This is a genomic window from Streptomyces sp. 796.1 (assembly GCF_047525675.1).
Taxonomy (GTDB): domain Bacteria; phylum Actinomycetota; class Actinomycetes; order Streptomycetales; family Streptomycetaceae; genus Streptomyces.
Map to the genome: position 1 here is coordinate 57672 of NZ_JBLIWA010000038.1, position 57671 is coordinate 115342.

The 57671-nt window shown below is 71.7% G+C and carries 39 protein-coding genes (2 of these 39 cut by a window edge); 27 read left to right on the forward strand and 12 right to left on the reverse strand.

Going from position 1 to position 57671, the window contains the following annotated elements; all coding sequences use genetic code 11:
* Positions 1–65, reverse strand: the beginning of a protein-coding gene (locus tag ACMA1D_RS23705) for a TAXI family TRAP transporter solute-binding subunit (protein WP_414726025.1). It extends 997 nt beyond the left edge of the window; the window shows 65 of its 1062 coding nt (coding positions 1–65); it begins with the start codon at positions 63–65; its stop codon lies off the left edge, out of view.
* A gap of 78 nt (positions 66–143) precedes the next feature.
* On the opposite strand from ACMA1D_RS23705, the gene miaB reads away from it, so the two are divergent.
* Together miaB and ACMA1D_RS23715 are read left to right on the forward strand one after the other, a co-directional pair.
* On the forward strand, positions 144–1634 hold the full coding sequence (miaB, locus tag ACMA1D_RS23710; protein WP_414726026.1) for a tRNA (N6-isopentenyl adenosine(37)-C2)-methylthiotransferase MiaB: 1491 nt from the start codon (positions 144–146) through the stop codon (positions 1632–1634).
* A 286-nt stretch (positions 1635–1920) separates the two neighbouring features.
* Positions 1921–2871 (forward strand): class III extradiol dioxygenase subunit B-like domain-containing protein, encoded by a 951-nt coding sequence (locus tag ACMA1D_RS23715; protein WP_414726027.1) that lies wholly within the window; start codon positions 1921–1923, stop codon positions 2869–2871.
* 545 nt (positions 2872–3416) lie between these two features.
* Here the strand turns inward: ACMA1D_RS23715 and ACMA1D_RS23720 are convergent.
* Positions 3417–3659 carry an antitoxin gene (locus ACMA1D_RS23720; protein ID WP_414726028.1) on the reverse strand — a complete coding sequence of 81 codons (243 nt, stop codon included), beginning with the start codon at positions 3657–3659 and terminating at the stop codon, positions 3417–3419.
* 24 nt (positions 3660–3683) lie between these two features.
* Positions 3684–3878: a gliding motility protein gene (locus tag ACMA1D_RS23725; protein ID WP_414726029.1), complete on the reverse strand. Its 195-nt coding sequence runs from the start codon at positions 3876–3878 to the stop codon at positions 3684–3686.
* Positions 3879–4135: 257 nt separating this feature from the next.
* Between ACMA1D_RS23725 and miaA the strand changes: the two genes are divergently transcribed.
* From miaA to hflX, 5 genes are all read left to right on the forward strand, one after another.
* The gene (miaA, locus tag ACMA1D_RS23730; protein ID WP_414726030.1) at positions 4136–5086 is read left to right on the forward strand and encodes a tRNA (adenosine(37)-N6)-dimethylallyltransferase MiaA; all 951 of its coding nucleotides are present in this window, start codon (positions 4136–4138) and stop codon (positions 5084–5086) included.
* A 108-nt stretch (positions 5087–5194) separates the two neighbouring features.
* The gene (locus ACMA1D_RS23735; protein WP_414726031.1) at positions 5195–5671 is read left to right on the forward strand and encodes a hypothetical protein; all 477 of its coding nucleotides are present in this window, start codon (positions 5195–5197) and stop codon (positions 5669–5671) included.
* A gap of 726 nt (positions 5672–6397) precedes the next feature.
* Positions 6398–7333 (forward strand): diaminopimelate epimerase, encoded by a 936-nt coding sequence (dapF, locus tag ACMA1D_RS23740; protein ID WP_414726032.1) that lies wholly within the window; start codon positions 6398–6400, stop codon positions 7331–7333.
* A gap of 282 nt (positions 7334–7615) precedes the next feature.
* A complete protein-coding gene (locus ACMA1D_RS23745; RefSeq protein ID WP_414726033.1) occupies positions 7616–10963 on the forward strand; it encodes an HD domain-containing protein in 3348 nt (1115 codons plus the stop codon).
* An 880-nt stretch (positions 10964–11843) separates the two neighbouring features.
* Positions 11844–13367: a GTPase HflX gene (gene hflX / locus ACMA1D_RS23750; protein WP_414726034.1), complete on the forward strand. Its 1524-nt coding sequence runs from the start codon at positions 11844–11846 to the stop codon at positions 13365–13367.
* A gap of 804 nt (positions 13368–14171) precedes the next feature.
* On the opposite strand, the gene ACMA1D_RS23755 is transcribed toward hflX, so the two are convergent.
* Entirely contained in the window at positions 14172–15395 is a 1224-nt protein-coding gene (locus ACMA1D_RS23755) for a trypsin-like serine peptidase (RefSeq protein ID WP_414726035.1), read from the reverse strand.
* A gap of 1866 nt (positions 15396–17261) precedes the next feature.
* Here ACMA1D_RS23755 and ACMA1D_RS23760 point away from each other — a divergent pair.
* From ACMA1D_RS23760 to ACMA1D_RS23775, 4 genes are all read left to right on the forward strand, one after another.
* A complete protein-coding gene (locus ACMA1D_RS23760) occupies positions 17262–19655 on the forward strand; it encodes an IucA/IucC family protein (protein WP_414726036.1) in 2394 nt (797 codons plus the stop codon).
* Positions 19656–20439: 784 nt separating this feature from the next.
* On the forward strand, positions 20440–21441 hold the full coding sequence (locus tag ACMA1D_RS23765; RefSeq protein WP_414726077.1) for a GNAT family N-acetyltransferase: 1002 nt from the start codon (positions 20440–20442) through the stop codon (positions 21439–21441).
* Between the two features lie 164 nt (positions 21442–21605).
* The gene (locus ACMA1D_RS23770; protein ID WP_414726037.1) at positions 21606–23402 is read left to right on the forward strand and encodes an IucA/IucC family protein; all 1797 of its coding nucleotides are present in this window, start codon (positions 21606–21608) and stop codon (positions 23400–23402) included.
* A gap of 38 nt (positions 23403–23440) precedes the next feature.
* On the forward strand, positions 23441–25498 hold the full coding sequence (locus tag ACMA1D_RS23775; protein WP_414726038.1) for an ATP-dependent DNA helicase: 2058 nt from the start codon (positions 23441–23443) through the stop codon (positions 25496–25498).
* A gap of 261 nt (positions 25499–25759) precedes the next feature.
* On the opposite strand, the gene lexA is transcribed toward ACMA1D_RS23775, so the two are convergent.
* Positions 25760–26548 carry a transcriptional repressor LexA gene (gene lexA, locus ACMA1D_RS23780; protein WP_414726039.1) on the reverse strand — a complete coding sequence of 263 codons (789 nt, stop codon included), beginning with the start codon at positions 26546–26548 and terminating at the stop codon, positions 25760–25762.
* Positions 26549–27222: 674 nt separating this feature from the next.
* On the opposite strand from lexA, the gene nrdR reads away from it, so the two are divergent.
* From nrdR to ACMA1D_RS23800, 4 genes are all read left to right on the forward strand, one after another.
* Entirely contained in the window at positions 27223–27684 is a 462-nt protein-coding gene (nrdR, locus tag ACMA1D_RS23785; RefSeq protein ID WP_414726040.1) for a transcriptional regulator NrdR, read from the forward strand.
* 115 nt (positions 27685–27799) lie between these two features.
* Complete coding sequence (locus ACMA1D_RS23790) at positions 27800–30664, forward strand: vitamin B12-dependent ribonucleotide reductase (protein WP_414726041.1); 2865 nt, start codon at positions 27800–27802, stop codon at positions 30662–30664.
* 426 nt (positions 30665–31090) lie between these two features.
* Positions 31091–32011: an arylamine N-acetyltransferase family protein gene (locus ACMA1D_RS23795; RefSeq protein WP_414726042.1), complete on the forward strand. Its 921-nt coding sequence runs from the start codon at positions 31091–31093 to the stop codon at positions 32009–32011.
* 33 nt (positions 32012–32044) lie between these two features.
* A complete protein-coding gene (locus ACMA1D_RS23800; RefSeq protein WP_414726043.1) occupies positions 32045–32650 on the forward strand; it encodes a YdbC family protein in 606 nt (201 codons plus the stop codon).
* A 257-nt stretch (positions 32651–32907) separates the two neighbouring features.
* On the opposite strand, the gene ACMA1D_RS23805 is transcribed toward ACMA1D_RS23800, so the two are convergent.
* The gene (locus ACMA1D_RS23805; protein WP_414726044.1) at positions 32908–33582 is read right to left on the reverse strand and encodes a TetR/AcrR family transcriptional regulator; all 675 of its coding nucleotides are present in this window, start codon (positions 33580–33582) and stop codon (positions 32908–32910) included.
* Positions 33583–33680: 98 nt separating this feature from the next.
* On the opposite strand from ACMA1D_RS23805, the gene ACMA1D_RS23810 reads away from it, so the two are divergent.
* From ACMA1D_RS23810 to ACMA1D_RS23830, 5 genes are all read left to right on the forward strand, one after another.
* The gene (locus ACMA1D_RS23810; RefSeq protein ID WP_414726045.1) at positions 33681–35366 is read left to right on the forward strand and encodes an ABC-F family ATP-binding cassette domain-containing protein; all 1686 of its coding nucleotides are present in this window, start codon (positions 33681–33683) and stop codon (positions 35364–35366) included.
* 9 nt (positions 35367–35375) lie between these two features.
* On the forward strand, positions 35376–36056 hold the full coding sequence (locus tag ACMA1D_RS23815) for a histidine phosphatase family protein (protein WP_414726046.1): 681 nt from the start codon (positions 35376–35378) through the stop codon (positions 36054–36056).
* Positions 36046–36936 carry an ADP-ribosylglycohydrolase family protein gene (locus ACMA1D_RS23820; RefSeq protein ID WP_414726047.1) on the forward strand — a complete coding sequence of 297 codons (891 nt, stop codon included), beginning with the start codon at positions 36046–36048 and terminating at the stop codon, positions 36934–36936. Before ACMA1D_RS23815 ends, ACMA1D_RS23820 begins: the two co-directional genes overlap by 11 nt.
* A gap of 546 nt (positions 36937–37482) precedes the next feature.
* Entirely contained in the window at positions 37483–38196 is a 714-nt protein-coding gene (locus ACMA1D_RS23825; RefSeq protein ID WP_414726048.1) for a ribonuclease HII, read from the forward strand.
* Positions 38197–38255: 59 nt separating this feature from the next.
* Positions 38256–38876: a hypothetical protein gene (locus ACMA1D_RS23830; protein WP_414726049.1), complete on the forward strand. Its 621-nt coding sequence runs from the start codon at positions 38256–38258 to the stop codon at positions 38874–38876.
* A gap of 179 nt (positions 38877–39055) precedes the next feature.
* Here the strand turns inward: ACMA1D_RS23830 and ACMA1D_RS23835 are convergent, their stop codons facing one another.
* Together ACMA1D_RS23835 and ACMA1D_RS23840 are read right to left on the reverse strand one after the other, a co-directional pair.
* Complete coding sequence (locus tag ACMA1D_RS23835; protein WP_414726050.1) at positions 39056–39673, reverse strand: hypothetical protein; 618 nt, start codon at positions 39671–39673, stop codon at positions 39056–39058.
* Positions 39674–39889: 216 nt separating this feature from the next.
* Complete coding sequence (locus tag ACMA1D_RS23840) at positions 39890–42055, reverse strand: RecQ family ATP-dependent DNA helicase (protein WP_414726051.1); 2166 nt, start codon at positions 42053–42055, stop codon at positions 39890–39892.
* A 152-nt stretch (positions 42056–42207) separates the two neighbouring features.
* On the opposite strand from ACMA1D_RS23840, the gene ACMA1D_RS23845 reads away from it, so the two are divergent.
* The 6 genes from ACMA1D_RS23845 (at position 42208) to ACMA1D_RS23870 (ending at position 51299) form a co-directional block, all read left to right on the forward strand.
* On the forward strand, positions 42208–43815 hold the full coding sequence (locus ACMA1D_RS23845; RefSeq protein WP_414726052.1) for a DUF4192 family protein: 1608 nt from the start codon (positions 42208–42210) through the stop codon (positions 43813–43815).
* Between the two features lie 594 nt (positions 43816–44409).
* The gene (locus tag ACMA1D_RS23850; protein WP_414726053.1) at positions 44410–45171 is read left to right on the forward strand and encodes an NUDIX hydrolase; all 762 of its coding nucleotides are present in this window, start codon (positions 44410–44412) and stop codon (positions 45169–45171) included.
* A gap of 116 nt (positions 45172–45287) precedes the next feature.
* A complete protein-coding gene (locus tag ACMA1D_RS23855) occupies positions 45288–47333 on the forward strand; it encodes an ATP-binding cassette domain-containing protein (RefSeq protein WP_414726054.1) in 2046 nt (681 codons plus the stop codon).
* A 151-nt stretch (positions 47334–47484) separates the two neighbouring features.
* Positions 47485–48423 (forward strand): FadR/GntR family transcriptional regulator, encoded by a 939-nt coding sequence (locus ACMA1D_RS23860; protein WP_414726055.1) that lies wholly within the window; start codon positions 47485–47487, stop codon positions 48421–48423.
* 361 nt (positions 48424–48784) lie between these two features.
* Positions 48785–50344 carry an RNA polymerase sigma factor gene (locus tag ACMA1D_RS23865; RefSeq protein ID WP_414726056.1) on the forward strand — a complete coding sequence of 520 codons (1560 nt, stop codon included), beginning with the start codon at positions 48785–48787 and terminating at the stop codon, positions 50342–50344.
* 136 nt (positions 50345–50480) lie between these two features.
* On the forward strand, positions 50481–51299 hold the full coding sequence (locus tag ACMA1D_RS23870) for a serine protease (RefSeq protein WP_414726057.1): 819 nt from the start codon (positions 50481–50483) through the stop codon (positions 51297–51299).
* Between the two features lie 106 nt (positions 51300–51405).
* Here the strand turns inward: ACMA1D_RS23870 and ACMA1D_RS23875 are convergent, their stop codons facing one another.
* Positions 51406–51636, reverse strand: a complete 231-nt coding sequence (locus tag ACMA1D_RS23875; RefSeq protein WP_414726058.1) for a hypothetical protein — start codon at positions 51634–51636, stop codon at positions 51406–51408.
* Positions 51637–52068: 432 nt separating this feature from the next.
* Here ACMA1D_RS23875 and ACMA1D_RS23880 point away from each other — a divergent pair, with 432 nt between their 5' ends.
* Positions 52069–54189, forward strand: a complete 2121-nt coding sequence (locus tag ACMA1D_RS23880) for a DNA gyrase/topoisomerase IV subunit B (protein WP_414726059.1) — start codon at positions 52069–52071, stop codon at positions 54187–54189.
* A 259-nt stretch (positions 54190–54448) separates the two neighbouring features.
* Here the strand turns inward: ACMA1D_RS23880 and ACMA1D_RS23885 are convergent, their stop codons facing one another.
* The 3 genes from ACMA1D_RS23885 to ACMA1D_RS23895 all read right to left on the reverse strand — a co-directional run.
* Positions 54449–55129 carry a response regulator gene (locus ACMA1D_RS23885; protein WP_414726060.1) on the reverse strand — a complete coding sequence of 227 codons (681 nt, stop codon included), beginning with the start codon at positions 55127–55129 and terminating at the stop codon, positions 54449–54451.
* Positions 55126–56718, reverse strand: a complete 1593-nt coding sequence (locus tag ACMA1D_RS23890) for an ATP-binding protein (RefSeq protein ID WP_414726061.1) — start codon at positions 56716–56718, stop codon at positions 55126–55128. Before ACMA1D_RS23890 ends, ACMA1D_RS23885 begins: the two co-directional genes overlap by 4 nt.
* Before the next feature lie 382 nt (positions 56719–57100).
* A protein-coding gene (locus ACMA1D_RS23895; protein WP_414726062.1) for a sucrase ferredoxin crosses the window boundary here: on the reverse strand, positions 57101–57671 show its 3' portion. Its footprint extends 422 nt past the window's final position; only the last 571 of its 993 coding nucleotides appear in the window; its start codon lies off the right edge, out of view; its stop codon occupies positions 57101–57103.

Genomic DNA, 57671 nt, shown 5'->3' on the forward strand with positions numbered 1-57671 from the left:
TCCGCTGCGCCTGCGGCGCGCCTTACCGGCCACCGTCCGGGCCGCTCCGTAGGGGTCTTGGGCATGGGGCGGATACTGCCAGCAACGGAGCAGAGAAGGGAGGGGCAGGGCACGGAGCCGAACACGTACCCTGGTCAACTGAGATGAGTGCGAAGACATACGAGGTGCGCACCTACGGGTGCCAGATGAACGTCCACGACTCCGAGCGGCTGTCCGGGCTCCTGGAGGACGCCGGCTACGTGCGGGCGCCCGAGGGTCATGCCGAGGGCGAAGCCGACATCGTCGTCTTCAACACCTGTGCGGTGCGGGAGAACGCCGACAACCGGCTCTACGGCAATCTCGGCAGACTCGCGCCGCTCAAGGCGAAGCGGCCGGGCATGCAGATCGCGGTCGGCGGCTGCCTAGCCCAGAAGGACCGCGACACGATCGTCAAGAAGGCCCCCTGGGTGGACGTGGTCTTCGGCACGCACAACATCGGCAGCCTGCCGGTGCTCCTGGAGCGCGCCCGGGTGCAGGAAGAGGCCCAGGTCGAGATCGCGGAGTCACTGGAGGCGTTCCCGTCGACGCTCCCCACCCGTCGCGAGTCCGCATACGCGGCGTGGGTGTCCATCTCGGTCGGCTGCAACAACACCTGCACCTTCTGCATCGTGCCCGCGCTCCGTGGCAAGGAGAAGGACCGCCGCCCCGGCGACATCCTCGCCGAGGTCGAAGCGCTGGTCGCCGAGGGCGTCACCGAGATCACGCTGCTCGGCCAGAACGTCAACGCGTACGGTTCGGACATCGGCGACCGGGAGGCGTTCAGCAAGCTGCTGCGTGCCTGCGGGCAGATCGAGGGCCTGGAGCGGGTGCGCTTCACCTCGCCGCACCCGCGCGACTTCACGGACGATGTGATCGCCGCCATGGCCGAGACGCCGAACGTCATGCCGCAACTGCACATGCCGCTCCAGTCCGGCTCCGACACGGTGCTCAAGGCGATGCGCCGTTCGTACCGGCAGGACCGCTTCCTCGGCATCATCGACAAGGTGCGCGCCGCCATGCCCGACGCGGCGATCTCCACCGACATCATCGTCGGCTTCCCGGGCGAGACCGAGGCGGACTTCGAGCAGACGCTGCACGTCGTGCGCGAGGCCAGATTCGCCCAGGCGTTCACCTTCCAGTACTCCAAGCGCCCGGGCACCCCGGCCGCGGAGATGGCCGACCAGATCCCCAAGGCGGTCGTCCAGGACCGTTACGAGCGACTGGTCGCCGTCCAGGAGGACATTAGCTGGGCGGAGAACAAGCGCCAGGTCGGCCGCACCGTGGAGGTCCTGGTGGCTGAGGGCGAGGGCCGCAAGGACGACGCCACGCGCAGGCTCTCGGGCCGCGCCCCCGACAACCGCCTGGTGCACTTCACCCGCCCCGACGAACCGGTGCGCCCCGGCGACGTCGTCACGGTCGACATCACCTACGCGGCGCCCCACCACCTCCTCGCGGAGGGCACGCCCCGTGGTGTGCGGCGCACGCGCGCGGGTGACGCGTGGGAGCGCCGCACTGCGGCTCCCGAGCAGAAGCCCGCGGGCGTCATGCTCGGTCTGCCCACCGTGGGCGCCCCCGCGCCGCTGCCCGCGGAGTCCGGCGGCTGCGCCGTCCGCTGACCCCGGTCACCCACCGCCCAACCGCACGGACCCTGCCCGGCGCCCCGTCACCACCCACGACGGGGCGCCGTGGCGTTCCACCGCTGCACCGGCCCCTTCGCGCGGCCTGGTGCTGGTGGGGCGTTCCCCTCGGGGCCTACGGGGCGGAGCCGAGCAGGGGCCGGCCGCCGGCGCCTGAGCCGGGCGGGCGCGTGCCTGACGGCACGGCGCTGCCTTGGGCGGCCGGGCGGCGCAGCCCGGACGACCGGACGGTGCGGGCGGGGCCTGACGACGTAGGCTGCTGATCATGCTTGTCGCTGCCGCCGTGTGTCCTTGCCCGCCCCTGCTCGTGCCCGAGGTCGCCGCCGGGGCCGCACCCGAACTGGCCCCCCTGCGCGAGGCGTGCTCGGACGCGCTCAGCGTGCTGGCCGCGGCCCGCCCCGACCGGTTGATCGTTGTCGGACCGGCTGCCGCGGGTACCGAAGGCCGCTACCCGAGCGGCGCCGCCGGAACGTTCCGCGGCTACGGCGTGGACCTGACCGTCCACCTCGGCGCCCGCCCCGACGGCCAACGAGCCGCTGCGACGGAGCACGGTGTACGGAGCGACGGCGCGTGCGGCGCCGCGGCCGTGACGGGGCACGGGACGCGGCAGGAGGCTCCCGGCCCGGGTGGCCCGGCGGCTCCGGCTGCTGCCCATGCCGCGTACGACGGGGGCGCTGGCCCGGAGGGCGCGGTCGAGGGGCTCGGGCGGAGCGCCCCGGAGCGCACGGCGGGTGGTGACGGGACCCGGGGGGCGGATCACCGGGCCCCGAGCCGGGAACTGCCCCTCGCGCTCACCGTGGGCGGCTGGCTCCTGGAGCGCGCGCAGTGGAGCGCCGCACCCGTGGAAGGCGTCGGCGTCCTCGAAGACCTCGACACGGCCCCCTGCACCGCCCTCGGACGCGAACTGGCGCACTCCGCCGACCGGGTGGCCCTCCTGGTGACCGGGGACGGCAGCGCGCGCCGCACCCTGAAGGCGCCCGGCTATCTGGACGAGCGCGCCGCCGCCTTCGACGCGGCAGCGGCACAGGCCCTCGGTACCGCCGACGTCGCCGCCCTCACGGCCCTGGACGCACCGCTCGCCCGCGACCTCCTCACCTGTGGTCGCAGCGCCTGGCAGGTACTGGCCGGCGCGGCGACCGGGGCGGCCCTACGCGGCGAACTGCTCTACGACGAGGCGCCCTACGGCGTCGGCTACTTCGTGGCCACCTGGTCGTAGCAGCAGACGCACGGGGCGGGGGGCACGGGGCACGGGCGCCGTGACTACGGAGCCAGCCGGTCGGCAGCCGGTTGGCAGCCACCCCTGTGACACAGGGCCGTACGGAGCGGGGAACGGCACCACCTCGCGCGCGAGGTGGTGAGAACGCAGGGCTGAGCAGGCCCCGCATCCGGTAGGGGCGCGGTGCAGTGCGCTGAACGGCACCGCGCCGGCCACGGGGACACTCAGCCGGAGCACGGAGCACGGAGCACGGAGCACGGAGCACGGAGCACGGAGCACGCAGCACGCAGCACGCAGCACGCAGCACGCAGCACGGAGCCCACGGGGCCTGGGACGAGCGAAGTCGGAGCACGGAGCTGGGCGCAGACGGGGCACGCAGTACGGAGCGGGGGCCAGGGGGCACGGAGCCGCGAGCGAGGGCCAACTCACACGGCTCAGCAGCCCCCGAGGCGGTGCTCCGGCAGCCCCCAGGGGGTGCTCCGGCCCCAGGAACGACCAACGGCCGCGGAGCGAGGCTCCGCGGCCGTGGCGTCGTGTCGGTCGATTCAGGACGGGGGCTGCGGTCCCTTGCCTTCGTCGTCCTTGTGGGCGAGGCGGTCAAGGGCGCCCTTGGCCTTGCCCGTACCGTTCTCGATCTTGTCGCTGTACTTGCCCTTGGTCTTCTCGTCGACCGTCTTCGCGGCCTTGTCCAGACCCCGTTCGATCTTGTCGCCGTGCTGCTGCGCGAGGTCACCGGCCTTGCCCTTGAGCTGACCGGCCTTCGCCTTGAGATTGTCCAGCAGGCCCATGGGCCACCTTCCCTCGTCGGAGGACTACTGACGGGCGTCCTCCCCGGCCTCGCTGTCCGCCGCCCGGGCGGCGGACTGTTGCTTGGGAATCGTGGCGCCGCCCACGGCCGCGCTGTCGTGTTCGGCTTCCTCGACGGTGGCAGCGGGCGCCGCCGAGTCCGCCGGCGGCGCGTCACGCTCCTCCGGAGCCGGAGATTCCGCAGTCAGGCTACCTTCCACGGCTTCCCCCTCCACCTTCGCAGGCGTTCCATTAACCGCACCTGACGACCGGCGAAACCTTGAAAAAACGCCCATAATCACTCCATAGATTAACTCGCGCCACAGCGGTCCGGACGGAGCGGGCGTCATGGTGCCGCCGCGTACGTACTCCGCTCGCTCGACGGATTGCCGAGACCTCGCAACGGGCAACGACCACCGCAACCCCCTGTCACGTCGCTCATTCGAGGAGTGCGCCCCGGATTTGCGAGACTGGCCCGGTGAACAGCGCAGTTCCCGCACCGCGGGTCATCGCCGTCGTCGGCCCCACCGCGGCGGGCAAGTCCGATCTCGGGGCCGCCCTGGCCCGGCACCTCGGCGGCGAGGTCATCAACGCCGACTCGATGCAGCTCTACCGCGGCATGGACATCGGTACCGCCAAGCTGCCCGAGAGCGAGTGGCAGGGGGTGCCGCACCGGTTGCTCGACGTCTGGGACGTGACCGAGGCGGCCAGCGTCGCCGAGTACCAACGGCTGGCCCGTGCCGAGATCGACCGGCTGCTAGCCGAGGGGCGCACGCCGGTGCTCGTGGGCGGCTCCGGCCTGTACGTACGGGGCGCCATCGACGCCCTGGAGTTCCCGGGCACCGACCCGGCCGTACGCGCCCGCCTGGAAGCCGAACTGGCCGAACGGGGCAGCGGCCCCCTGCACGCCAGGCTCGCCGCTGCGGACCCCCGCGCGGCCACCGCCATCCTGCCCAGCAACGGGCGTCGCATCGTGCGCGCCCTTGAGGTCATCGAGATCACCGGCCGGCCCTTCACCGCCAACCTGCCCGAGGCGGACTCGGCCGGCGGCGCTGTCTATGACACGGTGCAGATCGGCGTGGACGTCGAGCGTCCGGAGTTGGACGAGCGGATCACCCGGCGGGTGGACCGGATGTGGGACGCCGGACTGGTGGACGAGGTGCGGCGCCTGGAGCGCGCCGGGTTGCGCGAGGGGCGCACCGCCTCCCGCGCCCTGGGCTACCAGCAGGTGCTTGCACTGCTGGCGGGCGAGTGCAGCGAGGAGGAAGCACGGACCGAGACCGTACGCGCTACCAAACGCTTCGCGCGCCGTCAGGATTCGTGGTTTAGGCGGGATGCGCGCGTGCATTGGTTGAGTGGTGCCGCACAGTGGCGAGGGGAACTCCAGGCACACGCGCTGACGTTGGTCGAACGAGCGGTCACAGCCTGATCACGTGATGGCATCGGGACGTTCCGCACGCCGTGGAGGCCGCCCCGATCGTGCCATCATCGAGCTTCGATCGTGCCGTGATGTCGAAAGTGGGGAGGGCGTACGGCGATGGAGGCCAGCCCTCGCGACGCAGCGGAGACGTCGCCGCGGGACGAGGCGGACGTCCTCGTTCCGGAGGAGTCCGAGGCGCTGACCCCGGACGGTCCCGACGCTCAGGACGACGGCGACACGCCTCAGGACGAGTCCGCGCAGTCCTTCCGTGACCTGCGCCCCCCGCGGCGGTTGCGGATCTGGCAGATCGCACCGATCGTCGGCCTCGCCACCCTCGGCTCGCTGATGTTCGCCTTCCCGCTCGCCTTCGAGTTCGGCGACGGGGGCGCGGTCGTCGCCATGCTCGGTCTGTTGCTGAGCTGCTGCGCGGCGGGCTGGGGCCTGATGGCCGCCCGCCGCGTGGGCTACACGTGGCCCGGTCTCCCGCCCCGGGGCTCCGGCAGCAAGGCCGACTGGCGCTATGTGATCGCGTACATCGCCATCGTCGCCCTGCTCGCCGCCCTGGCCATCTGGCGCATCGACCGCCTTCGCTAGCCCCCTCGCCCATCCGCCCCACGGGCCATCTCGCGCGAGCGCGCCCGTACGGGGCGGCTCGTACGGCTTCGTACGCAGGGTGGCTCGTACGGCTTCGTGCGGCCACACGCCGTCCTGGTGTGGCCGTCGACGCTTAGCGGTTCGCTGCTGCGGTCCGCGCCGGGGGCGGCGCGCACCGCCACGGGCCGCACGAACGCCCCGCTCCGTGCGGACACACCCCTTGCGCAGCCCCGCACCGTACGCATGCCTGTGGGTGCTCCGTGCTCCGTGCTCCGTGCTCCGTGCTCCGTGCTCCGTGCTCCGTGCTCCGTGCGGGACCAGCCGCGTCCCGTGTGGTGAGTGGGCGGTGATTAGCGCGCTCCGTGTTCTGCGCCTCGGGCGGGCCCCAGGGGCGACGCTGCCCCGTCGCCCCTGCCGGACGGGCGCCGCCCGCCCTCCGTGCGAAGAGGTGAGCCGTCGGGCCGGCGGGCGCGTGCGGGCGCCGTGCAGGCGGCCCCGTGGCCGGCTCCGGCAGGCGTAGCCCCGCCCGAGCCCCACAAGCCCCCGCCCCGGCCGTCGCATCGCCCTGACCCCGCCCGCCTCCGCCCCGCGCGCTGGCCCCGTACTGCCCCCGTCCTGTACGGCGGCCCCGTACGCGGCGGCCATGACCTGGAGCAGAAGGCGCGTAGGGAGCCGCCGGCGGGCGGCGTGCCGTCGGTGTTGGGTGTGGCGCCGTAAGATCGAAGGATGAGCACCACAGAGCCGCTCCGGTTCCTCAAGGGCCACGGCACCGAGAATGACTTCGTGATCGTCCCCGACCCGGACGGCCGTCTTGACCTGTCGGCGACCGCCGTGGCGCGCATCTGCGACCGGCGCGCGGGCGTCGGGGGCGATGGGCTGTTGCACGTCGTGCGCTCCGCCGCGCACCCCGAGGCGCAGTCGATGGCGGCCGAGGCCGAGTGGTTCATGGACTACCGCAACGGTGACGGCAGCATCGCCGAGATGTGCGGCAACGGCGTACGGGTCTTCGCGCACTACCTCTGCTACGCCGGATTGGCCGAAGCCGGTGACCTCGCCGTGGCGACCAGGGCGGGCGTGCGGCAGGTGCACGTCGCCAAGCCCGGCGCGCGCGTGGACCTGTCGACGGAGGAGGGCGTCAGCGGCGACGTCACCGTCGGCATGGGGCGGGCTCTGCTGCCCGACGGAGCCGACGCGGAGGTCACCGTGACGGTGGACGGGCGCAGTTGGCCGGCCCGCCACGTCAACATGGGCAACCCGCACGCCGTTGCCTTCGTGGACGATCTCGCCGAGGCCGGCAACCTGTTCACGGCGCCCGAGGTGCGGCCCGCGGCCGTCTATCCCGACGGCGTCAACGTCGAGTTCGTGGTGGACCGGGGCCCCCGGCACGTCGCCATGCGCGTGCACGAGCGCGGGGTGGGCGAGACCAGGTCATGCGGTACGGGCGCCTGCGCCGTCATGGTGGCCGCGGCCCGCCGGGACGGTCTGGACCCCGCGGTGCTCGGCCACCCCGTGACGTACACCGTGGACGTTCCGGGCGGCCGGCTGATGATCGCCGAGCTTCCGGGCGGCAGTGTGGAGATGACCGGCCCCGCCGTCATCGTGGCCGAGGGCGTCCTCGACCCGACGTGGCTGCACGCTGCGCTCGGCGAAGCTGCCGCGTAACCTCGCGCGCGTTGCTGCGTCCCGCACGGGGCGCCGGAAGTAGCACCCTGACGGGTGGTTCGCGGGGGTTCGTACGGCGGGCCAACGGTGCCCCGTCGGCGCGGCGTCTGCTCATTATGCTCGCTCGAATGGGTGATCTGGTTCACGCTCAACGAGAGCGGTTCGGCCCCGCGTGGTGGGCTCGGTAGCATCAAGCACCGGCACGGGCGCCCACTCGGGGCCTAGGGGCCGACCGCGCCCCGGCAGTCGCTGCCACGCCGGTCGACGCCGCCGGAGGTGCCCATGAGCGCAGAGGCCACTAACCCAGCAGAACAGGGTTCGTTCGGCCGAAGGCGTGCCCGCCCTCTGATCGACCTGCGTAACCTGCGCAGGTTCGGCCGCGCCGCGCTGCTCGGGCCGGCGCCGCGCGGTCGGGTGCCGGATGCGATCGAGCACGTCGCCAAGGTGCACCGGAGTCACCATCCGGGCGCCGACCTTGAGGTGTTGCGCCGCGCGTACGAGCTCGCCGAGTCCTCGCACCGCGGCCAGATGCGCAAGAGCGGTGAGCCGTACATCACGCATCCGCTGGCCGTCACCCTGATCCTGGCCGAACTCGGCGCCGAGACGACGACGTTGACGGCGTCCCTGTTGCACGACACGGTCGAGGACACCGAGGTGACGCTCGCTCAGGTGCGGGAGGAGTTCGGCGAGGAGGTCAGGTATCTGGTCGACGGCGTCACCAAGTTGGAGAAGGTCGACTACGGTGCGGCGGCCGAGCCCGAAACGTTTCGCAAGATGCTCGTCGCGACCGGCAACGACGTTCGCGTCATGTCGATCAAACTGGCCGACCGCCTGCACAACATGCGCACGCTGGGCGTGATGCGCCCCGAGAAACAGGCCCGCATCGCCAAGGTCACCCGCGACGTGCTGATCCCGCTCGCCGAACGGCTCGGTGTGCAGGCGCTCAAGACCGAGCTCGAAGACCTGGTCTTCGCCATCCTGCACCCCGAGGAGTACGCCCGTACCCGCGAACTGATCGCCGAACACGCCACGCGCACCGATCCGCTCGCCGAGACCGCACGGAGCGTGCGCACGGTGCTTGACGAAGCGGGTATCGCCGCCGACGTTCTCGTGCGCCCCCGGCACATCGTTTCCGTCTACCGGGTGCGCCGTAAGCGCGGCGAGCTGTCGGGGGCCGACCTGGGGCGGCTGTTGGTGCTGGTCGGTGAGGACGCGGACTGTTACGCGGTCCTCGGGGAACTCCACACCTGTTTCACGCCGGTCATCTCGGAGTTCAAGGACTTCATCGCCGCACCCAAGTTCAACCTCTACCAGTCCCTGCACACCGCCATCGCGGGCCAGGGCGGCAAGCTCACCGAGGTGCTGATCCGCACCCAGCAGATGCACAAGGTCGCCGAGGCCGGGGTGGTCGCACTCGGCAACCCGTACGCCGCCACGGCAACGTCCACAGCCGTCCCCGTGGCACCTGCGGACGGGGCGGGGACGAGCGGGCCACGGGGCGGCGCGGACGGGATGGAGGGGGCGGGCGTACCGCCCCGTGGCGGCCTCGACGGGGCGGACGGTGAGCGGGTCGACCCGACGCGTCCCGGTTGGCTGTCCCGGCTGTTGGACTGGCAGCGCGCGGCCTCTGACACGGACACCTTCTGGTCCTCGCTCCGTGACGACCTCGCCCAGGACCGTGAGATCACCGTCTTCGCCGCCGACGGCACGGCACTGAGCGTGCCCGACGGGGCGAGCTGCGTGGACGCCGTGTACGCGCGCTACGGGCCCGCCGGGCACTCCTGCGTGGGTGCCCGGGTCAACGGCCGCCTGGCCACGCTCAGTACGGTGCTGCGGGACGGGGACGGCGTCGAGTTCCTCATGGCGACCGGGCGGGACGCCGCTGCGTCCGGTCCCTCGCCCGAGTGGCTCGCCCACGCGCGCACGCCCGCGGCGCGGATCGCCATCACCCACTGGCTCGACGCCCACCCCACGGCATCGGACCTACCCGAGGTCCCTCCGGAGCCCGACGCCATCGCTCCGGTTGCCATCCCGGCCGACAGTGGCACGCACGCCGCCCCGCGCGCGGAGGGGGCGCGGGGCGACGCGACGGGGCACGGGGCCGTGGAGGCCGACAGTGCCCACGGCGGGACGGGGGCAGCGGCGACGGACCAGTCGCCCCGTACGGAGCGCGACACCGGGGCGTCGCAGGGAGCCGGCGCCGCGGCAGCGCAACAGGACACGGAGCGCGAGGAGCTACGGGCCTCCGGCGGGGCGGGGCGCACGGAGCGCACGACCGCCGTGCGGCGCGGACCGGGCGAGGCACAGCCCGGGGCCCGCAGGGCGGCGAGTGAGCCCGGGGACGGGGCGGGGGAGACGGGGCGCGGGGCGCGAGGCGCTCACGACGGTGCGTCGAGCCTGTACGGCGCGGCACAGGGGGCGCGGGGCGTGCGGGATGCGGAACGGGGCGGTGGGCCCACCGCTGCCGGGCTCCGGCCGGCGGACCCGGGCGGTGCGCCGGTCGCCGCGCGGTCACCGGAGCGGGACGTGGCGCCGGACACGGACCCGGGCCAGTCGCGCGTACGGGCGGCCGAACCCGGTGCCGAGAACCTGGACGGCGGAACGGCCACGGCACCTGCTGGCGCCGCCCAGCGGAGCGGTCAGCACGGTGCGTACGGAGCAGCCGGCGTACGCACCGTTGCTGGAGGCGGGAGCGCGTCGCGGCCATCCGCTGAGGGCCGTTCGACCGGCTCACTGCCCGGCTTGATCGTTTCCTCGGATTCATCCCCGATGTCTGCCGATGCCGATGCCGATGCTCATGTCCATGCCGCGCCGTTCGGTGACGTGGCGGGGCCCGATGGCGAAGCCGGGGACGGGGCTGTCACGTCCGTTCGGGGCGCGGCTGCGGGCGCTGGTTCGGGTGGCACGGGCGTCGACGGGCCGGGCTCCGACGGGCAGGCCGCAGAGGAGCGCACCGGATCATCCTCGGACGGCCACCACGAGGCGCGGACGGAGCCGGCGGGGAGCGGCGACGGGGTAGGGCGTGACGGGGTGCCGACGCTCGTACTGGAGGCCGCCACGGCCCCAGGGGCCACGCCCGGGCAGGACGCGCGGCACGATGCGAACGCTGCCGCAGACAGCCGGCACGAGTCCCCGGCCGGTGCCGACAGGCGCCGGGGTGCCGGCGTCGTCGTCGACCAGCCAGGCGCAACGGTTCGCCTCGCCGGCTGCTGTACGCCCGTGCCGCCGGACGAGGTCACGGGTTTCGCCGTACGGGGCGGGGCGGTCACGGTGCACCGGGCGCCGTGCCCCGTGGTCGCCCGCATGACCGCGACCGGACGCGAACCGGTCGGCGTCCGCTGGCAGTCCGACGCCGACGAGGCCCCGACCGGCTACCGGGTGACGCTCTGCGCCGAAGCCTTCAGCCGACCCCACCTCCTGGCCGACCTCACCGAGGTCATCGCCGTACAGGGCGCCGAGGTCATCTCCGCGGCCGTCGAGCCGCCGTACGAGCAGCGGGTTCGGCACACGTACACGCTGCAACTGCCCGATGCCGGCCGGCTGCCGCTGCTGATGCGCGCCATGCGCCAGGTGCCCAGCGTGTACGACGTGACCCGGGCCGGGCACGAACTCGCCACCGTGAGCGCTTGACCCGGCGGGCGCAGAAGCCAGGCACATCTCCGTACTGGCCTGACACCGCACGCTTCCTACCCGGCCCGCGCGGGGACCGGCCTCGTGAACGCGTTGCGACCAGACTGGTGCGGATGGCGGGGCTGGCTGACGCGTGGAGGGGGCGCCTGCGGGCCCTCCACGCGGTGTCACCCCGCGCCCGCGTGCGGGGGGCTGTTCGTAGGGCTCGCAGGAGCTGGCGGTCGGAGTCGGCATCTGCGTCCCTCGCGCGAGGGACGCAGATGGCTCCGGGGGGGCTGAGGAGGGGGCCGTACGAGCCGTAGGGCTTGGAGCCGGTTGCGGCCCCGTGACCACCACCGCCCGCACGAGAACGCCACGGCACCACGACCCGAGGGCGACCGCGCACATGCACCCCCGACCCACGGCCATGCTCCGTAGCGTGCCCCGTGCCCCGTGCCCCGTGCCCCGTGCCCCGTGCGGGGCCGTTCCGCGCCCCGTCCCCGTCGACGTGGCCGGGCCGCCACGTTGCGCAGCCAGCCGCCGAGGGCCCTGCCTCCCGGTGCCGGACCGCAGAGCGAGGTAAAGGATGACCCGGCATAGAGGGTCCGACGTGGAGGTTCCTTCGCGCGCGTACGGGCCCGAGGCGGCCCGTACCGCCGAGGACGTGGGTGTGGAGTGGATACGCCCGCGCCATGCCACGCGCGCGTGGGCACGTACGGGCGTGCCGTACTGGCCTGGACGGGCGTGGGCCGGGAGCCCACGGGTGGGGAGTGGGCGAAAACCTGGGTGACCGTTGCGGTGGTGCGTGGGAATATCGAGGGGTCGACGCGGCGGCCCGGGAATCGTTCGGGGCGGCCGAGCGTTATCGACATGGACCGTTCTCCCACGACGTAAGGATCCAATGACAACCCCTTCCCAGCAGCAGTCGTTCCCCGCCGCGGATTCCTCGGACCGGCAGCGCCTCCCCGAGAACCTTCGGGCCGACGCCCTGATGGAAGAGGACGTTGCCTGGAGCTACGAGATCGACGAGGAGCGCGACGGCGAGCAGTACGACCGCACCGAGCGGGCCGCCCTGCGCCGCGTCGCCGGCCTCTCCACCGAGCTGCAAGACGTCACCGAGGTCGAGTACCGGCAGTTGCGTCTGGAGCGCGTCGTACTGGTGGGCGTGTGGACGTCCGGCACGGTGGCGGATGCCGAGAACTCACTCGCGGAGCTCGCGGCCCTTGCGGAGACAGCGGGTGCCCTCGTGCTCGACGGTGTGATCCAGCGTCGCCCCAAGCCCGACCCGGCCACCTACATCGGCTCGGGCAAGGCACAGGAGCTCAGGGACATCGTGCTCGAATCGGGCGCCGACACCGTCGTCTGTGACGGTGAGCTCAGCCCCGGCCAGCTCATCCACCTCGAAGACGTCGTCAAGGTCAAGGTCGTCGACCGGACGGCGCTGATCCTCGACATCTTCGCCCAGCACGCCAAGTCGCGAGAGGGCAAGGCGCAGGTCGCGCTGGCCCAGATGCAGTACATGCTGCCGCGACTGCGTGGTTGGGGTCAGTCGCTCTCCCGGCAGATGGGTGGCGGTGGCGGTGGCGGCATGGCCACGCGTGGCCCCGGTGAGACGAAGATCGAGACTGACCGGCGGCGCATTCGCGAGAAGATGGCGAAGATGCGGCGTGAGATCGCGGAGATGAAGACCGGTCGCGACATCAAGCGGCAGGAGCGCAAGCGCCACAAGGTGCCCTCCGTCGCCATCGCCGGCTACACCAACGCCGGCAAGTCGTCGCTGCTCAACCGGCTCACGGGCGCGGGCGTCCTGGTGGAGAACGCGCTGTTCGCCACCCTCGACCCGACGGTGCGCAGGGCCGAGACGCCGAGCGGCCGGCTGTACACGCTGGCCGACACGGTCGGGTTCGTCCGACACCTGCCGCACCACCTGGTGGAGGCGTTCCGCTCCACGATGGAGGAGGTCGGCGACTCCGACCTGATCCTGCACGTGGTGGACGGTTCGCACCCGGTGCCGGAGGAGCAGTTGGCGGCGGTGCGCGAGGTGATCCGGGACGTGGGCGCGGTGGACGTGCCGGAGGTCGTGGTCATCAACAAGGCGGACGCGGCGGACCCATTGGTGCTCCAGCGGCTGCTGCGCGTCGAGCCGCACGCGATCGCCGTGTCGGCGCGTACGGGGCAGGGCATCGAGGAGCTGCTCGCGCTCATCGACGTCGAACTGCCGCGGCCGAGCGTCGAGATCGAGGTGCTGGTGCCGTACACCCGGGGCGACCTGGTCTCGCGCACGCACGCCGACGGTGAGGTCCTCTCCGAGGAGCACACGTCGGAAGGCACCCTGATCAAGGCGCGCGTGCACGAGGAACTGGCCGCAGAGCTCCAGCCGTACGTGCCGCTGGGTTCCGCCGGCGGTTCGGCGGCCATCGCGTAACGGCCCGTGCCCGTGCGGGCGGGGATGGCCGGAGCACGCCGGCCGGCGGAGACTCCCCGTAGGCCAGCGCTGCCCGGGACTCGGCTGGTGTCCGGCGTCGGCGTGAGCGGGTGCGGCAACCGCTGAGCTCTGAACGGTACGAGCCCGCGCGGACACTGCAACGCTGGCCCGTAGCGTGAGCCGCGGCCCACACCGGCGCGTCATGAGAGGGTCCGTTCCGCTCCCTGCCGTCATCGGCGGAGAGACGGAACGGGCCCTCTCGCGTTGCGGTACGCGCGGCCTCGCGCCAGCGACGTCGGCTGGCGTGACGCCGGCTCGCAGCGGCTGTGACCGGCGGCGACGGTGAATGGTGGGGCTGTGCGCCGCCGCTCCGTTCCCGTGCGGCGAGTGGCTGGCCGGCCAGCCGTACGGCGCACCCGCAGCCGTGCTTCGCGCTCCGCGGCGATACGGGGTGGGACGGCTCTCGGGCGTGCCCCCCGGTCTGGTGTCACTCGGGCTGTACCCTCGCCCCCTGCTGGCGCGCCCAGTGCTGGCCTCCCGCGGACACAACTCGCCAGCCCCGGACTTGCCCCGCCGGGGCGCGCCGTGTCGCCACACCACGCGCCCCGGCGGTCGCCACCGGCCACTGCGGAGTGCGCCGGCGCACGGCGCCACCGGGGGCGAGACGGGCCGCGGGCATGACGACGCCCCCTGGCGGCCGGAAACAGGCCACACAGGGGGCGTCAGAGGCTTCGCCGCGGCGGACGGAGCGGGGCGGTACGTCGGGCGCCCACCGTGCCTACGGCGTGCGCCCGACGCTCCAACTCATCGGTTGGCGAACTTCTTGCTCACCGCGGTGTAGACGCCCTTGGCCTCGTCACCCAGGTGCGGGCCTGCGAGCCAGGTCGCGTTGGCCGGGCCGATCGAGGTGTTGGAGACCAGGGCGGGCTGGCCGTCCTTGCCCTTGGCGACCCAGCCACCGCCGGACGAACCGGCCGTCATCCGGCAGCCGATGCGGTACATGGTCGGCTGCGAGGCGTTGAGCGACAGCCGCCCCGGCTTGTCGGTGCACTGGTGCAGGGACTGGCCGTTGAACGGGGCGGCGGCCGGGTAGCCGGTGGCCGTCATGTCCTCGATCGACTTCACGGCCGGAGCGTCGAACTCCACCGGCAGTGCGCCGCCGACCGTCTCCTCCAGCGACTTGCCGCTGCCGTCCTCCGGCTTGACCTTCAGCACCGCGAAGTCGTACGGCGCGCCCTGGCCGCCCACCTTGGCGCCCTGCTCGATCCACTGGTCAGAGGTCTGCGCCCACTCGGCCCACCACAGCCCCTTCGGCGCGATCTTCTCCTTGGGCGCGTTCTCCAGCTCCGCTATCGAGAGACCGCTGTCGTTGTACGAGGGAACGAACATGACATTGCGGTACCAACCGCCACCCTTGCCCGCGTGGACGCAGTGCCCGGCGGTCCACACCATGTTGGACTTGCCGGGGTTCGCCGGGTCCTTCACCACGGTCGCCGAGCACACCATCGAGCCCTCGGGGCCGTCGAAGAAGACCTTCCCGGCCTCCGGTGCGTTGGTGCTGTACGGCGTCTGCACCTGCTGCGCGTCCACCGGCTGCGGCTCCGGGTCGGTCACGCCCTGATCGTCCGCGATGTCGTCCTGAACGGGCTGGTCAGGCTCCTCGGCGTCCTTCATCCGGTCCGGGTCCCACAGGTCCTTGATGATGGGGTTGATGAACTCGCCGGCCTCGCGCAGCCACTCCTTGTCGAAGTCCTTCCACGCCCCGTCCTTCCACTTGTCCAGGTCGAGGCCGAGGTCCTTGAGCTTGTCGTTGATGTCCTTCGGCAGCGCCAGGTCGTTCGACCCCTGCTGGTCGGCCGATGCGCTCGGGTCGGAGCTGCCCTCGTTGTCCGACGGTCCGCAGGCGGCGACGGTCAGTGCGAGCACGGTGGTCAGCGCCGCGGCGGCCAGGGCGGTGGAGGAGTTCCGGGCGCGCAGTGACCGCCGCTCGGCGCGCTGGCGAGAGCTGGATGGGCGAATGGAAGGCATGCGTGGAACTCCCCCTGGAAATGTTCGGGCTGCTCTGTAAACGATCTGTGGCTGTCATGTACCGCCCTGGCGGAGGGCGGCCCCCCACTATGCCGGTGACGCGTACGACGGCCGAACGCGGGTCCCCGGTTCCGTGGCGCCAGCCATCCACCGGCGGGCCGTGATTCGTCGCCGGCCGCCTCGTTGGTACGGACGGGGTACACCCGCCTGGCTTCCACGAGCGCGCCCAGGGCGGCCGGCAGCCGCCGAACGCCCCGCGCCGGAGGCCGGGCGAGCCGACTCCGACGGACGACATCGGGCCCCGCCGGGCCCCAGGTCAGGGGAGGAGTGCGGAAGCGATGTCCAGGACGTGGCGCCCCCGTTCCGCCCGCAGAGCGCTGAATGCCCCCGCCCCGTGCGGTCGCGCGGGGCAGCTTCCGCCGGCCCCGCCCCCGCACGTCGAAGCCACCTCTCCGCACTCTGCCCCCGTGACCCCGCGCGCCGGCTCCGTCCGCTGCCTCGTACGGAGCCACGCCCTGGCCGGTGCCGGCGACGTCCACCACCGGGCGTCGCCGCTGGTTGCCTTGCCCCCGTCTGCGGCGCCGCTTCCCGGGAGCGGGCAGACCACCGCGGTCGCCCCCGGACACGGAGCGGCTGAAGGCCGTCCAGACGTACGCGGCCATCAGCGCCCCTCGGCGTACTCATCCAGGCCATGCGGCCATGGCCCACTACTGCCCCTGCTGGGGTGCGGGGCCGCTGGGCGGACTCGTCTTCGAAGCTTTGGGCGGCGGCCGGCCGGCACGGCTGTGGGCCGGGGCGCGCGCCGGGGGCCGCTGTGGCGGTCGCCGGCTGCGGAGGACCGGGACGGGGCTGGCGGCCCGGCTGATGCTGACGGCGGCGGCATGGGGCGGGCCGCGGTGCGCTCCGTGGCGCGCGGCGCGGCGTGCGGTTGTGTGGCGGGGAGCGTGGCGCCAGCGGGCGGCTGCCTGGCCGGGCCGGTTTCCCGTACCGGTTGCGAGCGCGGACGGCTGCGCTCCGTGGTGCGCGGCGCGGCACTCCCTGCCGGCACGGATGCCCGTTGCGCCTGGGCGTTGCCCACGCGGCTCGACCTGCGGTGCTGGCGAGCGGGAGCCCCGCTCGCGCTCCGTGGCGTGCGGCGGCGCATGCGGATTCCGACTGCGGCGCGCCCCAGCAGGGCAGGGCTACGGGCTTGGCTTTGCACCGTCGCGAGCACGGCCGTAGCCGCTGGCCGCGGTCGCGCTGGCTGTCGGCATGGCGGGTGGCGTGGCCTGGGCCGCAGCAAGCTCCACGGTGTCCGTCCGCGTAACCACGGTGGATGGCGTGGTTCTCCGACACCGCGCCGGCCGGGGCGCACCTGTGCCGCGCTGGTCGAGTTGTCTCGGCGCGGCGCGGTGCGGTGCGAAGCGGTGTGGAGTGGAGCGCCGGGCGCCCCCGCCTGCGCTCCGTGGCGTGCCTGGGTCGGCCGCCTGCACGCGTGCTCCGTGCCTCACCCCGGTACGGCGCCTGTGCCCCGTGTTCCGCGGCGCGCCGTGCCCGCCCCCGGCGCCGTGCCCCGCCGTGTCCGCTGCCCCGGAGCCCGGCCCCGTGCTCCAACCCCGCCCGCGGAGCGTTCCGCCCCTGCCGGGACGGACGCCCGCGCCCGCACCGGCCCTTCCTGCCGCCGGCCCTCACAAGGGGCCACCGAAGAGTTCGCCATCCCGTCCAGCACCTCTCTCCGCTCCACGCCGCCCCGCCCAGCACCAACACCAGCACCCAGCCACGTCCTGCCCGTGCCCTGAGTCAGGACGGCACTTCGCCCGGTCAGCCGATGAAGGAGGAAGGCGCTACCCGTAGGGCCCCGTGCCCGCGACGCGCGCCGTACACCGCATGAACACAGTCTCCGGAGCCGATGCGCTGTCCGGCGCCGTCGCCCCGTCCATCCCCGAGCAGGGCCGCCGCGGCGGTGCCCCCCTCGCCCAGGAGCCCCCTCGCGGCCCCAGCTCCGATCCGCTGGACCACGCCGATCCGCATGTGGCGGCCGACGCTGCGGCGGCCGAGAACCTGCTGCGCTGCTGGGTGCGCGAGACCAACACCGCCCGCCCCGACGGCTCCGTGCTCCGGCTCACCTTGGCGGCCAGCCGGCTGGTGCTGCTGGTCCCCGTGGCCTACTGGTCGCCGACCGGGATGCACCGCTTCGGTCGGCCCGCCCTGGCCGAGGGGCCGCCCGACGCCCCGGCCGTCGACGCCTCCACCCTCGCCGCGCTGCTCACCAGGGAAGCCGCCCACCAGGCGCCCCGTCACCAAACCGGCCGCCCCATCGCCCGCGTGCCCGATCCCGCGCTCGTGGGCCCCGACGGTGAGGCCGGCGTCGGCCCGTACGGAGCCGCGCTGCTCCCCGGTGGACGGTGGGCCGCGGACGGCCCCGCCGCATACCCCGGCCAGACGGCCAGCAGCCAGGACGGGGCTACGGCACTCGAACCGCCCGCCGGTTGCTCGGCCGAGCCGTTCGCGTCACGCGCCACGGTGGCCCCACCGGCCGCCGAAGCCACTGGCGACGCGGGCATCTATCCGGTGGCAGGCGCGCAGGGCAGCGCGTACGGGGAAGACCGCGCCCCGTCGAGTGCCTACGGGGGGCTCGACGGGGCGTGCGAAGACGACCGGCGCGCGGTCCATCCTGAGTCCGCCCACGAAGCCGCCCATGGGGCCGTTTACGCCGCGCCCCGCAACGTCGAGCTCGACTGCGCAGAGCCCCACCGCGCGGCCCCGTCGCCCTCCACCGGTGCACGGCGCGGAGCAGCCTCGGAGCGGGGAGCGGCCGATGCCGTCGCGCTCGTCGGCCGCGTCGCAGATTCCGTACGCCGCACTGCGACCTTCCTCGCCGACCGCCGTTCGACGCCGGCCGACCCCAGCACGGGCGGCCCCTTCCTCGCCGGCGAACAGGCCCTTCTCCTCGGCCACCCGCTCCACCCGACACCCAAGAGCCGCGAGGGGCTTTCGGATGCGGAGGCCCGCGCGTACTCGCCTGAGCTGCGCGGTTCGTTCCCGCTGCACTGGTTGGCCGTGGAGCGCTCCGTGCTCGCCGCCGACTCGGCCTGGACCGAGCGGGGCCGCCCCGTGTCCGCCGACCGGCTCGTCGCCTCCGTCATCGGAGCGGTGCCCCCGCTGCCGGATGGCGCGGTTCCGCTTCCTCTCCATCCGTGGCAGGCGCGCGAGGTCGGGCACCGTGGCGCCGTGCAGGCGCTCGCCGAGGCCGGACTGGTACGTGATCTGGGGCCGTGCGGTGATCCGTGGCACCCCACGTCCTCCGTGCGCACCGTCTGCCAACCGGCAGGGCGCGCCATGCTCAAGCTCTCCCTCGGCCTGCGCATCACCAACTCCCGTCGCGAGAACCTCCGCAAGGAGTTGCTGCGCGGGGTCGAGGTGCACCGCCTGTTGCGGAGTGGGCTGGCCGAGGAGTGGCGGGCCGCCTGCCCCGGCGGCGCCGGGTTCGACATCGTGCGCGACCCTGCCTGGCTCGGCGTCGACGGCCCGGACGGGGCACCGGTGCCCGGCCTGGACGTGGTCATCCGACACAACCCCTTCACCGCCGAGGACGACGTGGTGTGCCTGGCCGGCCTCGTCTCGCCGCGGCCCTGGCCGCACCGGACCGGGCTGCGCTCGCGCCTCGCCCACCTGGTCGAACGGCTGGCCGCACGCACCGGCCGGTCGCTGAGCGCGGTGTCGACGGAGTGGTTCCTGCGCTATCTGCATACCGTCGTCCGGCCGGTGCTGTGGCTCGACGGCGCGGCCGGGGTCGCCCTCGAAGCGCACCAGCAGAACACCTTGGTGTTGCTCGATGCAGACGGCTGGCCCGCCGGCGGTCGGTACCGCGACAATCAGGGCTATTACTTCCGTGAATCCCGGCGGGCCGCACTCGATCAACGACTGCCCGGTATCGGTACGCAGAGCGACACCTTCGTCTCCGATGCGATCACTGACGAACGCTTCGCGTACTACCTGGGCGTCAACAACGTGCTGGGCCTCATCGGCGCGTTCGGCTCCCAGCAACTCGCCGACGAACGCCTGTTGCTCGCCGCCTTCCGCCGCTTCCTGGGCGCGGCGAGTCGGGAACCGCAGGCCCAGCGCTCCCCGCTGGCCGCCTGCCTGCTCGAAGCGCCCACGCTGCGCTGCAAGGCCAACATGCTCACCCGGCTGTGCGGCCTGGACGAACTGGTCGGCCCGGTCGACACCCAGTCCGTGTACGTCACGATCGCCAACCCGCTTGTCACCTCGGCGTCGTGACCTCGCGATGAAGCCGCAGAACCTCCCGATGAACCAGTTGGGCCAGGACCGCGCCCCGCGCGCCACCGACCTCCACAAGACGGCCGTCGACCACACGCACCGCGTTGACCACAGTGGTACGACAAGGACCACAGCCACCACAGGGACCACTGACGCCGTGGGCTCTCCAGGCCCCACCGACCTCCCGGGCTCAGCACCCGGCAACACGGCACGCACCCGTCCCACCAGCACCGCGCCGGGCCACGTTCCAGCCACCGGCCGAGCAGGCACCACCGGCGCCAGCCCCACCACCCCCACCAGCCACGCCGACATCGGGGACCGTGCCCACCGCGCCCGGTCCAACCCCGCGCCCGCCCGTACACCCCCCGAAGCCACGCCTCCGGCGGCCCTGAACCGTACGAATCCGCCGCCCTCCACTGCCCGTACGACCCGTCGCGCCACGGCCGAAGGCGCTGCCGACTCCGGTGCCGCGGTTACGGTGGGGCCGGATCAGGCGCTCACCCCACCCCATGGCCGGGGACCCGGGCACACGGCCCAGCCTCCTACGGCCCCCGACGCGCCCGCGAGCACCGGTACGACGGACACTCGTGCCGCGACCACCGGCATCACGGATAGCGGTATGACGGATACCGGCATGACGGAGACCGGCACCACGGGTACCAGGACCGAGGGCACCGGTACGACGGACACCGGTACGGCGGAAACAGGTACGGCGGAAACGGGTACCGCGACGACCAGGACCACGGATTCCGGCACCACGTGCACTGGCACCACTGGTACCAGTATCGAGAGCACGGGTACGGCGGATCCCCGTACCGCGACCACCGGGACCACGGATACCGGCACAGCGAACCCTGGCACCACGAACACCAGCACCACCAGCACCGGAACAGCCGCCGGCTCCGGCTCCACCGCAGACGACGACACCGTCGACCTTTGGCTCCCCGCGCTGCACGACGCGCTGCAATGCGCCGCAGACGCCGCGTACCCGACCCGCGCGGAGGACCCGGGCGCCGCCGTGCACCCGGCGGACGCTTCCTACGGGGCCCAGGCGGGCGGCCCCGAGGTGCCCTGGGCGGACGGCCTCCGCGGCAACGCGCCGCCCTCCGCCCCCCACCCCACACCGCCAACCGCCGGCCGCGGCCCAGAACGCCAACCGGCACCGGCCAGCGCGCCCCCACCTTCGCCCTCACACCCACTCTCACCCCAGCGGCACCGCCTCGTCGGCGACGTGGCGCGCTGGGGCCAGGTCACCACTCCGTTCGGCGCCTTCCGACTCGCCCCGGTGCGGCTCGGACACGACCTCCCGCTCCTCACCCGATGGATGAACGATCCGTCCGTGGCGGCCTTCTGGGAACTCTCCGGCCCTGCCGGCATCACCGAGCGCCACGTACGCGGCCAACTCGAAGGCGACGGGCGCAGCCTGCCCTGTCTCGGCCTCCTCGACGGCGTACCGATGAGCTACTGGGAGGTCTACCGGGCGGACCTGGACCCCCTCGCCCGGTACTACCCGGCCCGGCCCCACGACATCGGCGTACACCTGCTGGTCGGCGGGGTGCAGGACCGCGGCCGGGGCGTTGGTACGGCCCTGCTCCGCGCGGTTTCCGAGCTGGTCCTCGGCCACCGGCCCGACACCGCCCGGGTCGTCGCCGAGCCCGACCTCCGCAACGTCCCCTCCGTCGCGGCCTTCCTCGGCGCCGGCTTCCGCTTCAGCGCCGAGGTCGCCCTTCCCGGCAAATGCGCGGCCCTGATGGTCCGGGACCGGGCACCACACCACCTCCCTTGACCTTCGGCATCGAGGAGCCCACCTTGCGCCCTACACCACCTAGGCCCCAGCCGCCGCACGCACCTCCCGCCGCTCGCACCCCACGCCTGCCCACGCCCGCCCCCTCCTTCCCACCGCCGCAGCCCGACGCATGGCGCTGGGCCGGCCGCCAGATGCTGGCGAAGATGTTCGCCGAGTTCGCCTACGAGGGCGTACTCGTCCCCGAGCCCGACGAGCAGCCCACGCCACCCGGCTGCACCGGCCCAACCCCCGAAGCCACCGCGAGCCCCACCGCTGAGACCACCCCCGGCCCCGCCACCGATCCTGCCAACGCTCAGGCCACCGACGAGGCCAGCTATCGGCTCCCCGAGGTCGACGGCGTGACCTACCGGTTCCGCGCCCGCCGGGGCGCCTACGGCCACTGGCACGTCGACCCGGACTCCCTCACCCCCTGTACCGACCCGCTCCGCTTCCTCGCCCGGGCCCATCACGACCTGCTCGGGCTGGCCGGCGACACCACCGGACACCTGATTCGCGAGCTCACCGCGACCCTGGCCGCCGACGTCCGCCTACACACCAGCGCCCTGACCGCCGCCGAACTCGCCGATCTCGACTACGCCGACCTGGAAGGCCACCAGACCGGCCACCCCTGGCTCGTCGCCAACAAGGGCCGCCTCGGCTTCTCCGCCTCCGACGCCGCCCACTGGGCCCCCGAAGCCCGGCGCGCCCACCTGCTGCCCTGGCTGGCCGTGCAACGCGGCATGGCCCACTACCGCGGCGTACCCGAGCTGGCCACGCCGGACCGGCTCTACCGCGAGGAACTCGACGCCCCCACCCGCACCTCCTTCCGCCGCACGCTGTCCGAACTCGGCCGCAACCCCGCCGACTACCTCTGGCTCCCCGTCCACCCCTGGCAGTGGGACGAGGTGATCGCCCCGCTGTTCGCCCCGCAACTCGCCGACGGCACCATCATCCCCCTGCCCACTGACAACGCCCTGCGACTGCCGCAGCAGTCCATCCGCACCTTCCTCAACATCAGCAGGCCACAGGCGCGCACCGTCAAGCTCCCGCTCTCGGTGCTGAACACGCTGGTGTGGCGGGGCCTGCCCACCGAGCGCACGCTCGCCGCGCCCGCCGTGACGGCCTGGGTGCACGGCCTGCGCGACGGCGATCCGTTCCTGCGCGACGAGACCCGCGTCATCCTGCTCGGCGAGACCGCGTCCGTCACCGTGGAACACCCGCTCTACGACCGCCTGCCGGGAGTCCCGTACCAGTACAAGGAGTTGCTCGGGTGCATCTGGCGCGAGCCCCTGGTGCCCCAGCTCGAACCGGGGGAGCGCGCGCGAACCCTCGCCGCGCTGTTGCACACCGATGCGCGGGGGCGTTCCTTCACGGCGGAACTGGTGGCGCGCTCCGGGCTCACGCCGCACGACTGGTTGTGCCACCTGTTCGCCGCCCTCCTCCCGCCGTTACTGCGCTTCCTCTACCGCTACGGAACGGTCTTCTCGCCACATGGTGAGAACACCGTCGTCGTCTTCGACGAGCACGACGTCCCGGTACGCCTAGCGATCAAGGACTTCGTCGACGACATCAACGTCAGCGCCCAGCCGCTGCCGGAACTGGCCGCCATGCCCGATGACGTGCGTCGCGTGCTGCTCACCGAGCCCCCCGGCTTCCTCACCCAGTTCATCCACTCCGGCCTGTTCGTCGGCGTCTTCCGGTATCTGGCCCCGCTCTACGAGGCGCAACTCGGCCTCCCACAGGGCCAGTTCTGGTCCCTGGTACGCGCCGAGATCCTCCGCCACCACCACAGGTTCCCGGAGCTCGCGCCGCGGTTCGAGCTGTTCGACCTGCTCACGCCGACGATCGAGCGGCTCTGCCTGAACCGCAACCGCTTGCACCTGGACGGTTACCGGGACAGTCCTCACCGCCCCCACGCGGCCGTGCACGGCCGGGTTCCCAACCCACTCGGCGGCTCGTGACGAACGCTGTCAGTGGTGCCCCGTAGGCTGGCTTTCCTATGACTCCTTCGCCTTCACCGTCTCTCACCGACCTGCTGCACGCCGCCGTCGCCGCCGTCGGCGGCACGGAGCGTCCCGGGCAGGTCAGCATGGCCCAAGCCGTCACCGAGGCCATCGGCGCGTCCCGTTTCCTTCCCGAGGACGACGGTGGGGGTGAGGTGGCGGGCGAGCCCGCGCACCTGCTCGTCCAGGCGGGGACGGGCACCGGCAAGTCGCTCGGCTATCTGGTGCCCGCCATCGCCCACGGCGAGCGCGTGGTGATCGCCACGGCGACGCTCGCGCTCCAGCGCCAGCTCGTAGAGCGTGACCTGCCGCGTACGGTCGACGCGCTGCACCCGCTGCTGCGCCGGCGCCCCGAGTTCGCCATGCTCAAGGGCCGCTCCAACTACCTCTGCCTGCACCGCCTGCACGAGGGCGTGCCGCACGACGAGGAAGAAGGGCTCTTCGACCCGTTCGAGGCCGCCGCCACCCTGCCGGGGCAGGCGACCAGCCGACTGGGCAAGGACCTGCTGCGGCTGCGCGACTGGGCGGACGAGACCGAGACCGGCGACCGGGACGACCTGACCCCCGGCGTCTCCGACCGTGCCTGGTCGCAGGTGTCCGTCTCCTCGCGGGAGTGCCTGGGCGCATCGAAGTGCGCGTACGGCGCGGACTGCTTCGCGGAGGCGGCCCGGGAGCGGGCCAAGCTCTCCGACGTCGTCGTGACCAACCACGCGTTGCTCGCCATCGATGCCATCGAGGGCGCCCCGGTGCTGCCCCCGCACGAGGTGTTGATCATCGACGAGGCGCATGAACTGGTCTCCCGGGTCACCGGCGCCGCCACCGGCGAGCTCACCCCCGGCCAGGTCAACCGGGCGGTGCGGCGCGCTGCCAAGCTCGTCAACGAGAAGGCGGCGGACGCCCTCCAGACGGCCGCCGAGACCTTCGAGCGGCTGATGGAACTGGCCCTCCCCGGCCGTCTCGAAGAGATCCCCGAGGACCTCGGCTACGCCCTGATGGCCTTGCGTGACGCGTCCCGCACGGTGATCTCGGCCATCGGTAGCACCCGCGACAAGTCGGTGCCGGACGAGGACGCAGTGCGCAAGCAGGCGCTGGCCTCGGTGGAGAACGTGCACGCCGTCGCGGAGCGCGTGGTGGAGGGCTCGGAGTACGACGTCGTGTGGTACGAGCGCCATGACCGGTTCGGCGCCTCGCTCCGGGTCGCCCCGATGTCGGTGTCCGGGCTGCTGCGCGAGAAGCTCTTCGCCGACCGGTCCGTCGTACTGACCTCGGCGACGCTCAAGCTCGGCGGCGACTTCAACGGTGTGGGGGCCTCGCTGGGGCTCGCCCCGGAGGGCATGGCCGAGAAGTCGGGCACGGACGAGCCGGCCATGCCGCGCTGGAAGAGCCTGGACGTCGGCTCGCCGTTCGACTACCGCAAGCAGGGCATCCTGTACGTCGCCCAGCACCTGGCCCAGCCGGGCCGCGAGGCCGGCCGCGCCGACATGCTCGACGAGCTCACCGAGCTGGTCCAGGCGGCGGGCGGGCGCACCCTCGGCCTGTTCTCCTCGATGCGGGCAGCTCAGACGGCCGCGGAAGAGCTGCGCGGGCGCATTGACCAGCCCATCCTCCTCCAGGGCGAGGAGACGCTCGGCGAGCTGATCAGGGGTTTTGCCGCAGATCCGGCCACCTGCCTGTTCGGCACGCTCTCGCTGTGGCAGGGCGTGGACGTGCCCGGGCCGAGTTGTCAGTTGGTGGTGATGGACCGCATCCCCTTCCCGCGCCCGGACGATCCGCTGATGAGCGCCCGCCAGAAGGCGGTCGAGGAAGCCGGCGGCAACGGGTTCATGGCGGTCGCGGCGACGCATGCCGCGCTGCTGATGGCGCAGGGCGCCGGTCGTCTGGTCCGCGCGTCGGGCGACCGCGGCGTGGTCGCGGTCCTCGACCCCCGGCTGGCGAAGGCCCGGTACGGCAGCTTCCTCCGTTCCTCGATGCCGGATTTCTGGTACACGACCGATCGGAACCAGGTGCGACGCTCGTTGGCCGCCATCGACGCCGCGGCCAAGGCGAGCGAATAGGCCGAGCGCCCCCGCTCTGCGGGCCCCATGCATGCCGAGGCCCCCGGGGCCGCCCCTGTTCGAGAGGGACGGCCCCGGGGGCCCGTTCATCAGCGCTTGCGCCCAATGCCTCGGGGCGGGGTGGGCGGGTGGTCGCTCACCGATCCCGTGTCGTACCGCGTTGCCCGTCCGTACGAGCCCCCTCGGCGAGGCGCAGGGAGAGGCGGAGAGGGGCGGCCCCGGAACCGGCGCAGTGGTCCCGGGGCCGGTCGTGAGAGGCGATCACACGCGGCGCAGTACGGCCACTACTTTGCCGAGGATCGTCGCCTCGTCGCCGGGGATCGGCTGGTACGCGGCGTTGTGCGGGAGCAGCCAGACGTGTCCGTCCTCCCGCTTGAAGCGCTTCACCGTCGCCTCGCCGTCCAGCATGGCCGCGACAATGTCCCCGTTCTCGGCGACCGGCTGCCGGCGCACCGTGACCCAGTCCCCGTCACAGATGGCCGCCTCCACCATGGAGTCCCCGACCACCTTCAGGACGAACAACTCGCCGTCGCCGACCAACTGCCGGGGGAGGGGGAAGACGTCCTCCACCGACTCCTCGGCCAGAATCGGCCCACCAGCGGCGATACGGCCGACGAGCGGTACGTACGAGGCGGCGGGCTTGCCCGCGGTGTCGGCGGGCGGCGCTGCGGCGGGCTGGTCGGAGCCGCGCACCTCGTAGGCGCGGGGTCGGTGCGGGTCGCGGCGGAGAAAGCCCTTGCGCTCCAGCGCCATCAGTTGGTGGGCGACGGACGAGGTGCTGGAGAGGCCCACGGCCTGCCCGATCTCCCGCATGGACGGCGGGTAGCCCCGGCGCTGCACGGAGTCGCGGATCACCTCGATGACGCGCCGCTGGCGATCGGTGAGGCCCGAACTGTCCGCACGAATTCCCGGAGGTCGGCCGGGCAGCGAGCGGGTGGGCCGCTGCCCTTCTTGATGCGTGATGGCGTCATTCATCGTGGGTGCCGATTCGGGTCGGTTCCGGGAGCGGTCCTGGGCGGAGATGGTGGCGCTTTCGGCGGTCGTGGTCACGTCGACCCCTCTCGATATGTTCTCCCTAGTTAGCCAACGGTAGTTGCTTTCGAAAGGTTGCGCCAAACACACGTTCGAGTGAAAATCCGCAGATTAGCTGACGTGATCACGAGGGTTCGTGTATGCAGCGAAGGGCTATTTCGGGCCATTAAGGTATCGCCCGCGAGAGGGGCGCCTCGCGGCGGGGCCCCTGCCGCCGAGTCGGCGTCACTGTGTGTGAGGGGCGCGGCGTGTGGGGCGGTTCCGGGCGGTTGGCCTTCGCGAGGGCTGGGGCGCGTGCTCGGTGGGATCCGTCTAGCCGGGTACGGCGCGTCCTGGCGTGGTGCGGCGTGGTTCGCCGCGATGCGGCGCCGTGGTGCGTGGCGCGGTAAGGGGCCTGGATCGGTGGGCCTTCAGTGTGCCACGGGTGCCCCGTGGCCCCGGCTCTGCCGCGTTTCCCGTACCCTCATGGCTGCGTCCCCGCTCGACACGCCACGGCCGATGTTGACGCACTGCCCCCAGATCTAGTGGTTTGATGTGCGGCAGTTGCCCATAGGTTGTGGTCCCTGGGGGAAACCTCGCTCAGGTCTTCGCCTATGCTTGGGGTCGCGTCGACGGGCCCCGGTGGGCCTGGCAGAGCTTTGGTGACGCTGAATTTCGTGCGCCGTTTTCAGGGCGGGAAGGGTGAGGGAGTCATGCACTGCCCCTTCTGTAGGCACCCCGACAGCCGTGTGGTCGACAGTCGTACCACCGACGACGGCTGCTCCATCCGCCGGCGCCGGCAGTGCCCCGACTGCTCCCGACGGTTCACCACCGTGGAGACGGCGTCACTCATGGTGATCAAGCGGAGTGGTGTCACCGAACCCTTCCGTCGCGACAAGGTCATCTCCGGGGTGCGCAAGGCGTGCCAGGGGCGTCCGGTCACCGAAGACGCCCTCGCGCAGCTCGGGCAGCGCGTCGAAGAGGCGGTCCGCGCCACCGGCAGTGCCGAGTTGAGCACCCACGACGTCGGCCTGGCCATACTCGGCCCGCTGCGGGAGCTCGATCTCGTCGCGTACCTGCGCTTCGCCAGCGTCTACCAGGCGTTCGAGTCCCTTGAGGACTTCGAGGCCGCGGTCGCGGAGTTGCGCGCCGGGGTGGCGCGCGCCGCCGAGTAGCGGCCACACAGAGACCTGCCCGGAACGCGCTCCGCGTTCGCGGGCGACAGACAGGCATCGCGCCATGGAACAAACTGGCGTAATAGGGCGTTTTTGCCCGTATCAGGGAGGCGGAATGACAGAGACGACGAGCGGCCCGGCACGAGGTTCCCGCTCCAAGGGAAGCAAGGCGACCAAGGGCCTGCGCATCGAACGCGTCCACACCGCCCCCGGCGTGCACCCGTACGACGAGGTGGTCTGGGAGCGTCGAGACGTCGTCATGACCAACTGGCGCGATGGCTCGGTCAACTTCGAGCAGCGCGGCGTCGAGTTCCCCGACTTCTGGTCGGTGAACGCGGTCAACATCGTCACCAGCAAGTACTTCCGCGGTGCCGTGGGCTCGCCCAGCCGCGAGGCCAGCCTGAAGCAGCTCATCGACCGTGTGGTCAGCACGTACCGCAAGGCCGGTGAGACGCACGGGTACTTCGCCTCGCCCGCCGATGCCGAGATCTTCGACCACGAGCTGACGTACGCCCTGCTGCACCAGGTGTTCTCGTTCAACTCGCCGGTCTGGTTCAACGTCGGGACCAAGCAGCCGCAGCAGGTCAGCGCCTGTTTCATCCTCTCCGTCGACGACTCCATGGAGTCGATCCTCGACTGGTACAAGGAAGAGGGGATGATCTTCAAGGGCGGTTCGGGCGCCGGCCTGAACCTCTCGCGCATCCGCTCCAGCAAGGAGCTGCTCTCCTCCGGCGGCAACGCCTCGGGCCCCGTCTCCTTCATGCGCGGTGCCGACGCCTCCGCAGGAACGATCAAGTCGGGCGGCGCCACCCGCCGCGCCGCCAAGATGGTCGTCCTCGACGTCGACCACCCGGACGTCGAGGCCTTCATCGAGACCAAGGTGAAGGAGGAGGAGAAGGTCCGCGCGCTGCGCGACGCCGGGTTCGACATGGACCTGGGCGGCGACGACATCACCTCCGTGCAGTACCAGAACGCCAACAACTCGGTCCGGGTCAACGACGAGTTCATGCGTGCGGTCGAGACCGGCGACTCCTTCGGCCTGCGGGCGCGGATGACCGGCGAGGTCATCGACAAGGTCGACGCCAAGGGCCTGTTCCGGAAGATGGCGGAGGCGGCCTGGGCCTGCGCCGACCCGGGCATCCAGTACGACGACACCATCAACCACTGGCACACCTCGCCGGAGTCGGGCCGCATCACCGCCTCCAACCCGTGCAGTGAGTACATGCACCTGGACAACTCCTCGTGCAACCTCGCCTCGCTCAACCTCATGAAGTTCCTCCGCGACGACGACCAGGGTCACCAGTCGTTCGACGCCGAGCGCTTCGCGAAGGTCGTCGAGCTGGTCATCACCGCGATGGACATCTCCATCTGCTTCGCGGACTTCCCGACCGAGAAGATCGGCGAGACCACCCGCGCCTTCCGGCAGCTCGGCATCGGCTACGCCAACCTCGGCGCCCTGCTGATGGCCACCGGGCACGCCTACGACAGCGACGGCGGCCGTGCGCTGGCCGGTGCCATCACCTCGCTGATGACGGGCACCTCCTACCGCCGCTCGGCGGAGCTGGCGGCCGTCGTCGGCCCGTACGAGGGGTACGCGCGCAACGCCGATGCCCACAAGCGCGTCATGAAGCAGCACGCCGACGCCAACGGTGCGGCCAGGCGGATGGACGACCTGGACACGCCGGTGTGGGCCGCGGCGACCGAGGCGTGGCAGGACGTCATCCGGCTCGGCGACAAGAACGGCTTCCGCAACGCCCAGGCGTCGGTGCTGGCCCCGACCGGCACCATCGGCCTGATGATGGACTGCGACACCACCGGTGTCGAGCCCGACCTGGCGCTGGTGAAGTTCAAGAAGCTGGTCGGCGGCGGCTCCATGCAGATCGTGAACAACACGGTCCCCAAGGCGCTCAAGCGGCTCGGCTACCAGCCCGAGCAGGTCGAGGCCATCGTGAGCCACATCGCCGAGCACGGCAACGTGCTCGACGCCCCTGGGCTGCGCCCCGAGCACTACGAGGTGTTCGACTGCGCGATGGGTGAGCGGGCCATCTCGGCCATGGGCCACGTACGGATGATGGCGGCTGCCCAGCCGTTCCTGTCCGGCGCGATCTCCAAGACCGTGAACCTGCCCGAGTCGGCCACGGTGGAAGAGGTCGAAGAGGTCTACTTCGAGGGCTGGAAGCTCGGCCTGAAGGCGCTGGCGATCTACCGCGACAACTGCAAGGTCGGCCAGCCGCTGTCGGCGAAGAAGAAGGAAGCCGAGACCAAGGCCGAGCCGGAGCCGGAGAAGGTCGTCGAGTACCGACCGGTCCGCAACCGGCTGCCCAAGGGCCGCCCCGGCATCACGACCTCGTTCACGGTCGGTGGCGCCGAGGGCTACATGACGGCCAACTCCTACCCGGACGACGGGCTCGGCGAGGTCTTCCTCAAGATGTCCAAGCAGGGCTCGACCCTCGCGGGCATGATGGACGCCTTCTCGATCGCGGTCTCGGTGGGCTTGCAGTACGGCGTGCCGCTGGAGACCTACGTCTCGAAGTTCACCAACATGCGCTTCGAGCCGGCGGGCATGACGGACGACCCGGACGTGCGGATGGCCCAGTCGATCGTCGACTACATCTTCCGCCGCCTGGCGTTGGACTTCCTGCCCTTCGAGACCCGGTCGGCCCTCGGCATCCACTCGGCGGAGGAGCGGCAGCGCCACCTGGACACCGGTTCGTACGAGGCCAACGAGGACGAGGTGGACGTCGAGGGGCTGGCGCAGTCGGCTCCCCGCCAGTTCACCGCCCCGCAGCCGGTGGAGCGCAAGCCCGAAGTCACGACCGTGCCGGCGCCGAAGCAGGTCCACAACTCGACGGAGCTGGTGGAGATGCAACTCGGCCTGAACGCGGACGCCCCGCTCTGCTTCTCCTGCGGCACCAAGATGCGCCGCGCGGGTAGCTGCTACCTGTGCGAGGGATGCGGGTCCACCAGCGGTTGCAGCTGACCGCAGGCTCGGTGGCGGGCTTGAACTAGCTGATCGGGTGGGGTGTCGACGCTTGCGTCGGCACCCCACCTCGCGTCTGCCGCGCGACGCGAGACGGGCACGTCGGCCAGGCCGGTCCGGCTGGTCGAGCCGACCGGCGTCGGGGCTGCTGGTGGGTACGGCGATCACGCCACGTGGCGGGAGCCGGTCGCGGCGGACTCGATCGTGAGGCGCCGCCGCAGGTGCCGAGCGGCGCTTTTCCACCAGGAGGGCACCGAGCCTTGCGCGGCGTGCGGGGGCGACCGGCCCGGCCTCGCACGTGCGACGCCCGTACGCGCCCTTCGGTCGGCGTGCCCTGTGGGGTGTTGGAGGGCTCTCTAGCAGAACGCCCCCTTTGAAAGGAATCGTTCTTGGTTGGATTGCCGAGAGTGGGGAGAGGAAGCGCGAATGGGTGAGCTCATGTGGGGCGGCGACCGGCTGGACCTGGACGCCTACCTGGCACGCGTGGGCGTGGCCAGGCCGGTCGGCATCAGTGCTGCCGCCGCCACTGATACCGCTGGGCCGGCCCGGAACCCGAACCAGGGCGAACGCCCGGTCGACGGGACGCAAGCCCTCGGCCCCGACCTGGACACCCTGCGCACCCTGCATCGCGCCCACGCCGCGGCGATCCCCTTCGAGAACCTGGACATCCTGCTGGGACAGCCGATCATGCTGGACATCGAGGCCCTGCAATCCAAGATGGTGCGGAAGCGGCGCGGCGGCTACTGCTACGAGCAGAACCTGCTGTTCGCCGCCGTGCTGGAACGGATCGGCTTCCAGGTGACGGGACTTGGCGCCCGCGTACGCATGGGGTCGGACAAGCTGCTGGCCGAGACGCACATGCTGTTGCGGGTGGCGGTGGACGGCGCGGATTGGATCGCGGACGTGGGATTCGGCGGGGAGGGCTTGCTGGAACCGCTGCCCTGGGTCGACGGTGCCAGGCAAGGACAGGGCGACTGGACCTTCGGGCTGGTCAGCGAGGCCAAGGGGGTGTGGGCGCTGCGGTCGTTGCACCCGGACGGATGGTTCGACCTGTACGCCTTCACCGCAGAAGAGCGCTACCCGGTGGACTATGAACTCCGCAGTTACTACGTCTCGACCCATGCGCGATCTCCCTTCGTCTCCCGGCCCGTCGTTCAACGGACTGAGCCCAGCGTGCGACGTAACTTGATCGGCGCGTGGCTGTCCGTCGCACGCCCTGACGGCAGCCAGCACGCACGACAGGTTGCCGGCGATGAGCTGGCTGATGTGCTGCTCAGCGAGTTCGGCATCGAGCTGAGCACCGTCGAAGCGGAAAAGCTTGTCCAGGGGTATGCCTCCGGTTTGTGACGGCGGTGGCCTTGGGGGCCGTACGATGGCGCGGTGCTGGTCAAGTGGATTCGTTGTTCCGTGGTTGACCGTCCCGGGTTCGAGCGTGGGCAGCGAGAGTGGGCGGGGTTGCTCAACGAGCCGGGCTTCCGTGGGCAGGGCGGCGGGTGGAGTCGGCAGCGCCCGAACGTGGCGCACGTCTTCGGCTTCTGGGAGAGCAGGTCGTTCTACGACTCCTTCATGGCGCGGTCGCATGACCGGCTGTCAGCAGCGCAGGCGAGCACCTACACGGACATGCAGGTCTTGCTCTTTGAGCGGCAGTTCGACGTGAAGGTCGGCTTCGAGCCGCAGTTCGGCGACGTGGACCTGGTGCGCGTGGCGCACTGCCAGGTGCACGAGGACAGGGTCGAGCACTTCACGCTGATGCAGGAACAGGTGTGGAATCCGGCGATGGCCGGCTCTCCCGGCATGCTGCGCGGCGTATTCGGTCAGGCTCCCGGCCACGAGTTCCTCGTGCTCTCCATGTGGAACTCGGCGGCCGAGCACGGCAAGTACCGGGAAGGCCGGGTGCAGCGGCTCGGAGACCGGGCCGAGGTGGACACGGATGTGACGGCAGTGACGGGCGACGTCGTGGCCATCGAGCCGTCCTGGACGGTGTGAACACCGCCGTCCACGCCGCACGGCACCACCTGAGGAAGGTCGCCACGGCCCTTACAGCCGCTTCGTACCGCGCTGGATTCGACATGACCTCCCTCTCTGCTTGCCCCATTCGGGGCCTTTTCTCGTAGGCGTCGTCGCTGGTGGCGGAGCCCGCCGGCGGGTGGGTGGGACCTGGCGTCCGGACGGCTGCTCCGTGCGGCGGCGAGTTGGTCGGGTGCTTCAGGGCAGCCGGGGGCGTGCGGAGCCCCGGAGGCCCGTCAGTCTGTGACGGGTGTTGCGCCGGCCGGGCTCTGCTGCTTGGTGGGAGTAGTGGAACCGGAGCCTATGAAGGCCCCGGCCCGCGTCGCGGCCAGGGCGGCCAGCGCGCTTCGCTCGGCGTCGGTCGCGTCGATGGGCTCCCGGGTGATGAAGAGGCGGAAGAAGAGCGGGGCGGAGACGGCGCTGACCACGGCCGCAGCATCGGTGCCCGGGGGTGCTTCGCCGCGCTGGACGGCTCGCTCGATGAGGGGACCGCACCGGTTGAATCGTTCGCGGTAGAAGGTGTGCAGTCCCTGGGCGGCGTGCTCCGACTGGAAGGCCGCCGCGATGAAGGCGCCGGGGGCCGCGGCCGTCGTCGGGTCGTTGAAGGTGGTGGTCACCTCGGTGGCCAAGGCGCGGAGGTCGCCCTCCAGGGTGCCGGTGTCCGGCGGCGTCCAGGAATCTTCCCCGGCCAGGTCCAGCGCGTCCACGATGAGCCCTTCGACGCCACCCCAGCGTCGGTAGAGCGTCGTCTTGTGCACCCCGGAGTGCTCCGCGACGTACTCGACGGTCAGACCCGGATACCCGTGATCGGCCAGGCCGGTGATGACGGCGTCCCGTACGGCGGTGCGGGTGCGTGCGGTGCGTCCGCCGGGGCGCACGGTGCCCGGCGGGGTGGCGGGCTCCCGAACCATATGCAACTCCGATTGCGTTAAGAGGGCGAGCGTGTCATGCTGAGCGTAACGCAACTTGAGTTGCATTTGAAGTCCTGGACGAAAATCTTGGGAGGGCAATGCCTACACAGATCTCGCTCCGTGCGGTCACCGTCTCCCGCGGCGACCGCCTCCTGCTCGACGACGTCACCTTCTCGGTGCGGCCCGGCGAGCGGATCGGCATCGTGGGGGAGAACGGCTCCGGCAAGTCGACACTGCTGCGCCTGGTCGCCGGGGCCGACCGCCCCGACCGCGGCGAGGTGACCTGCACCGCCGACGGCGGAGTGGGCTACCTTGCGCAGACCCCGGAGCTGCCCCCGGACCGCAGCGTCGGAGACGCCATGGACCAGGCGCTCGGCGAGCTGAGGGACATGGAGCGCAGGCTGCGCGCGCTGGAGCGCACCTTGGACGTCGCCGATCGCGACCAGTTGGAGGCGTACGGCGACCTGCTCACCGCATTCGAAGCCCGCGGTGGGTACGAGGCGGACGCGCGGATCGGCCGGGCCTTGACGGCGCTCGGCCTGGCCGGCATCGGGCGAGAGCGGCGGCTCGGTGAGCTCTCCGGCGGCGAACAGGCCCGGCTCGGCCTGGCCTGCATGATGGCGGCGGCACCCGAGGTCATACTGCTCGACGAACCGACCAACCACCTCGACGGGGCGGCGCTGACCTGGTTGGAAGAGTCGCTGCGCAGCCATCGCGGCACCGTGCTCGCCATCTCCCACGACCGCGTCTTCCTGGAGCGGATAGCGACGGCCCTGGTGGAAGTGGACGGCGACCGTCGCACGCTCGTGCGGTACGGCGGCGGGTACCCGGGGTTCGTGGCGGAGCGCGCCGCAGCCCGGCACCGGTGGGAGCAGTCCCACCGGGAGTGGTGCGCCGAGGTCGCCGCACTCGCCGAGTCCTCCGTTACCACCGCTTCGCGGGTGGCACCGGGACGGGCTCGCAAGGACGGCAACAAGATGGCCTACGGTCGAGACAGGGGGCGAGTGCAGGCGTCCGTATCCAGCAGGGTGCGCAACGCTCAGGAGAGGCTGCGACGACTCCATGCGGACCCGGTGCCTCCACCGCCGGCCCCGCTCCGCTTCACCGCCCGCCCGGCGCTCGGAACGGCCAGCGGGGAGCTGGTCGCCCTGGAAGCGGTGCGGGTGGGCGATCGTCTGCTCGTGGACTCGCTCTCCATACGGGCGGGGGAGCGGCTGCTCGTCCACGGCGGCAACGGCGCCGGCAAGTCAACGCTGCTCCAGGTGATGGCCGGGGTGGTCCAACCCGATGACGGACGTGTCAGCCGGCGCGGACGCATCGGCTACCTCGCACAGGAGATCCCCGTCGGCAACCCCAAGGAGCGCCTGCTGTCGGCCTTCGGCCGAGGACTGCCGCACGGGCCGGACGAACACGCCGCGCAACTGCTGTCGTACGGGCTCTTCCGCGAGCGTGACTTCCACATACCGGTGGGCTCGCTCTCGGTCGGGCAGCGCCGCCGTCTCGCCCTTGCTCGGCTGCTGGCCCGGCCGATGGACCTGTTGCTGCTCGACGAGCCGACCAACCACCTCGCGCTCGACCTGGTGGAAGAGCTGGAGACGGCCCTGGCGCACTGGTCCGGAGCGCTGGTCGTCGTCACCCACGATCGACTCATGCGCAGCCGGTTCACCGGGACGCACCGCGAAATGCGAGCGGGCCGACTCGGTGCCCAGCAGCCGCTGGGCACCCGGCCCGACAGACACGACGGGGAGGTGCTCGCCGGGGCAGGGGCGCGGGAGGCGATCTAGGGTGGCGGCATGGCACGACCCCAGCGCATCGTCCTCATCCGGCACGGCGAGTCCGAGGGGAACGTCGACGACTCCGTCTACGAAAGGGAGCCCGACCATGCGCTGGCCCTGACGGCCACCGGTCAGCGACAGGCCACCGAGGCGGGTGCCGTGCTGCGGCGGACCTTCGGGACCGAGCCGATCTCCGCGTACGTCTCCCCCTACCGTCGCACTCATGAGACGTTCCACCTGCTCGGGCTCAACCCGTCGCGGACCCGGGTGCGGGAAGAGCCGCGCCTTCGCGAGCAGGACTGGGGCAACTGGCAGGACCGGGAAGACGTGCGCAAACAGAAGGCGTACCGCGACGCGTACGGTCACTTCTTCTACCGGTTCGCACAAGGTGAGTCAGGCGCGGACGTGTACGACCGCGTCGGCGCCTTCCTGGAGAGCCTGTGGCGCAGCTTCGAGGACCCGAACCACCCACCGAACGTGCTGCTGGTGACCCACGGGCTGACCATGCGCCTGTTCTGCATGCGCTGGTTCCACTGGAGCGTGGCCGAGTTCGAGTCGCTGTCCAATCCGGGCAATGCCGAGCACCGGACCCTGCTGCTCGACGCGGACGGAAGGTACCGGCTGGACCGTCCCTTCGAGCGTTGGTGTACGCCCGAGCCGTATCCGCTACCGGTTAGAGTTCGCTGCGATGACCGCTGACCGCATCCAACGCGCCCACGCCAGTCTGCGCGGGCTCGCCGTGGGCGACGCCCTCGGCTCCCAGTTCTTCGTCCCCGCCAACTACCCTTCCCTGCAAGCACGTACGGTGCCGCCCGGCCCCTGGCAGTGGACTGATGACACCGAGATGGCTTGCTCGGTGCTTGCCGTACTGGCCACGCACGGCCGTATTGATCAAGACGCGCTGGCCGCGTCCTTCGCCACCCACCATGACTTCGACCGCGGCTACGGCCCAGCGGTCAACCGCATGTTGAGGCTGGTCAGAGAGGGTGCGGACTGGCGTGAGCTGGCCGCAGCCCTCTTCAACGGCCAGGGCTCCTGGGGCAACGGGGCCGCGATGCGCATCGCCCCGCTGGGCGCCTGGTACGCCGGGGACGCCGAGCAGGCGACGCACCAGGCGGAGATCTCCGCGTACACGACCCACCAGCACCGCGAGGCGGTCGCCGGGGCGATGGCGGTGGCGGCGGCAGCAGCGCTGGTCGCCGACCCGGCCGGACCGCGGGAGCCGGACCGGCTGCTGGCGGAGGTCGTGGCGCTCGTGCCGCGCAGTGCCGTTCAGGCCGGTCTGCGCCGGGCGCGCGACATGCTGGACTTCGACGACCCGGTCACCGTCGCCGCCGTGCTCGGGTGTGGCCGCCGTACCAGCGCCCACGACACCGTCCCCTTCGCCCTGTGGGCCGCGGCCAGCAACCTCGCCTCCTTCGAGCAGGCGTTCTGGGTGACGGCCCAGGCCGGTGGGGACGTGGACACCACCTGCGCGATCGTCGGCGGGGTCGTTGCCGCACGGGAGTCGGGCGCTCCGCCCGCCGAGTGGCAGGAACAGACCGAGCAGCTCCCCGACTGGGCGCTGACTTCGAGCTGAGCAGCACGCCCCCTGCGGCGGCGCGGGCCCATGCGTGGGTCGCGGGCCCTTATGTGAATCGGCGCGAGCCCGCTCAGTCGTCCCAGGATCGGCCTGCTCGGCGGTGCCCCGGTCGATGATCATGCGGCCGAGCCACACGCCGGCCTCGTAGCCAGGGGCAGTGGGAGCCGCCGGGTGACCGCGTGCGTATGTCGATGCGCACGCGGTCACGCCGTACGAAGCACCCGGCGTCACGCCAACTCCCGGGCTGGTCCCGGGCCGTCGAGCCCGGCTCGACGGGATGCCGCCGCCCGCGACCACTCCGTGAACGCGCGGCAGTGGCCGTCCGGATGTCCTGACCAGGATTGTGGTCAGGGACGTGACCAGGGCAATGTCAGGGCCGTCGTCGGTAACGCACCAGCGCCCCGCGGACACCGTTCGTGGCGGCGTCGACCAGGTATGCGACCACCTGGCTCCGCGAGCCGCCACAAAGAATCGCGCACCCGTGCAATTTCCCCGCGCCAAGTGCACAAAGCCTCACCCGGGCGGCGTAGTCTTAGCATCGCCATGCCTTACGAACCGCCCACCCACACCGTCGAGCGCTCGCTACGCGCCAAGACGGGAGCGAAGGTCGTCGCCGGTGTCGATGAGGTCGGTCGCGGAGCGTGGGCAGGGCCGGTCACGGTCTGTGCAGCCATCACCGGCTTGCGCCGCCCGCCCGCCGGGCTCACCGACTCGAAGCTGCTGACACGAGAGCGCCGTACGCGTCTCGCCGCGGAGCTGACGACCTGGGTCACCGCCCATGCACTCGGCCACTCCTCGCCGGAGGAGATCGACGAGCTGGGCATGACCGAGGCGCTCCGCCTGGCCGCGACCCGCGCGCTCACCGCACTTCCGGTGCGCCCCGACGCCGTGATCCTCGACGGAAAGCACGACTACCTGGGCGCGCCGTGGCAGGTCCGTACGGTGATCAAGGGCGACCAGTCGTGCATCGCGGTGGCCGCGGCCTCGGTCCTGGCCAAGGTGCAGCGAGACGCGATGATGGCGGAACTCGGCGCCGGGTGCGCGACGTTCTGCTTCGAGGACAACGTGGGCTACCCGTCACCCACACACCGTGCAGCCCTGGAGGAACTGGGCCCCACCCCGCACCACCGGCTCTCTTGGGCCTACCTGGACTCGCTGCCGCGCTGGCAGCACCTCAAGCGAACCCGCATCCCCCAGGGCACCACCACCGACTTGGAAGGCGAAGGCCAGCTCGGTTTCGACTTCACCGGGGTCTGACCGGCCCCAACTCACCACCCGCCGACGCGCTCCGCGTTGGCGTTTGATAGACATCACATATGCCTCTCATCCCCGAGGAGCCTCAGATTCACGAGAGTGTCCCGGGTCCCCGCGTAGCGCCGCCCGCTGGCCGCGCCGCGTCGACCCCCCGTCCCGTCCCAGGCCCCCGGCCCGCTCCGCGTCCCGGCCGCCCCGGACAAAACCGCGTCCCGGCCGCCCCGGCACAGCGCACGCCCGCGGATGTTGCCCGGTCGGCGCCGGCCGCTCCCTCCGCTTCGACCAAGGCGTCGGCCACGCCGCAGATCCAGCTCATCCCCGCTTCCGAGCAGGGTGCGTTGGACGCCGCGGACGAGGCCGTCGACCTGCTGCTCGACTCCGGTCGGGCGCCGGGCGACGTCCTGGTGCTCACCACCGGCGACCCGCACCCCTGGGCCACGCACGAGCTGTCCTTCGGTGACGCGTCGTACTGGGCCCAGCACGACGCGGGCGATGACGTCTTCTACGCTGCCGCCGATGCGGACCGCGCCACCGGCCGTCCCGTCGTGGTCGTTGCGGTCAACGGCGGCGCGGACGAGGACGTTGCCCGTTCGCTGCCCCAGGCGTTGACGCGGGCTGGCGTGCTGCTGATCGTCTGCGGCGACCCCCAGCGGATCAACACCATGCTGGCGGCCGGAGTTTAGACCGCAGCCGGTCGACATAACCGATACGGCATGCACCCTGAGCCGGACGTACCCTACGGGGCACGTCCGGCCGGGGGCGTTTGTGCGTACCCGTGTGTACGTACCTACCGGGTGTGTCGTCGTCGAACCGCCGCGTTGGGTGGTGACCACGGCCGCGGTCACCACCGCACGTGCGGGCGTCAGCAGGCAGCGGTGTGCCGGGGGTTGGCGGGGACGGCGCCAGGTCTGGACGGTCGCGCGCTGCCACCCGAGGCGCCGGCCCCGTCCGGTATGAGGGGCCCGCCCGGCGAGCCCGTGTGCGGGCGGCGGCCGTGGCGGCCGTCTCCCAGTACGTGCCAGCCGCCCGGCGTCATGGTGATGTACGCGCCACAGCGCAGACCGTGCAGTGTGCAGGCGTCTCGCAGGCCCCACATCCACGCACCGTCTTCCACCGTCCAGCCGCCTTCGCCCTCGCGGCAGTACAAGAGCGCCGCGGTACGCACGGGAGCCCGTAGCCGCAGGTCGTGCGGGATGATCCGGCGAAGCCGCGCCAGCAGCCCGTTCCGTAGCTCCCAACCGTCCGCGTCTTTACCGTGCTGGCGGAACGAGGCGCTGGCTGCGAGCCGCCCGTCCTGGTGCAACACCGCGATCACGGCGGTGGCCGGCGTGGGAGCGTGACGTGCGTGCAGACCGTTGATCAACACGCGCGGGTTGGACAGCAGGGGGATGCCCGCGGTGGCCCACTCGGCGGGTTCGAGTATGCGCGCCAGGCGGTGAGAAGGATCTGACGCGGGGGGTGGGGCGAAGCCGTACGTCACGGTCCTCCTTCCTCTGTGTGCCCGAGCAGGGCGATGCGACGGGCGTGGCGCACACCATGGAAGCGCCCAGTCCTGGGGCGATGAAACGACCAGGGAGCCAAGGCCAATTCTTGCCGGCACGCTGGATCGCGGCAATGAACAACCAGTAAGAACGACCGCTATCCGGCCATATGTCTCCTATATTTCTCACGGCCATGCCACTCGGGGTGCCCAGGGTTACCCCTGCACCGCGAGAACCAGCGGAAACACGCCTTCCGCGCCAGCCTGTCGCAGCAGTCGGGCGGCTATGGCGAGGGTCCAGCCGGTGTCCGTGTAGTCGTCGACGAGCAGCACGGGGCCGCCTGCGGAGGCCAGCGCCTCGGCCAGCTTGGGCGGCACGGTCAGGGCGCCGTCCAGGGCCCGCAGCCGTTGCGCGCTGTTGGTCCGGGGAACGCGCGTGTCGACGCCCTGGTCCCGGTACGTCACGGTGCCGAGCAGCGGCATCCGACCCACGGCCGCGATCCGCTCGCCGAGGGAGTGGACCAGCCGGGGCCTGGTCCGGGAGTCGAGGGTGACCACGCCTACCGGTCGGCGCGGTGCGTCGGATGCGCCGGAGGCCCAGCCGCCGGGCCCCTTGGCCCAGTCGGCGAGCACCGTCACCACGGCATCGGCGACGTCGCCTGGCACTTCGCCGTCGGGCGACTGCGGGGCGAGCAGGGGGCGGAGCCGGTTGCCCCATCCGATGTCGGAGAGCCTGCCGAGGGCCCGCCCGGGCGCGGCCTGCTGCCCCGCGGGGATGCGGCCCTTGAGCTCGACCCCGATCGCGGGCAGTCCCGTGGGCCACATACGGCGCGGCTCGACGTCCACGCCGGGCCGGTCCAATTCGCCGCGCGCCGCCTGGAGCGCGGCGGGCGACACCTCGGCAGAAAAGCGCGGCTCGGCGCAGTTGTCGCAGCGCCCGCACGGCGTGGCCGCCTCGTCGTCCAACTGCCGGCGCAGGAACTCCATCCGGCACCCCGTCGACGTGGCGTAGTCGCGCATGGCCTGCTGCTCGGCCGCTCGCTGACGTGCCACCCAGGCGTACCGCTCGGCGTCGTACGTCCATGGCTGTCCGGTGGCCGTCCAGCCACCGCGCACGCGGTGGACCGCTCCGTCGACGTCGAGGACCTTGAGCATGGTTTCCAACCGGGACCGGCGCAGTTCGACCTGTGGTTCGAGGGCGGGCAGCGACAGCGGCCTGCCCGCCGCCGTCAGCACCTCCAGAGTGCGCCTGACCTGCTCTTCTGACGGGAAGGCCAGCGATGCGAAGTACCGCCAGATCGCCTCGTCCTCGCGGCCGGGCAGAAGCAGCACCTCGGCGTGCTCCACCCCACGGCCGGCACGGCCCACCTGCTGGTAGTAGGCGATGGGTGAGGCCGGCGAGCCGAGGTGCACGACGAAGCCGAGGTCGGGTTTGTCGAAACCCATGCCCAGGGCGGACGTGGCGACCAACGCCTTGACGCGGTTGGCCAGGAGGTCGGCTTCGGCGGCCCGCCGATCGGCGTCCTCCGTCTTGCCCGAGTACGCGGCGACCTCGTGCCCGCACTGCCGTAGGTACGCGGTCACCTCGTCCGCTGCGGAGACGGTGAGGGTGTAGATGATGCCTGAGCCCGGCAACTCGTTGAGGTGGTCGGCGAGCCATGCCAGGCGGTGCGCCGCGTCCGGAAGGTTCAGCACGCCGAGGCTCAGGCTCTCCCGGTCCAGCGGGCCGCGCAGCACGAGGGTCTCGGCGGTGCCGTCGCCGGTGCCTAGCTGTTCGGCGACGTCCTTGGTCACCCGGGCGTTGGCGGTGGCGGTGGTGGCCAGCACGGGGACGTCCGGCCGTAGGTCCGCCAGCATGGTGCGCAGCCGGCGGTAGTCGGGGCGGAAGTCGTGTCCCCAGTCGGAGATGCAGTGCGCCTCGTCGACGACGAGCAGCCCCGTGGAGGCGGCGAGCTTGGGCAGCACCTGGTCGCGGAAGTCGGGGTTGTTGAGCCGCTCGGGGCTGACGAGGAGCACGTCAACGGTCCCTTCGGCCACTTCCGCCTGGACGGTCTCCCATTCCTCGATGTTGGCGGAGTTGATGGTGCGTGCGCGGATGCCGGCCCGCTCGGCGGCCTCCACCTGGTTGCGCATGAGGGCCAGGAGCGGCGAGACGATCACTGTGGGCCCGCTGCCACGCTCCCTGAGCAGCGCCGTCGCCACGAAGTAGACCGCCGACTTGCCCCAGCCGGTGCGTTGCACGACCAACGCCCTGCGGTGGTCGGCCACGAGCGCCTCGATGGCGCGCCACTGGTCCTCGCGCAGCCTCGCCGTGTCCGTCGTATCGCCGACGAGGCGGGAGAGGACACGGTCGGCGGAGACGCGGAGTTCGTCGTTGGTCATGCCCCCATGCAACCCGATGCCACTGACATCACGCGAACGGACCCGGCAGCCTGTGGATAACTCCACCCTCACCCTATTAATACGACAATGGGATAATCTACGAGTTATCCACAGGTCTGGTGGGATCTTGCGGAGCACGCGAACCTCGGGCCATGACGAACCGCAACGAGCCCTCCAGCCCCTTCGACGCCGATGACGCGCCGGGCCCGCACCAGCCCGCACTCACCTCCGAACTCCCTCAGGTCACCCTGCGCAGTCCGGCCGAGCTGGCCGATGCCCTCCCGTATCTGCTGGGCTTCTATCCGACCGACAGCGTGGTCATGCTCGCGCTGCAAGGTGAGCGGGGCCGCTTCGGAGGACGGCTGCGCCTCGGCCTCCCGGCCACCACGCAGGACTGGCCCGAGACGTGTGACCAGTTGGCGGACTGCCTGATCACGGACAGCCGCAGGCGAGGCGCCCAGATCACCGGTGTGATCCTCTTCTTCTGCCAGGACCCCAGCCGCGGCGAGGACGGACAGCAGGTGATGGAGCGACTCCGTCCGCTCGCCCAGCAACTGCGCGTCGCCTGCGGCAAGCTCGACGCCCCGGTCCTGGAGGCGTTGTGCATCTCGAACGGCACCTTCTGGTCCTACTGCTGCCCTGACCCGCGCTGCTGCTCACCCGACGGGACACCATTGATTCTGCCCGGCACCTCGCGTATGGCCGCCGCCGCGACGTACGCCGGAATCCAGGTGAGGGGCTCCCTGCGGCAGATGGAGGCCCGGCTGGCACCGCTGTCCGCCTCCCGCGCGCCCGAGCAGGAGGAGGCACTCGACCAGGCAGCCAGGAACCTCGTCCCCGACATGTTGGGATCTTCCGCCACCGCGGTGCGCTCACGGACGCTTGACCTCGCCGAACGTGTCCTTGAGCGTTTCGGCCAAGCCGCACCGGTCGCTGGACGCTCGGCGGCGGACGACCGGGACGACGCCCTGCTCGCCCAGAACGAGGCGGCCGAGATCATCCTTGGCCTCCAGGACCGGGTCACCCGTGACCAGGCCGCGGAATGGATGGAAGGACCGCAGGCGGAGCCCGCACTGCGCCTGTGGCGGGCGCTCGCCCGACGCTGCGTCGGTGCCTACGCGGAGCATGCGGCGGCGCCGCTGGCCCTGGCGGGCTGGGTCTCCTGGTCGCTCGGTGATGAGCCCGAGGCCAAGGTCGCGCTCAGCCGCGCCCTGCACGCCGATCCCGACTACGTGTTCGCCCAGTTGCTGCACCAGGCGTGCAACGAAGGCATCGACCCCGAGCAACTGCGCCAATCGCTGCGCGTGGAGCGGGCCAGGCGTTCGGCGGACGGTGCGTTGCGGGCGGCGGTTCAAGGGGAGCTGTGCCGGCTCGGCGAGAAGCCCGTGCGGGGCGTACGCCAACGGGGCACGCGAAGCGCGGTCCCGTGTGTGGGGCGGAAGGGGCCCGCGCAGCAGCCGTCGCGGCCCGCGGGCGAGACGGTGAACGGAGCCGAGGTGGCGAAGGAACCGGGTGGTGCGGCTGCGCCCGACCGCGCAGGCGGTGGCCCGGGCGACGACTCTTCCTTGAGTTCCTCGGGCTCCTCGGGGCCGGGCCCCCTGCCCCTGGTCCCGCGCCAGCGGCGACGCGGCATGGATGCCCGGCCGAGCAGGGGGAGGCGGCCGGCACCGGGCAGGGGCGCGGGGGAGTCGCGCGGCCCGGGAGGGCGGCACCGGATGCCGCGTCGGGGCGGCCCGCGGGATGCGAACGGCAGGAGCTAGCGCCGCCGGATCGGCGAGCGGGTCATCGACCGGCTACTGCCTTGCGGCAGACCGGCGGTCCTGAGCCTCGCTCGGCGCCTGGGACGCGACTCGCAACCGGCCCGGCCCGTGCTCCGACGCTCTCACGCCGGCGGGGCCGCCCCGGAGCGACCCCGCCCGCGCGGCGGATGCGCGCCGCGAACACGTTGGCCAGAGTGCAGGCAGGGAGCGGTCCCATCCGCGCAGTGGGCGCCCAACGACAGGGCGCCGTACATCGACTGCCGCGGACCCTGCAACAGCAACAGCAACAGCAATGACGCGGTGCCACGCGCGCGTGGCCTCCGTGCGAGGCGGGTCCTGGCGGTGGATGCGATCCCACGGAGGCGCGAGGCAAGCGCCGGCGTGCGGTGCTGCGGCCCTGGGGCGCAGCGTGGAGCAGTGAGGGCCGCAAGGCCGCAGGACCGTACGAGAGCACGGGAGTTGAGAAGGAGAGGTGAGAAGAGTGTGGGCCGTTGGCCGACGAGTGGTTAGGCTGATGTACGCGGTCGTGTGGTGGATCTCGTCAAGGCAGTACAACAGCCTTTTTATCGTCAAGCAGACGACTATGATCCCTGCATGCCCTACGACCCGTCGGCCTTCCCGTCCTTTGCCGTCACCGTCGATCTGGTCGTGCTCACGGTACGACGGCATGCGTTGTGCGCCCTCGCTGTTCGGCGAGGCGAGCAGCCGTTCCAAGGACGTTGGGCCCTCCCCGGTGGCTTCGTACGCGCGGATGAGGACCTGGCAGATGCTGCGGCGCGCGAGCTCGTCGAGGAAACCGGCCTGCTCGCCCACGACCCGACGCTCCCGGCGCCGCCGAACGCCGCGCACCTGGAGCAGTTGGCCACCTACGGCGCCCCCAAGCGTGATCCGCGGATGCGCGTGGTCAGCGTCGCCCATCTGGCGCTCGCCCCCGATCTGCCGGCTCCCCGCGCGGGTGGTGACGCGCACAGTGCGCGGTGGGCCCCCGTCGAGTCACTGCTCGACCAGGAGGGCGCGTTCGGGCGGGAGTCGGGACCCGCTGATGCACTCGCCTTCGATCACGCCCGCATCCTGGCGGACGGCGTGGAGCGGGCGCGTTCGAAGATCGAGTACTCCTCGCTCGCCACCGCGTTCTGTTCGCGGGAGTTCACCGTGGGCGAGTTGCGCCGCGTCTACGAGGCTGTGTGGGGAGTGGCGCTGGACCCCCGCAACTTCCACCGCAAGGTCACCGGGACGCCGGGGTTCCTGGTGCCGACCGGGGGAACGACGACGCGTCAGGGGGGCCGGCCGGCCCAACTGTTCCGAGCCGGTGGGGCGACGCTGCTCAATCCGCCGATGCTGCGGCCCGAGGTGTGACACGTTCGCGGCGCATAAGTTGCGTATGCGGAGAAAATAGGACAGTTGGGGTTACGGTGCTGGGGTAGCCCTCTCCCACCTGCCGCAGTGCGGTCTCATGCCTCGCGAGTGAAGCCATGATCCAGGCCATCGGGCTGACCAGCGCCCCCCGCCGCAACCAGCCGCCCGCCGTCGATGACCTCACCTTCGAGGTGCGCCCCGGCCTCGTCACCGTTCTCTTCGGTGACGAGGGTGCGGGCAAGAGCACCGCGTTGCGTCTGTTGCTGCAACTGGAGTCGGGGCGTGGCCTCGCCCTCTTCCGTGGGCGTCCGCTCCACGCCGTACCACACCCCTCCCGCGAGGTGGGCGTCGTGCTCGGCGACGTTCCCGGGCACCCCGCGCGGACGGGCCGGGGCCACCTCAGGATGCTGAGCGCCGCGGCCGGGGTGCCGGTGCGGCGGGCGGACGAGGTGCTGGAGCTCGTGGGCCTGAGCGGTCTCGCCGAGCAGCGACTCGGGGACTACTCGCGCGGCATGGACCGCAGGCTCGGACTCGCCGCAGCCCTCCTGGGCGACCCCTATGCCCTGGTGCTCGACGAGCCCGCGCGGGAGCTTTCGCCGCGCGAGGCCGCCTGGCTGTACGGCCTGCTGCGGGGCTATGCGGCCCAAGGCGGTGCCGTCCTCGTCTCGGCCAGCGAGCCCAAGGGTCTGGACCGGGTCGCCGACCGGGTGATCAGTATGGAGAGGGGGCGACTGGTAGCCGATCAGAACGTTGCCGATTTCGCCCGTACGCGACTGCGGCCCCGGGTCGTCGTCCGGTCTCCGTTCGCCGACCGGCTGGGTGCCGTGTTGGCGCGGGAGGGGGCCGTGGCGGGGGAGCGGGTCGAGGTGGTGCGCGAGGGGGGCAGTCGCATCTCGGTGTACGGCAGTAGCTGCGCCACCGTCGGAGAGATCGCGTACCGCCACGGCATCCTGGTGCATCGGCTCACCGACGAGGACGGCTGGCCGGCACCGATGCCGACGCCGCCCTCGACGGGGGCGGACTGGTCCGCACAGGACTCCGGGCTGCGTGCGGTTGCGGCCCCGCAGTCAGGGCGGACCCTGCGGCTGGCGCAGGCGGGCGGCCCGTGCGTCGACGGCCTCGGCGCGCCGGCCGGGGCTTACGACGGCGAGGCGGCGGGTGCGCCGGCCCTCGCGGCGCGAGCGGTGCAGCCGAGCGATCGGGCGGTGTCCGGACGCGGCTGGTGGGCCGGCCTCGACGACATCGGGGCGACGGTCGGCCCCGCGGACGCCACGCCCTGGCCCATCCCGGACGACGAACCGGTGCCCGAGCCGAGTACGGCCCCCGCCTCCCGCGCACTGGCACTGCCGCGTTTCCCCCCGCCCGGCCCGGCCTGGCCCATGCGGTACGAACTGCGCCGCGCCGCCGGAGTGAGCACCGTCTGGTACGTGCTGGTCGCCACGTTCGCCGCCTCCGTCATCACCGGCGCGCTCCTGGCGCGACTGGGGGACGTGGCCTCCGCCCGCACGTACACGAGCTGGCCCGGGCCGCTGCCGTTGCCGCCGGTGGCCGTCGGGGCCGGGCTGCTCGGCGCGCTCGCCTTCGGGCAGGAGTACCGGTACCCGGCGCTGGCCCCGACGCAGGGCGCCGTGCCGCGGCGGCTCGCCCTGCTCGCCGCGAAGTTGCTGGTCTGGTCGGTGGCCGCGGCGCTACTCGCGCTGGCTGCGGTGTTCGCCAACGGCGCCGTGCTGTGGCTCTGCTACGGCGCGGACGCTGCCCGTCCCCCGGTGGACTGGCCGCCCCTGCTGGCCGGTTGGTGCCTGCTGGTGATCGGCTGCGCCTGGGTGGGGCTGCTGTCGGCCGCCGTACTGCGCTCCACGACGTGGGGCTTCGTGGCGGCACTCGCCGTGCCGCTCACCGCGCTGACCCTCCTACGGCGCACCGTCGACGAGCCCTCGGCGCGATCGCTGGAGGGCATGTCGGCGCGGGTGCGCGAGGCGACGCTGGCCGAGTGGCCGTCCGTCCCTGACCGCGGGACGGCGCTGGTGGGCCGGTTGGCCAGCGAGCCCATCGGCCAGGTGATGGCGCTCTCGATCTCCGTACTGTTGTGCGCTTATGTGCTCACGGCACTTCGCGGGCGACCGCGCCCCGGGCGTGCGGTGCGCTGGCAGCGTGCCAAATGAGCGCACGGGTGGCCGCTCGTTGCGAGGGGGTTCCGACCAGGAACTACGAGGACGCGGTCCTGACCGCGTGACTGTGCACAACCCCTCGCAGCGCGTTCACTTCTGTCCGATTCGGCGTCAATTGGGTGGTCGTAGTCGATCACCCTTTCGTGTGCTTTTCACCAAAGACCCTAAGGGCCCCCGAAAGGCCGCCGACAAAGGATGCGTGAGTACCCTTGCGCACACCACCACGACCGCGGCTCGCCCCGCCGAATCCGGCCTCGCAGGTTCGGGCGAGCTTGACCGCTATCCCTACGCCGAGACCCCTGGTGCCGGACGCGCTGCCCTCCCCGCCTGGGACACGGACACCGAGATGGGCCGAGTGGGCAGGCGCTCGGCCGGTAGTCGCGGCCGTGGCCTCCACGGCCAACTCGTCCAACAGTTGGGACAGATGATCGTCTCGGGCGATCTCGGGGCCGACCGCCCGCTGGTCCCCGAAGAGATCGGCCAGCGCTTCGAGGTCTCCCGCACCGTCGTACGTGAGTCACTGCGCGTGCTGGAGGCCAAGGGCCTGGTCAGCGCGCGACCCAACGTCGGCACGCGGGTCCGCCCGGTGAGCGACTGGAACCTGCTCGACCCGGACATCATCGAATGGCGCGCCTTCGGGCCGCAACGCGACGACCAGCGGCGGGAGCTGTGCCAGCTCCGCTGGACCATCGAGCCACTGGCCGCCCGGCTCGCGGCGGGCAGTGGCCGCGAGGACGGTAAGGAGCGGCTCGCCGAGGTCGTCGAGATCATGAGCCATGCGCTCGGTCAGGGCGATGCGCTGACCTTCTCGCGGGCCGACGCCGAGTTCCACGCCGTACTGCTCCAGGTCGCGGGCAACCGCATGCTGGAGCACCTGGCGGGGATCGTCGCCTCGGCGCTCCAGGTCTCCGGCGGGCCGGTCACCGGCTGTGACCGTCCCACCGAGGCGAGCGTCGGTCAGCACCGCCGGATCGTGGACGCGGTGAGCTCCGGCGACGGCGCCGGTGCGGAGGCCGCGATGGTCCAACTGCTCACGGTCCACCCCGAGGTCGACCGTGTGGTGCCCGCGCCGCGTGAACACTGACCGCATTCCCTGGCGGGGCGAGCGCTGACCGCCGTCGTCCAGGTGTGGCAGCGTCGCCGAATCCCCTCCGGCCGGTCCGGAGGGAGGCGGAGGTTCGGCGACGCGGCGGCTTTCGTTCGCTTAGTGCGGGTTTAGTGCCGCTTTGGGGTGTGACTCGGGCCACGATGATTGGGCGTAACGCTCTTTGAGGCAGCGCGATGACTAAAGAGGTGGCAGCCGAGGACGGAATACGGATGTCGTTCGCGACGCTGTTGTCCTCTGTGTCTCCATCCGCGCCGTCGGTTCATCCTGCCGTCGGTCGTCGGCTCCGGTCCGTGGGACGGGAGTCGGAAGCCGTTTCCATCGTTCCGAGAGGTTGTTCGTGTCGGCCAGCACATCCCGTACGCTCCCGTCGGAGATCGCCGAGTCCGAGTCTGTCATGGCGCTCATCGAGCGGGGAAAGGCTGAGGGGCAGATCGCCGGCGACGATGTGCGTCGGGCCTTCGAGGCTGACCAGATTCCGCCAACCCAGTGGAAGAACGTTCTGCGCAGCCTCAACCAGGTCCTCGACGAGGAGGGGGTGACGCTGATGGTCAGTGCCGCAGAGGCACCCAAGCGCACCCGCAAGAGCAGCGTCGCAGCGAAGAGCCCAGCCAAGCGCACCGCCACCAAGACCGTCGCGGCCAAGACGGTGGCGGCCAAGAAGACCACCACCGCGGCCACCGCTTCGACGGCCTCGGCCGAGGACCGCGCGGGCGCAGAGGGCGAGTCGCCCGCCAAGAAGGCCGCCGCGAAGAAGACCACTGCCAAGAAGGCGGTGGCGAAGAAGACCACCGCCAAGAAGACCGCTGCGAAGAAGACCGCGTCCAAGAAGGACGCCGACGAGCTTCTCGACGGCGACGAGCCGATCGAGGAGCCGCAGGCGCCCGGCGGCAAGGCCGAGGCCGGTGAAGGCGAGCCCGAGAACCAGGGCTTCGTCCTCTCGGACGACGACGAGGACGACGCGCCGGCGCAGCAGGTCGCTGCGGCGGGTGCGACCGCCGACCCCGTCAAGGACTACCTGAAGCAGATCGGCAAGGTCCCCCTCCTCAACGCCGAGCAGGAGGTCGAGCTCGCCAAGCGCATCGAGGCGGGCCTGTTCGCCGAGGACAAGCTGGCCAACTCCGACAAGCTCGCGCCCAAGCTCAAGCGCGAGCTGGAGATCATCGCGGAGGACGGCCGCCGCGCCAAGAACCACCTCCTGGAGGCCAACCTCCGGCTGGTGGTGTCGCTGGCCAAGCGCTACACCGGCCGCGGCATGCTCTTCCTCGACCTGATCCAGGAAGGCAACCTCGGTCTGATCCGTGCGGTCGAGAAGTTCGACTACACCAAGGGCTACAAGTTCTCCACGTACGCGACCTGGTGGATTCGGCAGGCCATCACGCGTGCCATGGCCGACCAGGCCCGTACGATCCGCATCCCCGTGCACATGGTCGAGGTCATCAACAAGCTCGCCCGTGTCCAGCGCCAGATGCTCCAGGACCTGGGCCGCGAGCCCACCCCGGAGGAGCTGGCCAAGGAACTCGACATGACCCCCGAGAAGGTCATCGAGGTCCAGAAGTACGGCCGGGAGCCGATTTCGCTGCACACCCCGCTCGGCGAGGACGGCGACAGCGAGTTCGGCGACCTGATCGAGGACTCCGAGGCGGTCGTGCCCGCCGACGCGGTCAGCTTCACGCTGTTGCAGGAGCAGTTGCACTCCGTGCTCGACACGCTCAGCGAGCGTGAGGCCGGCGTGGTGTCCATGCGCTTCGGCCTCACGGACGGCCAGCCGAAGACGCTGGACGAGATCGGCAAGGTCTACGGCGTGACGCGTGAGCGCATCCGCCAGATCGAGTCGAAGACCATGTCCAAGCTGCGTCACCCGTCTCGCTCCCAGGTGCTCCGCGACTACCTGGACTGATCGGCGGCCATACGCTGCGCTTTTACGGGCCGGGACCTCCCTGTGGGGTCCCGGCCCGTGCGCTGTCCGGATGCGGGGCGCGCCCGTATGGGTGACGCTGAGCGCACAGCTCACTGCGTTAGGTCAGGAGGCCTGTATGCGTACCCTGCTCTCTTCGCTGTCCACCTCGTTACTCGCGGCGCTTGTGGCCGTGCCGGCTCTGGTGGGGCCGGCGGCTGCGGAAGGCGTGGTGATCGGTGGCCAACCGGCGCAGGCGACGGAAGCCCCCTGGGTGGTGGCGCTCGGGAGCCGGGACCGGTTCGGCGATGCGCGCGCCGGCCAGTTCTGTGGTGGGGTCCTCGTCTCCCGGACCACGGTGCTCACGGCCGCGCACTGCATGGGGCGCGAGGTGCTCGGGGTGGACCGAGGGGCGGTCGGTGACCTGCGGGCGATCGTGGGGCGCCCCGATCTCCAGGGCGAGGGCGGCGAGGAGGTCCCGCTGCGCCGGCTGTGGGTCAATCCGGACTACGACCCGGCGACGAACGCGGGTGACGTCGCCGTCCTGACCCTGGCGCGCGAGCAGCCGGCGGATCGGGTCATTGCGATGGCGCGCAGTGGGGACGCCGCCTATCGGCCGGGTACGAACGCCACCGTCTACGGGTGGGGAGACACCACGGGCATGGGGAACTACGCAACGAAGCTCATGGCGTCCGAGGTGAAGATGCTCGACGACCAGCGCTGCGAGGAGGCGTACCCGGGCACCAACGAGGGCACCTACCTGGCGCGCTCCATGGTGTGTGCGGGGGAGCCAGGTGGTGGGCGGGACGCCTGTCAGGGGGACAGCGGAGGGCCGCTGGTGGCGCGGGGGCGCCTGGTCGGGCTGGTCTCCTGGGGCAGCGGTTGTGCCCAGCCGGGGAGCCCGGGGGTCTACACGCGGATTTCAGCGGTGGCGCCGCTGGTGGAGCGCCACGGCTGAGGTCGCTCGCTCCGGTGAGGAGACGAGGAGGGCGGTCGCCCCACGCTGTGTGGGGTGACCGCCCGCGCCGGCTTGGCCGGTCCTCGCTCGTCGTGGGTGCGATGTGTCAGCGTTCCTCGGGGGACGCGGACGCCGGTGCAGCGGTCAGCCGCTCGGTCTCGTCCTGTATTTCCGCGGCGATCTTCTTGAGTTCTGGCTCAAACTTGCGCCCGTGGTGGGCGCAGAAGAGCAGTTCGCCACCGCTTGTCAGCACGACGCGCAGATATGCCTGGGCGCCGCAACGATCGCAGCGGTCAGCGGCCGTCAGCGGGCTCGCGGGGGTCAGAACAGTAGTCACGTCGCCTCTTCTCTAGCTCGACGAGCTGTCGTACCAGGGTCAACATCCAACCAGGCCGAAAACGTTCCCGTTCGTGGCTTTCGCTCGAAACTTTTTTCCGAGTCGGCTGGATGGTGACGGTTGGCGGCGAATGAGCCGTATTTCGGTGGCTTACGGTTTCACGTCGCTTGTCGGTCTTGTCCCGCCGGCTGGGTTGCCGGGTTGTTCATCAGGACGTGCCCGGAGCCTAAATGGTTCATGCCTCCTTGGGAACGTGATGTACGCGTCACCCTATTGAGGGATCGAACGTACGAGCGACTCTCGTTTAGCATGGACGTACTCACGGGTGGCTGCACAAAGGCTCTACCAGGCCTCTGTACGCTTCTGACGGCGACTAGCCCACCCATGAGCCCGGCCGAGGGCCAGCTTGAAATTCAGCGAGGAGCGAACCGCGTGACCGCCGAGATGTCTGTGCCGTCCACTGCGCTGCTGACCGGAGCAGATCGAGGCGGATCCAACTACACCGCGCGGCACCTGCTCGTCCTGGAGGGGTTGGAAGCGGTCCGTAAGCGCCCCGGCATGTACATCGGCTCCACGGACAGCCGCGGCCTGATGCACTGCCTCTGGGAGATCATCGACAACTCGGTGGACGAGGCGCTGGGCGGTTACTGCGACCAGATCGAGGTGATCCTGCACGAGGACGGCTCGGTCGAGGTCAGGGACAACGGGCGCGGCATCCCCGTGGACGTGGAGCCCAAGACCGGGCTTTCGGGCGTCGAGGTCGTGATGACCAAGCTGCACGCGGGCGGCAAGTTCGGCGGCGGCTCGTACGCGGCCTCCGGCGGTCTGCACGGTGTGGGCGCCTCCGTGGTGAACGCGCTGTCGGCGCGGCTGGACGTCGAGGTGGACCGCAGCGGGGCCACGCACGCCATCAGCTTCCGCCGTGGGGTGCCCGGGATCTTCACCGAATCCGGTCCCGAGGCGCCGTTCGACCCGGCGAACGGGCTGCTCAAGGGCAAGCGCGTACCCAAGACCCGGACCGGCACCCGGGTGCGGTACTGGGCGGACCGGCAGATCTTCCTCAAGGACGCCAAGCTCTCGCTCGACACCCTGCACGCCAGGGCCCGGCAGACGGCCTTCCTGGTCCCCGGGCTGACGTTGATCGTCCGGGACGAGCGCGGGGTGGAGGAGGACAAGCCGGTCGAGGAGACCTTCCGGTACGACGGCGGGATCAGCGAGTTCTGCGAGTACCTCGCGCAGGACAAGGCGGTCTGCGACACCCTCCGGCTGTCCGGGCAGGGCAGCTTCAAGGAGACCGTGCCCGTGCTCGACGAGCGGGGACACATGACGCCGACCGAGGTCACCCGGGAGCTCGGGGTCGACATCGCGATGCGGTGGGGCACCAGCTACGACACCACCGTCAAGTCCTTCGTCAACATCATCGCCACGCCCAAGGGCGGCACCCACGTCTCGGGCTTCGAGCGTTCGATCACCAAGACCATCAACGAGGCGCTGCGCTCGGCCAAGGTGCTGCGCGTCTCCGAGGACGACGTGGTCAAGGACGATGCGATGGAGGGGCTCACCGCGGTCGTCACGGTGCGGCTCGCCGAGCCCCAGTTCGAGGGGCAGACCAAGGAGGTCCTCGGCACCTCGGCGGCCTCCCGGGTGGTGGCCAACGTGGTGGCCAAGGAGCTGAAGGCGTTTCTCGCCTCGCCCAAGCGGGACGTCAAGCAGCAGGCCCGGGCCGTGATGGACAAGGTTGTCGCCGCGGCGCGCACCCGGATCGCGGCCCGGCAGCACAAGGACGCGCAGCGCCGCAAGACGGCCCTTGAGTCCTCCTCGCTCCCGGCCAAGCTCGCGGACTGCCGCAGTGACGCGGTGGATCGCAGTGAGCTCTTCATCGTGGAGGGCGACTCGGCGCTCGGTACGGCCAAGCTGGCCCGGAACTCCGAGTTCCAGGCCCTGCTGCCCATTCGCGGCAAGATCCTCAACGTGCAGAAGTCCTCCATCACGGACATGCTCAAGAACGCCGAATGCGGCGCGATCATCCAGGTCATAGGGGCGGGGTCGGGGCGTACCTTCGACATCGACCAGGCGCGCTACGGCAAGGTGATCTTCCTGGCCGACGCCGATGTGGACGGGGCGCACATCCGCTGTCTGCTGCTCACGCTCTTCCAGCGCTACATGCGCCCCATGGTGGAGCAGGGGCGGGTGTTCTCCGCCGTGCCCCCGTTGCACCGGGTGGAGCTGATCCAGCCCAAGAAGGGCCAGGACAAGTACCTGTACACGTACTCGGACGACGAGCTGCGCCAGACGCTGCTGGAGCTGGAGCGGAAGAAGATCCGCTTCAAGGACAGCATCCAGCGGTACAAGGGCCTCGGTGAGATGGACGCCGACCAGTTGGCCGAGACGACGATGGACCCGCGCCACCGGACCCTGCGCCGGATCAACATCAGCGACCTGGAGGCGGCCGAGCGGGCCTTCGACCTCCTCATGGGCAACGAGGTGGCGCCGCGCAAGGAATTCATCACCAGCTCCGCCGCGACGCTGGACCGGTCGCGCATCGACGCCTAGGAGGTTGCGGCGAAGGGGGCGTGCAGCCCCCTAGGCGCCCCGCTGAGGCACTGCGGCGCGCGGCGGCTCCCGAAGGGTCGCGCCCCGGTCCCGGGCTGTGGGCGGGGCAGCAGGCGCCGTGCGTGCCGTTGTCGTGACGGAGCGCAGCCTTCCGGGCCTCGGCGTGGAGGGCACGCGACCCGGCCCGCGGCCGGGGTGCTCGGGAGTCGGGTTGCGGGCTGTGCGTGGGGGCGGGTTCGGGGCGCCCCTTCCGGTTGAGTCAGGGGGCGCGCCAGGCGTAGCGGTGTTCGGGGCGGCCGGTTTCGCCGTAGCGCAGGCTCAGCCGGACCCGGCCGGCGCGCTCCAGCAACTTGAGGTAGCGCTGGGCGGTCTGGCGGCTGAGTCGGGAGCGGTCGGCGACCTCCTGGGCCGAGAGCGGTCCCTCGGCGGCGCGCAGGACCTGGCGTACGAGGTCCGCGGTGAGCGGGGAGTGGCCCTTGGGTAGGGCCGCGGGGTCGGCCGGGGTGCCGCCGAGGGCGCTGAATATGCGGTCGACCTGGTCCTGACCGGCCTCTTCGCCGCTGGCCAGGGCCCGGCGGACGGCGGCGTACGCCTCCAGTTTGGTGCGCAGGCCGGCGAAGGCGAAGGGCTTCACGAGGTACTGGAGGGCACCGTGGCGCATCGCGGCCTGCACGGTGGCGACGTCACGCGCTGCCGTCACCATGATCACGTCGGTGTGGTGGCCGCGCTGGCGCAGCCGGGCGACGAGGGAGAGGCCGGTCTCGTCCGGTAGGTAGTGGTCGAGGAGCACCAGGTCCACGGTGGTGCGCTCGACGTGGGCCAGGGCCTCGGCTGCGGTGTGCGCGCGACCGACGACGGCGAAGCCGGGGACCTTCGCCACGTACGCGGCGTTGATCTCGGCCACCCGGACGTCGTCGTCCACGACCAGTACGTCGATCATCGGGGCTCCTCGGTGAGTGCGTCCGGCAGGACGATGGTGAACTCGGCGCCGCCGGTGTCGGGGCCCGAGACCCGGGCGCTGCCGCCCTGGCGTTCGGCGAGCCGACGGACGAGGGCGAGGCCGATGCCGCGCTTGCCGTGGGCCGGTGGCGCCTTGGTGGTCCAGCCCTCGTTGAAGATCAGTTCGCGCTGGTCGACGGGGATGCCGGGGCCGGTGTCGGTGACCCGGACCAGCAGCGTGCAGCCCTCCGCGTACAACTCGATCTCCACGGCCGGGTCGGGCGCACCGGGCGCGGCGTCCAGTGCGTTGTCGACCAGGTTGCCGACGATGGTGACCAGGCCGGGCGGGTCGATCACCCGGTTGGGGAGCCAGGTGTGCGGGGAGACGCGGAGCGAGACGCCGCGTTCGGCGGCGACGGTGGCCTTGCCGACCAGGAGCGAGGCGAGCAGCGCGTCGTGCACGCGCTCGGTGACCTGTTCGGCGGTGGCCCGGTGGACGCCGACGGCTTCGGTGATGAACTCCACGGCCTCCTCGTACAGTTCGAGTTCGAGCAGGCCGAGGAGGGTGTGCAGGCGGTTGGCGTGTTCGTGGTCCTGGGCGCGGAGGGCGTCGATCAGGCCGCGGGTGCCGTCGAGTTCGCGGCCGAGCCGCTCCAACTCGGTGCGGTCGCGCAGGGTGGCGACCGCACCGCCGTCGTCGGTCGGCATCCGGTTGGCCACGAGCACCCGCCCGTTGCTGACGGTGAGCAGGTCGGCGCCGGTGACGTGGCCCGCGAGGACGTCGGCGGTCCGGCCCTGGGGGAGGACCTCGTGCAGCGGGCGCCCGGTGTCGGTCGGGTCGAGGTCGAGCAGGCGCTGCGCCTCGTCGTTGATGAGTCGGATTCGGCCTCGCTCATCGAGAGCGAGTACGCCTTCCCGGATGCTGTGCAGCATCGCCTCGCGCTCCACCAGTAGCGCGGAGATATCGGAGAACGCCAGGTCATGGGTGCGCCGTTGAAGTCTGCGGGCCACCAGGTAGGCGGCTATCGCGCCCACGGCGAGGGCGCCGCCGGCGTACGCCAGGAGTCCTGGGACGGCGGAAAGCAGTCGGTCCCGTACGTTCTCGTACGCGATGCCGACGGAGACGGCGCCGACGATGGCGCCGTTCTCGTCGCGCAGCGGGACCTTGCCGCGGGCGGAGCGGCCGAGGGTGCCGCGGTCGATCTCCATCAGTTCGCGCCCGGCCAGGACCTCGCTCGGGTCGGTGGAGACGCGTCGGCCTATCTGTTCCGGCGAGGTGTGGGACCAGCGGACCCCGTTCCGGTCCATGACCACGACGTACTCGGCTCCGGTCGAGCGTCGGATCTGTTCGGCCTGGGCCTGGATCGGGCCGTCGGGGGTGGGCCGGGAGGTGCGGAGTTGGTCGTCGAGTTCCGGCCGGGCGGCGGTGGTCTGGGCGATGGCCAGCGCCCGGTGCATGGCCTGGTCGTCGAGTTGGGAGCTGAGGGGCGCCAGGAACAGCCCGGTGGCCAGGGCCGTGACCCCGGTGGTGATGGTCAACTGCACCAGGAGCACCTGTGAGAAGACGCGCCGGGGCCACCCGATCCGCATCCGTCCGCCTCCGTTCCGTCCCCCGTCGCCACCGTGGCCAGCCCTGGCTCGTACCGGCGGAACCGCCCCTTCCGATCCACTCATGGGGATGAACGTACGGGGGCGCGGGCGTCGGCGCCGCGCGCGGTGGGGTTTTGGGTGTCCGTTCTAGCCTGAGCAAAAGGCGCGCAACAGAGAGCGGAACGTTTTTGCTGGTCAGCGCCGGGTGGGGAACGCGGACAAGAGGGGCGAAGGGGTTGCCCTGGCGGTCGGGGCGGGCCGTGGTGGGGACGGTCCAAGGGGGAGCCCGCCGGCGGGGACGGCGGGTCGCGCGTGGCGGGCACGCACCGCGGTGGCCCGGGCCGGGCGGCCGGCGTCCGCGGTTCTCACCTGGCCTCCGGCCTCAGGTGGCCAGCGGGTCGATGGCGAGCACGTCGAAGCGGGCCGGGGTGCCCGGGGCCGCGCCGCAACTCTCCGGGCGGGGGAGTTCGGCGGGCAGTTGGGCGAGGGTGACCTGCCAACCGCGCCCGTCGGTGTGCTGGACGGTGGCGGTCCAGCCGGTAGCTGCCGGCTGGGCGGCGGCGAACTCCGCAGGCAGCGGCCGGTGGGCGAGGCCGGTGACCGTGAGCGCATCGGCGTGCTGCTCGTCGATGTGACGGCGTACGGCGAGGTCGGCGGCCTGCCCGGGGCGGTCCCAGGCGGAGCGCCCGCGCGCGCCGTCGGTGACGATCCGCCCGCGCCGCGCGCCGGCCAGGACTTCCTTGACGGAGTGCGCGGTGGCCCTGCCGTACGCGTACCCGTACGGCAGCACCAGCAGGGTGGGGGAGAAGCGGTGGCCGCCGATGTGGGTGATCTCCCAGACGTCGGCGCCGCTGGCGGCCAGTTCGGCGGCGAGCGGTCGGCCGAGCAGGGCGCAGCAACGATCCCGCTTGCCGTTGGTGCACACCAGGGCGAGGGGTTCGCCCGCGTACGGC

What these genes read in the sequence shown, in the direction of transcription:
- ACMA1D_RS23815 (WP_414726046.1), top strand. Translation starts at nt 35,376, where the DNA reads ATGGCACGACCCCAGCGCATCGTCCTCATCCGGCACGGCGAGTCCGAG.
- ACMA1D_RS23825 (WP_414726048.1), top strand. Translation starts at nt 37,483, where the DNA reads ATGCCTTACGAACCGCCCACCCACACCGTCGAGCGCTCGCTACGCGCC.
- ACMA1D_RS23885 (WP_414726060.1), bottom strand. Translation starts at nt 55,129, where the DNA reads ATGATCGACGTACTGGTCGTGGACGACGACGTCCGGGTGGCCGAGATC.
- ACMA1D_RS23715 (WP_414726027.1), top strand. Translation starts at nt 1,921, where the DNA reads ATGCTTGTCGCTGCCGCCGTGTGTCCTTGCCCGCCCCTGCTCGTGCCC.
- ACMA1D_RS23840 (WP_414726051.1), bottom strand. Translation starts at nt 42,055, where the DNA reads ATGACCAACGACGAACTCCGCGTCTCCGCCGACCGTGTCCTCTCCCGC.
- ACMA1D_RS23760 (WP_414726036.1), top strand. Translation starts at nt 17,262, where the DNA reads ATGAACACAGTCTCCGGAGCCGATGCGCTGTCCGGCGCCGTCGCCCCG.
- ACMA1D_RS23720 (WP_414726028.1), bottom strand. Translation starts at nt 3,659, where the DNA reads ATGGGCCTGCTGGACAATCTCAAGGCGAAGGCCGGTCAGCTCAAGGGC.
- ACMA1D_RS23745 (WP_414726033.1), top strand. Translation starts at nt 7,616, where the DNA reads ATGAGCGCAGAGGCCACTAACCCAGCAGAACAGGGTTCGTTCGGCCGA.
- ACMA1D_RS23870 (WP_414726057.1), top strand. Translation starts at nt 50,481, where the DNA reads ATGCGTACCCTGCTCTCTTCGCTGTCCACCTCGTTACTCGCGGCGCTT.
- ACMA1D_RS23755 (WP_414726035.1), bottom strand. Translation starts at nt 15,395, where the DNA reads ATGCCTTCCATTCGCCCATCCAGCTCTCGCCAGCGCGCCGAGCGGCGG.
- ACMA1D_RS23790 (WP_414726041.1), top strand. Translation starts at nt 27,800, where the DNA reads ATGACAGAGACGACGAGCGGCCCGGCACGAGGTTCCCGCTCCAAGGGA.
- ACMA1D_RS23855 (WP_414726054.1), top strand. Translation starts at nt 45,288, where the DNA reads ATGATCCAGGCCATCGGGCTGACCAGCGCCCCCCGCCGCAACCAGCCG.
- ACMA1D_RS23830 (WP_414726049.1), top strand. Translation starts at nt 38,256, where the DNA reads ATGCCTCTCATCCCCGAGGAGCCTCAGATTCACGAGAGTGTCCCGGGT.
- ACMA1D_RS23810 (WP_414726045.1), top strand. Translation starts at nt 33,681, where the DNA reads ATGCCTACACAGATCTCGCTCCGTGCGGTCACCGTCTCCCGCGGCGAC.
- ACMA1D_RS23770 (WP_414726037.1), top strand. Translation starts at nt 21,606, where the DNA reads ATGTTCGCCGAGTTCGCCTACGAGGGCGTACTCGTCCCCGAGCCCGAC.
- dapF (WP_414726032.1), top strand. Translation starts at nt 6,398, where the DNA reads ATGAGCACCACAGAGCCGCTCCGGTTCCTCAAGGGCCACGGCACCGAG.
- ACMA1D_RS23890 (WP_414726061.1), bottom strand. Translation starts at nt 56,718, where the DNA reads ATGCGGATCGGGTGGCCCCGGCGCGTCTTCTCACAGGTGCTCCTGGTG.
- ACMA1D_RS23775 (WP_414726038.1), top strand. Translation starts at nt 23,441, where the DNA reads ATGACTCCTTCGCCTTCACCGTCTCTCACCGACCTGCTGCACGCCGCC.
- ACMA1D_RS23805 (WP_414726044.1), bottom strand. Translation starts at nt 33,582, where the DNA reads ATGGTTCGGGAGCCCGCCACCCCGCCGGGCACCGTGCGCCCCGGCGGA.
- hflX (WP_414726034.1), top strand. Translation starts at nt 11,844, where the DNA reads ATGACAACCCCTTCCCAGCAGCAGTCGTTCCCCGCCGCGGATTCCTCG.
- ACMA1D_RS23820 (WP_414726047.1), top strand. Translation starts at nt 36,046, where the DNA reads ATGACCGCTGACCGCATCCAACGCGCCCACGCCAGTCTGCGCGGGCTC.
- ACMA1D_RS23845 (WP_414726052.1), top strand. Translation starts at nt 42,208, where the DNA reads ATGACGAACCGCAACGAGCCCTCCAGCCCCTTCGACGCCGATGACGCG.
- ACMA1D_RS23735 (WP_414726031.1), top strand. Translation starts at nt 5,195, where the DNA reads ATGGAGGCCAGCCCTCGCGACGCAGCGGAGACGTCGCCGCGGGACGAG.
- ACMA1D_RS23850 (WP_414726053.1), top strand. Translation starts at nt 44,410, where the DNA reads ATGCCCTACGACCCGTCGGCCTTCCCGTCCTTTGCCGTCACCGTCGAT.
- ACMA1D_RS23795 (WP_414726042.1), top strand. Translation starts at nt 31,091, where the DNA reads ATGGGTGAGCTCATGTGGGGCGGCGACCGGCTGGACCTGGACGCCTAC.
- miaB (WP_414726026.1), top strand. Translation starts at nt 144, where the DNA reads ATGAGTGCGAAGACATACGAGGTGCGCACCTACGGGTGCCAGATGAAC.
- nrdR (WP_414726040.1), top strand. Translation starts at nt 27,223, where the DNA reads ATGCACTGCCCCTTCTGTAGGCACCCCGACAGCCGTGTGGTCGACAGT.